Source organism: Rhodococcus sp. NPDC056516, assembly GCF_042794655.1.
In the GTDB taxonomy this organism is placed as follows: domain Bacteria; phylum Actinomycetota; class Actinomycetes; order Mycobacteriales; family Mycobacteriaceae; genus Rhodococcus_F.
The window spans coordinates 227538-283305 of record NZ_JBHTTG010000007.1 but is presented as its reverse complement, the minus strand read 5'-3'; the positions used below and the strand labels follow the sequence as shown (position 1 = coordinate 283305).

The window sequence follows — 55768 nt, the reverse complement described above, 5'->3', positions numbered from 1 at the left end:
CAACCCGGCGGTGACCCTCGGCCAATTCGTGATCGGGCGAATCTCAGCCGTCAATGCGGCGATTTACGTTGTCGCGCAAGTGATCGGCGGGTTGGTCGCCGGCGTCGTGATCTACACGGTGGCCAACAGTCTCCCGGCGTACAACCGTGCTGCTGACGGACTGGGCGCAAACGGTTGGGGTGCACACAGTCCGTCGGCCGAGAAGAGTCTTCTCGGCAACGTGGTCTCGGACGGTTACGGCATCGGTGCCGCCATGATCATCGAGATCCTGCTGACAGCGCTGCTGGTGTTCGTCGTTCTCGCGTCGACCGATCAGATCTCGGACGTACCGCTTGCCGGAGTGTCCATCGGCTTCACCCTGGCCGTCATTCACCTGATCTCGATCCCGATCGACAACACCTCCGTCAACCCCGCTCGAAGCCTCGCAGTCGCGCCCTTCCAGGACGGCGCACTAGGTCAAGTGTGGTTGTTCATCGTGTTCCCGCTGATCGGCGGTGCACTCGGTGCACTCATCTATCGAGCACTCTTCGGACGGTTCAACCGTATGGACAGCTGATCGATACTGCTTCTATCCCTTCGGGTCGGCTTCAGCTCCAGCTGAAGTCGGCCCGAAGTTTTGCCGCGACCGCGTCGAACTTCTTGTGATCCATGACAGCGCCCTCGCGCCGGATCCCGCTCTCGGGAACGTCGAGCACCCGGTCGAGCCGGACCCAGCTGGGCCTTCCCTCGCCGTCCCACGGGCCCGAACCGATTGCGAGCCAATCGCGCTCACCTTCGCGCTTGCTCTGCGAAGACAACATCAGGCCGAGCAGCGTGTCGCCGTCGCGGCCGACCACCAGCACCGGACGGTCTTTGCCCTGGGTCGGATCTTCCTCGTAGGCAACCCAGGTCCAGACGATCTCGCCTGGATCGGCTTTGCCGTCGAGGTCGGGGGAGTACTCCACCCTCCTGGCGCGATGTGCGGTCGGAGATGTCCGAGCGGCGATCGGTCGGCCGGACGGACCAGGCTTCGAGGTAGACGACTGAGACGTTGACGACTGCAACTGGCGCAGCAACGCAGGGCCCTTCTCCACCGCGAGGGCTCCGAGGGTTCTGCCGATCTGCTTCCACATGCTTGCCATAGCGTTCGAGCATAATCACCCGCCCGCGGGAACCCCTGGTACGGCGGCGCCGAGACTTGGATATCCTGAGGGTTGACAGTGGCCCGGATCCGGGCCGGTGCCGGTCCGACTAAGGGGTCTCCCATCAGCAGCTTCGCCGACAAGACGTTCACGGATCCTGCGCAGATCCGGAACTTCTGCATCATCGCGCACATCGATCACGGTAAGTCGACGCTGGCAGATCGCATGCTGCAGCTCACCGGTGTGGTCGAAGAGCGGGCGATGCGTGCGCAGTACCTGGACCGTATGGACATCGAGCGTGAACGCGGCATCACCATCAAGGCCCAGAACGTTCGTCTGCCCTGGACCGTCGACGGCGAAGAGTTTGTTCTCCACCTCATCGACACTCCCGGTCACGTCGACTTCACATATGAGGTCTCCCGTGCGCTCGAAGCGTGTGAGGGCGCAATTCTGCTGGTCGACGCAGCTCAGGGCATCGAAGCTCAGACGCTGGCCAACCTCTACCTGGCGATGGAGAAGGATCTCAAGATCATTCCCGTCCTCAACAAGATCGACCTCCCGGCCGCGGACCCCGACCGCTATGCGGAAGAGATCGCGCACATCACCGGCTGCGAGCCCGGCGATGTCCTGCGCGTGTCGGGCAAGACCGGCGTAGGCGTCAAGGAACTGCTCGACGAAGTAATCGTGCAGATCCCCGCACCCGTGGGTGATGCTGACGGTCCGGCTCGCGCGATGATCTTCGACTCCGTCTACGACGCCTACCGTGGCGTGGTCACCTACGTGCGTGTGGTCGACGGTCGGATCCGTCCCCGCGAGAAGATCACGATGATGTCGACGGGCACCACACACGAACTGCTCGAGGTCGGCATCATCTCGCCCGAGCCGAAGGCCAGTATCGGTCTGGGCGTCGGCGAGGTGGGCTACCTCATCACCGGTGTGAAGGACGTCCGCCAGTCGCGCGTCGGTGACACCGTCACCACAACCCGCAACGGCGCGACCGAACCGCTGGTCGGCTACCGCGATCCCAAGCCGATGGTCTATTCAGGTCTCTACCCGATGGACGGCTCGGACTACCCGGTGCTGCGCGACGCTCTCGACAAGCTCCGCCTCAACGACGCGGCATTGGCCTACGAGCCGGAGACGTCGGTTGCCCTCGGATTCGGCTTCCGCTGCGGCTTTCTCGGCCTGCTGCACATGGAGATCACCCGCGACCGCCTCGAGCGTGAGTTCGGCCTGGAACTGATTTCCACCGCGCCCAACGTCGTCTACCGCGTCGTGATGGAGGATGGGACCGAGGTCATCGTCACCAACCCGTCGTACTGGCCGGAAGGCAAGGTTCGCGAGGTCTACGAGCCGGTCGCCAAGTGCACCGTCATCGCCCCGAGCGAGTACGTCGGCGCCATCATGGAGCTGTGCCAGTCCCGTCGCGGTGAACTCGGCGGCATGGACTACCTCTCCGAGACTCGCGTCGAATTGCGTTACGAACTGCCCATGGGCGAGATCATGTTCGACTTCTTCGACGCCCTCAAGTCCCGCACCAAGGGTTATGCCAGCCTCGATTACGAGGAGGCCGGTGAGCAGCAGGCCGACCTGGTGAAGGTCGACATCCTTCTGCAGGGCGAGGCCGTCGACGCGTTCTCCTCGATCGTGCACCGTTCCAACGCCGGCGCTTACGGCGGACGCATGACGTCGAAGCTTCGTGAGCTGATCCCGCGCCAGCAGTTCGAGGTTCCGATCCAGGCTGCGATCGGCGCCAAGATCATCTCGCGCGAGAACATTCGCGCAATCCGCAAGGACGTCCTTGCCAAGTGCTACGGCGGCGACATCAGCCGTAAGCGCAAGCTGCTCGAGAAGCAGAAGGAAGGCAAGAAGCGCATGAAGACCATCGGTCGCGTCGAGGTGCCTCAGGAAGCATTCGTCGCGGCTCTGACGTCGGAATCGGTAGGCGAGAAGCCCAAGAAGTAGGAGCGCATGGTCACCACCTGGTTGTCCCGAGAGTTCGGAATCGAAATCCCCGTTCTCGGGGCGCCCATGGGTGGCCGCGCCGGCGGTGCGCTCGCCGGAGCCGTCTCGGCTGCCGGTGGTTTGGGTCTACTGGGCGCAGCCCGGTACAACACACCGGAGTGGATCGAGGCCGAAGCCGAGGTTGCCCGGTCGATCGGCGGAAAATTCGGCGTCGGCCTGATGACGTGGTCGCTGCCCGAGAACGAGCTGATGCTCGACGCCGCGATTGCCGTCGCACCGACCATGATCACCTTGTCGTTCGGGGATCCCGCAGCGTACGTCGGACGCATCCACGACGCCGGTATTCCTGTTGTGTCGCAGATCAATACGCTCGAAGACCTTCGCATTGTCGAGGCCGCAGGTGTCGACGGCGTGATCGCACAAGGCGGTGAGGCAGGCGGTCACACCGGCCGAATCGGAACTCTGCCGCTGCTGCAGGAGATCCTCGAAGCGACTACGCTTCCGGTGCTCGCAGCCGGCGGTATCGGGACCGGCCGCGGTTTGGCCGCAGTCCTGGCAGCCGGCGGCGAAGGCGTGATGATCGGCACGGCGCTGCTTGCCAGCCCGGAGACAGTCGGACCGGACTACGCCCGCGACCGCGTCGTCGAAGCCGGAAGCACCGACACGATCTACACCTCAGTTTTCGACCGTGCCCGAAGTCAGCCGTGGCCGCAGCGGTGGGGTGGCCGCGCGGTGGCCAACGAGTTCACCGCTGCCTGGCACGGAGTCGACGCCGACGAAGAAACATTGGCAAAGGCGTACGACCCGTCGGATCCGCACAGCGGTGTCGTCTACGCCGGAGAAGCGGTGGGACTCGTGCACGGAACCCATCCGGCCGTCGACGTGGTTCGACGCATCGGCGCCGAAGCGGAGCGTCTGCTCGCTCGTTTCGCCTGAAAGCAAGGTCGGACACAGACGCGTCCCATATGAGAAGGTAAGCCTCTACTAACTAGTGGAGGAGTATTTCGTGCGGGCGATGAAGTTCTCGGCGGTGGCTCTTTTGGGAGCACTGGTCGTCGGTATCAGTGGTTGTTCGTCTTCGGACGCCGACGAGATCGCGGACGGTCGGGTCACCACGGTCGACCACAAGTTCGGCGCCACCACGATCACCGGCACGCCGACGCGCATCGTCGCGGCCGACACCCAGTGGCTCGACGCCCTGCTCGAACTCGGAATCCAACCGGTGGGGTACCTGGCTGCCGGCCCGATGGGTGACGAGCGTGGCCTGTTCCCGTGGGAGAGCGGCGTCGACGCGTCGGCGAAGGAACTCGATCGCTCCGCGATCCAGCAGTTCGGTGTCCCGCTCAAAGTCGAAGAAATTGCAGCCTTGGATCCCGATCTGATTCTCGGTGGGTTCTCCGTCGCCGATCAGGACGATTTTGACCAGTTGAGCAAGATTGCACCGACCATTGCCGGTCTGTCCGAAGTCCAGGTCGATCCGTGGCAGGACCAAGTCGAGATTCTCGGTCGAGTCCTCGACAAGGAGTCTCGGGCCGACGAGATCGTCGAGTCCACGAACGGGCAGATCGATGCGCTTGCACAGCGACTGCCGGGGCTGAAGGGAAAGACGGCACTTCTGTCGCAGTACGTCTTCCCGACGTCTCAGTTGGTGATCGTCGCCGATCCCGAGGACGGTGCTTCGGGACTGTTCACGCGTCTGGGAATGTCGTTGCCGCCCAAGCTGGTCGAAGAGGCCGGTGTGACCGGTGGTCGGCTGATACTCAGCCCGGAACGGGTCGACGCTCTCAGTGCCGACGTCGTGGTGCTGCTGCCCAACGGCGGGTCGCTGGACGACATGATGAAGCTGCCGGGATTTGCCGACCTGCCTGCAGTGAAGGGTGGCGGATTGGCCATCGTCGACTATCCGACTGTTGCCGGCCTGAACACTCCGTCGTCGCTGTCGCTGAAGTACTCGCTCGAATCGATCACGCCGCAGCTAGAAGCGGTCGCCGGCTAGATCTGCTGTGCGCCTTTATTAACCGCGGGCGGTTAACAAAGGCGCACAGCAGGGGGTCTAGGTTGCGTTGTGCGCGGGCTGGAATGCTCCGGCTTCGGCAGCTTCCTCGGCTCGGATCACGTGGACCACGGCGTTGATCAGCGCCAGGTGCGTGAATGCCTGCGGGAAGTTACCCAGATGGCGACCGGTGTGCGCGTCGATCTCCTCCGCGTACAGCTTGAGCGGGCTCGCGAACCCGAGCAGGCGCTCGCAGAGATGCTTTGCGCGATCCAGTTCGCCGATCTCGACGAGGGCGGACACCAGCCAGAAGGAACAGATGGTGAACGTGCCTTCCTCGCCGCTCAATCCGTCGTCGGTGGTGTCGACGCGATAGCGCAGGACCAGACCTTCTTCGGTGAGCTCGTCGGCGATCGCCAGCACTGTCGCGCGGATACGCGGATCGTCGGCAGGCAGGAAGCGCAGCAGCGGAGCCAGCAGCAGAGACGCGTCGAGTGAATCGTGCCCGTAGCGCTGTGTCAGAACTCCACGCGAGTCGACACCGTGCGCGAGGATGTCGGCCTTGATGTCGTCGGCGATGGCCGTCCATTGCTGCGCAAAGCTCTTCTCGCCCTGCATCTCTGCAAGCTTGGCGCCGCGGTCGAGAGCGACCCAGCACATGATCTTCGACGACGTGAAGTGCTGCGGTTCACCGCGCACTTCCCAGATCCCGCGGTCGGGTTGGCGCCAATGCTTGATCGCTTCCTCGACCTGCTTCTTGAGCAGCGGCCACAACGCTTCGGGCACACGCTCGCGGGTACGGATGTGGAGGTACACCGAGTCGAGCATGGTGCCCCAGATGTCGTGCTGCTGTTGATCGAACGCGCCGTTGCCGATACGCACCGGACGGGCGCCATCGTATCCGGAGAGGTGGTTCAGTTCGGATTCCTCGAGCGTGCGCTCGCCGCCGATGCCGTACATCACCTGCAAGGGGTGCGGCTGACCGTTGTCCGAACTCGACACGTCGTAGATGAAGTTGAAGAAGTCGTTGGCTTCACGGTCCAACCCGAGCGTGTAGAGGCCCCACAATGCGAAGGTGGAATCGCGAACCCATGCGTAGCGGTAGTCCCAGTTACGTTCTCCGCCTGGTGTTTCCGGTAGCGACGTCGTGGAAGCCGCGAGAAGGGCTCCGGTCGGTGCGTAGGTGAGGCCTTTGAGTGTGAGCGCGCTGCGCTGCAGGTAACCGCGCCACGGGTGGTCGGGGAACTTGCCGATGGTCACCCACTCGCGCCACGACTTCGACGTCTGCCACATCTTGTCGGCTGCTTCGTCGAAAGTCTGCGGCGCGGGAAGATCCGACCACGAGAGCGCGACGTAGACGTTGTCGCCTTCGACCAGTCGCGTCCGGGCCCGGGCCTCGCGACCTTCCAGACCCAATCGGAGATCGGTGGTCAAGCGGAGAGTGGGGTGGTCTCCGGGCTTGGCGGAGCGACACGTTGCCGTCGCTTCCTCGTAGACCTTGCCGGTGTACTCCCAATTGGCGGTGCCGCGGTGATAATCGAACGCGGGCTCGCAGCTCATCTCGAGTTCGACGGTGCCGCTGACGCATTTAACCGTACGGAGAAGCGTGTGTTCGGCATCCCAGTCGGTCGGTGTGCGCTTGTGCGTGTTCGATCGTTTGTCGACGTTGTGCCACGGACCGAGAACCAGTGCGTCGCGAACGACGAGCCAGCCGGTCTCCGTCTGCCATGTTGTCTCGAGGATGAGTCCGCCCGGCAGATAGCGTCTGGCTGCGGGTACGTTCTGGCCGTAAGGGCCGATACGGAAATGGCCTGCGCTGCGGTCGAGGATGGCACCGAACACGCTGGGGGAGTCGGGGCGGGGAACGCACATCCACTCGACAGATCCGTTACGGGCAATCAGGCACGAGGTTTCGCAATCGGAAAGAAACGCGTAGTCGTCGATCGGGGGAAAGTTGCTTCGATGGTGACCCGTGGAGGCGGGAGGAATCGTCTGCACCACTTCGTCGTCAGCACTCATTCGGACATCATCCGGCCAGAATCGACACACGTCCAATCCACACGCTGTCGGGACCGTTTCGGTCGAAGGATAGGGTGTTGACGTGGATCGGATTGCGGATTGGTGGGACAGCTTCGAGCTGTGGATGGCGGGGCTCCCGTTCATCCCGCAGGTCGCGTTGGTCCTGATCGTCGTCGTTCCGCTGTGCCGCCTGGTGGCCGTCGGCCTGGATCGCGCTTTGGCTGCCGTACTCGCTCTGCCGCTCTTCGGCTGGTTGCGTAGGAATTCTCGAGAAGTAGAGGAAAGCTGATGCCCCGCTCACGGGTCACTCTCGCCCTGATAGCCCTGATTCTCCTCGTGATCGTCGCGTGGCTTCTCACCCGTTAGTTCTCCCGATTAGAGCGGGCGCCGGTGCTCTGCTAAAGTCCACCGCGTGTCCGAAGCAACAGCTCCCGTAATCCGCCACCAGTTGGCGTTGATTGCTGTCGGCATGCTCGACGTCGCTGACGTCGCCTGTTGTTGATTTTCTGAGTTCGACCTCTCCGGTGGTGCTGCGCACCCCGTTCGAACTTCACTGCGCGTCACTCGCGCCCCCCGATTCAGGGCTCTTGGCCCGTCGGCTCTCCATGTCTGAACGTCCCGATGGATTCAGCCCCAGAGGTCTCGGACTTTTGTGATTTAGTCAACCACTCTCTTGTCAGTCCTTTCAGGAAGGTATCTGCAATGAAACGCCGTTCCCGCACACTTCTCACCGCTATCGCGACCATGGGGGCCGTGGTACTCACAGCGTGCAGTGGTGGCTCGAGCGACACCGTGGGTGGTGACAGCGCTGCCAGCGACGGTAGCGCCGGCACGATCAACCTGTTCGCCTACGCCGTGCCGAAGCCCGGCTTCGACAAGCTCACCGCAGCCTTCCAGGCGACCGACGAGGGCAAGAACGTCAACTTCAATCCTTCGTACGGCGCCTCGGGCGACCAGTCGCGCAAGGTGAAGGACGGTGCCGAAGCCGACTTCGTCAACTTCTCCGTCGAGCCTGACATCACCCGCCTGGTCGATGCCGGTCTGGTCGATCAGAACTGGAACCAGGACGCCTACAACGGAATTCCGTTCGGATCGGTGGTCACCATCGTGACCCGTCCGGGCAATCCGAAAGGCATCAAGGACTGGGACGACCTGCTGCAGCCCGGCCTCGAGGTCGTCACGCCGAACCCGTTCAGTTCAGGCTCGGCCAAGTGGAACCTCTTGGCGCCCTACGCCGCAAAGAGCGACGGTGGCAAGAACCCGCAAGCGGGCCTCGACTACGTCACCGCCTTGGTCAATGATCACGTCAAGATCCAGCCCAAGTCGGGACGCGAGGCTTCGGAAGCCTTCCTTCAGGGCAGCGGCGACGTTCTGATCAGCTACGAGAACGAGGCGCTGTTCATCGAGGGCAACGGCGACCCGGTCGAGCACGTCACCCCGCCCACGACCTTCAAGATCGAGAACCCGGTTGCCGTGATCTCGAACAGCAAGGTCCTCGACAAGGCGACCGCGTTCAAGGACTACCTCTACACGACCGAGGGCCAGACGCTCTGGGCCGAAGCAGGATTCCGTCCCGTCGATCCCGCCGTCGCTGCCAAGTTCACCGACAAGTTCCCGGAGCCGACCAAGCTGTGGACCATTGCAGACCTCGGCGGCTGGAAGGCCGTGGACAGTGCACTGTTCACCAAGGACACCGGTTCGATCGCAGTGATCTACGACAACGCGACCAAGTAAGACTGACGTGACTGACACTATTGACCCCACCCCCGTGGCTCGTCGGCGAAAACTCGCGCGGGTCACGGGGAGTGTGGGGCCGCTCGGAATCGGAGTAGCCACTCTGTGGCTCTCCGTGATCGTTCTGCTTCCGCTCGCCGCGTTGACCGCCACCGCGTTCGACGAGGGGATCTCCGGATTCTGGGACGCTGTCACTGCACCAGTTGCCTTGGCGTCACTGCGCGTGACATTGCTCGTCTCGGTGATCGTGGCACTGATCAACGTCGTGATGGGCACGATCATCGCGTGGGTGCTGGTCCGCGACGACTTCCCGGGCAAGCGCATCGTCAACTCGATGATCGACCTGCCGTTCGCGTTGCCGACAATCGTGGCGTCGATCGTGCTGTTGTCCCTCTACGGCCCGCAGTCGCCGATCGACATCCACCTCAACGCAACTCAGCCTGGTCTGATCGTGGCGCTGGCTTTCGTGACCTTGCCGTTCGTCGTTCGCTCTGTGCAGCCGGTGCTGATGGAGGTCGACCGTGAGGTCGAGGAAGCCGCTGCATCGTTGGGCGCGTCCAATTGGACGATCTTTCGCTCCGTCGTTCTTCCGACGCTGGCGCCCGCCGTCATCTCGGGCGCGGGACTCGCGTTCGCCCGAGCGATCGGCGAGTACGGTTCGGTCGTCCTGATCGGCGGCAACATCCCACGAGTGACACAGATGACGTCGCAGTACATTCAGCAGCAGATCGAGATCGATCGTCCGACCAACGCCGCTGCCGTCTCGGTCGTGCTGCTGGTCATCGCATTCGTGACGCTGTTCGTCTTGCGAATCTTCGCTTCGCGCGGACAGCGACGTGAGGAGAGTTCCCGATGAACGTGTCCAGAGGATCGAAGATCGGTCTTCGGACCGTCGCGCTCGTCTACTTATTCGTGTTGTTGGTCGTGCCGATCGGCGTGATCCTGACACGAACGTTCGAGAACGGAATCGGTCCGTTCTTCGAATCGATCACGACGCCTGCAGCCGTCTCCGCGCTGAATTTGTCGCTGATCATCGTGGCGATCGTGGTCCCGATCAACGTTGTGTTCGGTATCGTCACCGCACTCGCCTTAGTCCGTGGTCGGTTCCCTGGCCGTGGAGTTCTGCAGTCGGTAGTCGACCTGCCGTTCGCGGTTTCGCCCGTCGTCGTCGGTGTGTCCTTGATCCTTCTCTGGGGCGCCAACGGCTGGTTCGGCGGGATCGAATCGTTGGGGTTCAAGGTCATCTTCGGCTTGCCCGGCATGGTGATCGCGACCATTTTCGTGACGCTTCCCTTTGTCGTCCGGGAGGTCGAACCCGTCCTGCACGAGATCGGCGACGAGCAGGAACAAGCTGCCGCGACGCTCGGTGCTTCGGGTTGGCAGACGTTCTGGCGGATCACACTGCCCGCGATCCGTTGGGGCCTGACGTACGGAATCGTGTTGACGGTGGCGCGTTCGCTCGGTGAATTCGGCGCAGTCATCATGGTCTCTTCCGGTTTCCCGGGGGTATCCCAGACGCTGACGTTGCTGGTGCATTCGCGATACATCGACGACCACAACACCTTTGGTGCATATTCGGCGGCAACGCTGCTGATGGGCATCGCCATCATTGTCCTGTTGCTGATGACGCTGCTGGACCGTAAGAGGAGCACCACATGATCACAGTGACCGGGGCCCGCAAGAACTACGGTGATTTCGCGGCACTCGACGACGTGACGGTCAACATTCCTTCGGGTTCGTTGACGGCATTGCTGGGGCCCAGTGGCTCGGGAAAGTCGACTTTGCTGCGTTCGATCGCCGGGCTCGAAGAACTCGATTCGGGAACCATCACCATCGCAGGCAAGGACGTCACCGGCATCTCACCGCAGAAGCGTGACATCGGCTTCGTATTCCAGCACTACGCCGCGTTCAAGCACATGACGGTGCGGGACAACGTGGCGTTCGGGCTCAAGATCCGCAAGCGCCCGAAGCCGGAGATCGAGAAGAAGGTCAACGAACTACTGGGGATCGTCGGCCTCGACGGCTTTCAACATCGGTACCCGGCGCAGCTGTCCGGTGGTCAGCGTCAGCGCATGGCGTTGGCGCGCGCTCTGGCTGTCGACCCGCAGGTTCTCCTGCTCGACGAGCCCTTCGGTGCGCTCGACGCGAAGGTCCGTGCCGACCTGCGCACGTGGTTGCGTCGCCTGCACGACGAAGTGCACGTCACCACCGTCCTGGTCACCCACGACCAGGAAGAGGCGCTCGACGTCGCCGACCGGATCGCAGTGCTGAACAAGGGGCGAATCGAGCAGATCGGTGAACCTGCCGACCTGTACGACCGCCCGTCCAACGACTTCGTGATGTCCTTCCTCGGGTCCGTCGCGAAGCTCAACGGGCAGCTGGTTCGTCCGCACGACATCCGCCTCGGCCGCGATCCGAGCATGGCTCTCGCTCAGGAGTCCGGAACGGCCGAGTCCCTCGGCGTCACACGCGCAACCGTCGAGCGCGTCGTGTACCTCGGCTTCGAGGTTCGGGTCGACCTGCGCAACGAGGCAACCGGTGAGCTGTTCTCGGCTCAGGTCACCCGCGGTGACAGTGCAGCGCTGCACCTCGAGGCAGGGGAGACGGTGTACGCCCGGGCAACTCGGGCTCCGGATCTGCCGGAGACCCCGGTGTCGACGCCGGTGCAGGAGCCGGTCACGGTGAGCGTCGTCGGCCAGGTTTGACCCGCTTGCCCTGTTTGACCTGTTGCACCCCCACTCCTGTTTGAGCGAACGGCACTTTCGGTCTACTGAAGGCCCCGAAGGTGCCGTTCGCTCAGAAAAAAATAGGGTGGGGCAACAGCGAGACAGGTTCAGCCCTCGCGGCAAACGAGGACCGGGCACTGGGCGTGGTGGATCAGGCTCTGACTGGTCGAACCGACTATCGACGCCATGAACGGACTGCGTCCGTGGCTACCGACGACTACAAGCTGCGCCTCCGCTGAATGCTCGAGCAGCGCCTTCATCGGTCCGCTTCGTTGGACGCTTCGGGTGACTTCGACGTCGGGGTACTTCTCGGTCCAACCGGCAAGGCACTCGGACAACAGTGCATGCTCATGCTGCTCGTACGGACCCCAGTCGACGAAGCGCCTGGCTTCGGAATAGCCGCCGAGCGAGGCGTGCTCGTTCCACGTGTGGACCGCCACCAAAGGTGCGCCGAGGAACGCGGCAAACTCGAAAGCATGCGCGACGGCGAGTTCGCTGAGCTTGCTCCCGTCGACGCCGACGACGATGGGCCTGGTGTCGGCCATCGCGTGATCACCCGTTCCTCGGAATACGGCCACGGGACAGTGCGCACGGTTGACCACCCGAATGGTGTCGGATCCGAGAAACACGGACTGCATTTCGCTGGTGCCGGCCTGACCCAGTGCAACGATGCGCGCCGACTTCGAGAGTTCGACGAGTGTGGTTGCGGGAGTACCAGTCACGAGGCCGCGTTCGATGGTGACGTCGGTGTGATCATCACGGATGGCGTCCTCGGCCTCGTCGAGTAATTTTGCACCCTCGACGCGAAGGTGGTGGTCGAACATCTCTTCGTCGGTGACGTTGGTACCTCCACCGGACTCGGGTTGTCCTGGCAGCACGTGGGTCAAGCGAAGTGGTTCGTCGAATCTCTTTGCAGCCGATGCTGCCCACCTCGCGGCGTTGACCGCGCTTGCCGAGCCGTCGATACCGGCCACGATTCCGTGTCGAACAGGTGCACTGGTCATGGAAGTCTCCTCGCGTCGCCTCCTTACCAGTGTGTCCCTGCTCACCCCCGGTTCGCTACAAACTGGTCAGCTCCCGTGGTGCGAGAACGTCGGTGGGCACTGCTGCGCGAGATCGGCGCGGGCGCAACGACAACAGAGCGGTGATGAATCCGTTACCGGGCAGTGTCAGTTCCACGTTCTTCAACACGGTTCGGCGCATCAATGCGAGCAGGGCTGCGACGCCGGTGACCGCCATCCACATGGGCAGCGGGTACAGCGTCAGGCGTTCACCCAGGCCGAAGGTGAGGGTTCGTCCGAGAAGCAGTACGGCGCCGACGATTCCGGTGGCCGCGCACAGTCCCGACCACACTGCGATCCACCTACGATGCTGCCAGAAAGATATGGCCATGAGTACGAGAACTGCGTGCCGGGCGACGAAGCCGGGGAGCACGGCAGTCCAGTGAACGAAAGTCCCGTCGTTGGCCGGGAACAGGCCGGTGGCCGCGGTGCTCAGTGCAACGACGACGGCAAGTCCGAGAATCCACTTCTTCGCACGACCGTCCGGAATGTACTTGTGCAGCAAGGCCGCACCGAGGATGGTGAGCGCACCGAGGATCATGAACGCAGCGTTCATGACATCGTGCATCGGCGAACACGAATCCACACTGCATGTCGTCACACCGAGCGAACTGATGGAGTCGCGCGCGAAGCTGTACGGCGTCTTCCAGGCGCCGGCCGTGAAGATTTCGACAAGCAGGTAGAGCACCGACAGGACCCATGCGATGCCAGCTGTGCCGAGGCGAAGATTGTGAGTGATGGTGTTCCCTCTCGCGGCGCTCTGAGGGGATTGCACCCAAAGATCTGTTTCGCAGGCGAAGGAGGAACCTTCGCGAGCTGGACAGATCCAACACTACGGTAACAATCTGATAACGGCCTGTGAAACCGGATCAGGCGGAGCGGACCAGACGGTCGGGTAGTGCATCAGCGACTTGTCGGTAACGGTCGATCATCGTTTCGATCAGTAGAGAATGCCCACCGATCGTGTCGGCGAAACGCGCGCGCGGACATGCCGTCGCGGCGGCAGCGCTCAGTCGATCGGTCAGTAGGCCGGGAGCCAAGAACCACGGTGCGATGACAACACGTTCGGCGCCGTCCTGCTCGAGTGCGGAGATCGCCTGGGCAACTGTCGGTTCCGCGGATGTCGCGAAACAGATTCGAACGCCCGACCAGTTGGTTCCGCCGAGGAGAGTGGACGCCAATTCTGCGGTCGCGGCATTGGCGCGCGCGTCGGACGAGCCGACTGCCGCAAGTGCGACACCGACCGACGGATCGTCCCGCCGGGCACCCGCTTCGAGAATTCGCTCGCGCACTGCTTCGATCAGCCGAGCATCACGACCCAGTACGTCTGCCTGGAACACGGTCAGCTGGGGGTGGCGTGTCGCGGCAGCGGCCAAGAGCCCGGGCAGATCTACCCGAGCATGGAAGGCCTTGCCCAGCAGCGTCGGAACAACAACGGCGTGAGTGTGGCCGTCGTGTGCAACTCCGTCCAGGACCTGATCGACGGACGGTGCATTGAGGTCGAGAAACGCCAGCCGGACATCGAGGTCTGGCCGGGCTTCACGAAGAGCTGCCACAGCAGCCGCGATCACCCGAGCAGAACGGGGATCACGGCTGCCGTGCGCAACAGCAATGAGCGGAACCATCGACTTAGACGCGCTCGCCCAATTCGACGGCGGAGATGACGTCGCCGACCAGGCCGGCTGCGAGAGTGTTTCCACCCGCGGGATCGATCAGCAGGAAGCTGCCCGTGTGGCGGTTGACGGCGTAGTCGTCAGCCACGATCGGCTCGGCAACCCGGATCGAGATCTTCCCGATCTCGTTGAGCTCGAGAGTCTCCGGGCCCTGATCCGTGGTCAGGTCCTGCTCGTTGAAGCGCTCCACCAAGCTGCCCACGATGGCCTGCGTCGTACGCGTGCCGTGCTTGAGCAGCAGACGTGCGCCGGGGCGCAGCGACTTCTCGGCCAGCCAGCAGACAGTGGCGTCGAATTCGCCGATCGGCTCGGGTGCATCCGACGGCGAGGCGATGGTGTCGCCGCGTGAGACGTCGACGTCGTCGGCCAAGATCAACGTGACGCTGCGTCCCGCGTGGGCGACGTCCAGTTCGCCGTCGGCCGTGTCGATACGAGTGACGGTGGTGCGCGTACCCGAGGGCAGGATCACCACTTCGTCGCCGGGCACGACGGAACCGGCGGCAACCTGACCGGCGTAGCCGCGGTAGTCGAGGAACTCGGCGGTGCGGGGACGGATCACGTACTGCACCGGGAAACGCAGGCCGACGCGATGCGGCTCGGCGTCGACCGGAATCGACTCGAGGTGCTCGATCAGCGTGGGACCGGTGTAGTACGGGGTCTTGTCCGAGCGGATCGCGACGTTGTCTCCGTGCAGCGCAGACACCGGGATCTCCACGACATCTTCGCTTGCCCAGCCCAGCGAGCTGGTGAGTTCGTTGAACTCGGCGGAGATCGAGGTGAAAACCTCTTCGGGGTTCTCGACGAGGTCGATCTTGTTCACGGCGAGAACCAGCTTCGGAACACCGAGGAGCGCGAGAACCGCTGCGTGCCTACGTGTCTGCGCGATGACACCCTTGCGGGCATCGACCAGCAAGATCACGAGTTGCGCCGTCGAGGCACCGGAGACGGTGTTGCGGGTGTACTGCACGTGGCCCGGTGTATCGGCCAACACGAACGTGCGCTTGGGGGTCGCGAAGTAGCGGTACGCCACGTCGATGGTGATGCCCTGCTCGCGCTCGGCGCGAAGACCGTCCACCAGCAGCGAGAGGTCGGGGGTGTCGAGACCGCGGTCCACCGACGCGCGGGTGACGGCGTCGATCTGGTCGGCGAGAACGGATTTGGTGTCGTACAACAGACGGCCCACGAGGGTGGACTTTCCGTCGTCGACGCTGCCGGCAGTTGCCAGTCTGAGCAGATCGCTCATCAGAAGTAGCCCTCTCGCTTGCGGTCTTCCATGGCCGCTTCGGAAACTCGGTCGTCGCCACGGGTCGCGCCGCGCTCGGTCAAACGTGATGCCGCAACCTCGGCCAGGATGGCCTCGTTGTCAGCCGCATCGGAGAGGACTGCGCCGGTGGTCGAACCGTCACCGACGGTGCGGTAACGCACCGAAAGGGTCTGCAGCTCTTCACCGTCAGCCGGTCCACCCCAGACGCCGGGCGTCATCCACATGCCGTCGCGCTGGTACACCGGACGCTGGTGGGCGTAGTAGATGCTGGCGAGTTCGACGTTGTCGCGGGCGATGTAACGCCAGATGTCCAGCTCGGTGAAGTTGCTGAGCGGGAAGACTCGCACCTGCTCGCCGGGGGAGTGGCGACCGTTGTACAGGTTCCACAGTTCCGGGCGCTGCTTCTTGGGGTCCCACTGACCGAAAGCGTTGCGCAGCGAGAAGATCCGCTCCTTGGCGCGGGCCCGCTCCTCGTCGCGGCGAGCGCCACCGAAGACGGCGTCGAAGCGGTTCTCGGAGATCGCGTCCAGCAACGGCACGGTCTGCAGCGGGTTGCGGATACCGTCGGGGCGCTCGGTGAGGCGACCGTCCGCGATGTACTCCTCGACGCTCGCCACGTGCAGGCGCAGGTTGTACTTGGCCACCACGTGGTCGCGGAAGTCGAGGACTTCCTGCAGGTTGTGGCCGGTGTCGACGTGCAGCAGGGTGAACGGCAACGGCGCAGGCCAGAAGGCCTTGATCGCCAGGTGCAGCAGCACCGTGGAGTCCTTACCGCCTGAGAAGAGGATGACCGGGCGTTCGAATTCGCCGGCCACCTCTCGGAAGATGTGGATCGCTTCGGACTCGAGGGCGTCGAGAGTATCGAACTGTGTGCCGTCGAGCTGAGGACGTGAAGGTGTCAAGTCAACTGTCATGATGCGTGCAACCCGCATTCTGTCTTGGAGGCACCGGCCCAACGACCGCTACGCGGATCGCTGCCGGGGGCTGGCTTGCTGGTGCAGGGTGCGCAGCCGATGGACGGATATCCCTCGTCGACAAGAGGATTGACGAGGATGGAATGGGTGTCGATGTAGTTCTGCATCTCCTCGTCCGACCACGGAGCGATCGGGTTGATCTTCACGAGGCCGAAGGCATCGTCGAAGGAGATCAGGGGAGCATTGGCGCGGGTGGGGGCCTCGACCCGGCGGATGCCGGTCACCCATGCGCTGTACCCGGACAATGTCTGCTTCAGCGGTGCGACCTTGCGCAAAGCGCAGCAGCGGTTGGGATCTCGGGCGAACAGATCCTTGCCCTCGGCGACATCCTGCTCGGCGACGCTTGCCAGCGCACGCGCATTGATGACGTTGACGCCGTACACCTGCTCGACCGCGTCACGCGTGCCGATGGTTTCGGGGAAGTGGTAGCCGGTGTCGAGGAAGAGAACGTCGACGCCTGGATGAACCTGCGCAGCAAGGTGAACCAACACACCATCCTGCATATTCGACGCAACAATGTACGAGTCGCCGAACGTGTCCTCGGTCCACTGCAACAGTTCCTGTGCGTTGGCCCCGTCGAGTTCTACGGCACCGCGCTCGGCGATGGACCGAAGCTCGTCGGCAGTTGCTCGCGAAATGTCCACTGTCATCGCAAATCTCCTTCGTCTGCGCGCACTGCCCATTCGGCGAACCGCTCACCTTCGTTGCGGTTCTTCACGAACTGACGTACGACGCGGTCGATGTAGTCACCCATCTCGACGCTGGTGACCTTGTGCTGGCGCAGCTTGCGTCCGAAGGCGCTGTCGAATCCGAGGCTGCCTCCCAGGTGAACCTGGAAACCCTCGACTTGATTCCCCTCACCGTCGTCGACGAGCTGGCCCTTGAAGCCGATGTCGGCGATCTGCGAGCGAGCGCAGGAGTTGGGGCAACCGTTGATGTTGATGGTGATCGGCACGTCGAGCTGGCTGTTGATGTCGGCGAGACGCTGTTCGAGTTCGGGCACGAGCACCTGCGAACGCTTGCGTGTCTCGGCGAACGAGAGCTTGCAGAACTCGATGCCGGAGCAGGCCATCAGGTTCTTGCGCCAGTGCGACGGACGGGCGGGAAGGCCCAGTGCGTCGAGATCGGCGATGAGCGGCTCGAGGGTCTCGTCGGCGACGTCGAGGATGATCAGCTTCTGGTACGGCGTGAAGCGGATCCGGTCGCTGCCGGCCTTCTCGGCAGCGTCGGCGACCTGAGCCAGGATGTCTCCCGAGACGCGGCCGGCGATCGGAGCGAAACCGACTGCGTTGTCGCCGTTGCGAGTCTTCTGGATGCCGACGTGATCGATCGGGCGCTTGGGCTTCTCCGGCGCCGGGCCGTCGATGAGCGGACGCTTCAGGTACTCGGTCTCGAGAACCTCGCGGAACTTTTCGATGCCCCAGTCCTTGACGAGGAACTTGAGCCTGGCCTTCGCGCGCAGACGGCGGTAGCCGTAGTCACGGAAGATCGAGACGACACCCTCCCAGACGTCGGGAACCTCGTCGAGCGGGATCCAGGCGCCGACGCGCTGCGCCAGCATCGGGTTGGTGGACAGGCCGCCGCCGACCCAGAGGTCGAGGCCGGGGCCGTGCTCGGGGTGGTTCACGCCGATGAAGGCGATGTCGTTGATCTCGTGAACAACATCCTGCTGACCGGAGATGGCGGTCTTGAACTTGCGCGGCAGGTTGGAGTACTTGGGATCACCGATGTAGCGGCGCACGATCTCGTCGATCGCCGGAGTGGGATCGAGGACCTCGTCGAGCGATTCGCCGGCCAGGGGAGAACCGAGGACGACGCGCGGGCAGTCACCACATGCCTCGGTGGTCTTGAGTCCGACGGCTTCGAGGCGCTTCCAGATCTCCGGGACGTTCTCGACTTCGATCCAGTGGAACTGGACGTTCTCACGGTCCGACAGGTCGGCGGTGTTCCGGCCGAATTCCTTCGAGATACCGGCGATGGTGCGCAGCTGCTCGACGTTCAGAGCGCCGGCGTCGCAACGCACGCGCATCATGAAGTACTTGGCCTCGAGCAGATCGATGTTCTCGTCGCCGGTGAAGGTGCCGTCGTAGCCTTCTTCGCGCTGGGTGTAGAGACCCCACCAGCGGAAGCGGCCGCGCAGATCACTCTTGTCGATGCTGTCGAAGCCCTGCTTGGAGTAGATGTTCTCGATGCGGGCCCGAACGTTGAGCGGGTTGTCGTCCTTCTTGGCCTGCTCGTTGGCGTTGAGCGGTTCGCGGTAGCCGAGGGCCCACTGACCTTCGGCGCGACGCTTGGCAGGACGTGCGGCGCGGGCGGGCCGAGCTTCGGCGGGTGCTGCCGAATCGGCGGGTGTGGCGGCGTCGGTGGTCGACGTCATCGATGAACTCCTGGATCTGGGCGGTTGATCGGCACGCGGCACGCACTAGCGATGAACTGTGGCGGTGTCTGATCGGGACGCACCGGTCCGTGTCGGAAATCGAGGGGGCTGTCCTCGGTCTCGGAAAGCTCGCGGCCGGCAGGTGTGCTCACGAAAACGAACAGCTGGAGGAGCCGTCTCTGGAAGAGCTGTTTCGGTGAAGCAGATGGAGATGAGCGGGAAAGGCTGGAAGATCAGTGAAGGATCAACAGCTACACAGGTGCAGACACGACGAGCTGCACACACGCTTGAAGTCGACATGGCGACGCGCCACAAGTCGCACTCCGAGTCCGGTCATGCGGACCATTGTGCCACGTCAACTCGATAATTCCGACTCGGGGACATATTTCCACGAAAAATGGGGGAAATATCGAGTTCAAGCCACGTGCCAACCTGCATCGCAGGCTGAATAGGTGTGCATTCCGGATGCTGGGACACTGGAGTCGTGAATGCCACCAGTACGACTCCCACTCGACAGAGCGAGGCGACACCCTTCGCCTTGCCCGCGCGATCGCTCGAGGGTGTCGGGAAACGGCCGTTCGGGATCTACATCCACGTCCCGTTCTGTGCCACCAGGTGTGGGTACTGCGATTTCAACACCTACACGGCCGGTGAACTCGGAACCTCGGCGTCGCCGCAGTCGTGGTTGGAAGGTCTGCGGCGCGAACTCGATCTCGCAGCCGAGATGACGGGCGCCCCGGCGGCGGACACGGTGTTCGTTGGTGGCGGAACGCCGTCGCTGCTCGGCGGCGACGGACTGTCCGACGTGCTGTCGGCGGTGCGCAGCAGTTTCGGCTTGGCATCGGGCGCGGAGGTGACCACGGAATCGAACCCCGAATCGACCTCGCCGGAATTCTTCGGTGCTCTCCGTAGTGCCGGATTTACTCGGATTTCCCTCGGCATGCAGTCCGCGGCTCAGCACGTTCTGAAGATCCTCGACCGCACGCACACTCCTGGCCGCGCCGTCGCTGCCGCGAAAGAGGCTCGTGCAGCTGGTTTTTCGCATGTGAACTTGGATTTGATCTACGGAACGCCGGGGGAGCGCGATCAAGATCTGGACGCCTCACTCGATGCGGTCCTCTCCGCCGATGTCGATCACGTCTCGGCCTACGCGTTGATCGTCGAGGACGGCACCGCCATGGCTCGCAAGGTCAGGCGCGGCGAGCTGCCCGCCCCGGACGACGACGTGCTGGCCTCACGATACGAACGAATCGATTCACGCCTGGCCGAAGCGGGTTTGCACTGGTACGAGGTCTCCAATTGGGCAAAAGCGGAAACCGCGGACTCCGGTGACACCCGTTGCCGACACAACCTCGGGTACTGGGACGGCGGTGACTGGTGGGGTGCCGGACCGGGCGCGCACAGTCACGTCGGTGGAGTGCGGTGGTGGAACGTCAAGCACCCGGCGCGCTATGCGGAACAGTTGGCGCTCGGTGAACTTCCTGTCGGCGGCAGTGAAGAACTGACGGCCGAGGACGAACACATGGAGCGCGTCATGTTGACCGCACGCTTGCGTACCGGGCTTCCGCTTTCGGAACTGTCTGCATCCGAACGGGTTTCGGCCGAACAGGTGGTCGTCGACGGGTTGGCTGTGATCGAGAAAGATCACGTGGTTCTGACCGACCGTGGTCGCCTGCTCGCCGATGCGGTGATTCGCACGATCCTGACCTGACGCGCCACCATCCTTCGCCGCGTAATGTGGCCGTGGTGGCCATCATTCATCGTGCGCAGTTGAATCCGTCCAAGAACGACTTGCTCCGAGCGTGGGTACCTACGCAGCCGTGGCTCGGCTCCGTCGACTGTTCGACGCTCGAACGCGTCGACGCCTATCGTTTCGACGACCCGGACGGTGAGGTCGGAATCGAGACGCACCTGCTCCGCTCGGCAGACGGTCGAATTCTTCAGGTCCCGCTCACCTACCGTGGTGCTCCGCTGGCCGGGGCGGACGCTGCACTGATCGCAACCATGGATCATTCGGTGCTGGGCGAGAGGTGGGTGTACGACGCGTGCTGTGATCCGGTTTACGTGACCGCGTTGGCGACCGCGATTCTCACCGGCGGTACCGGGGTCGAATTGGTCTTCGCGGATTCGGGCGATCACATTCCGGTGACCGCTCACGTCACGGGTAGCGGTAAGGCCGGGGCGTCGGTACCGGTCGTCGAATCGGTGACCTGCTCGACAGTCGGCACCGACACGATCATCAGCGCGGGAGGCCTGGAGCTGACCGTGGCGAGAGTGATCGGCGCAGATCGAGTCTCGGACTCGGAAACGCTCACTGGAACCTGGCCGGGGCAAACGACTCCTGCGCTGCTCGTGACCGTCGCCTGAGCGTCAGCGGACGCCCTCGATGACGCCGGGCATTGCGTCGAAGTCGAAGACACGCGCGTGCAGTACGACGCGGTTTCGAAGGGCGGAGCGAACCGCTCGGTGCAGGCCGTCCTCGAGGTAAAGGGTGCCGCGCCACTGCACTGCGTGAGGGAACAGATCGCCGTAGAAGGTCGAGTCCTCGGACAGCAGGCGATCGAGTTCGAGGACCTTCGTGGTGGTCACGATCTCGTCGAGTCGAACCTGACGTGGAGGGAACTTCGACCAGTCGCGTAGAGACAGTCCGTGATCGGGATACGGTTTGCCGTCCATCACGCCTTTGAAGATCATGTGCCGCCTTGTCCGTGGTTGTGCGATCGGCCGTTCACCGATCTCACTCCACAGTAAGGGCAACAGCCGTCTCTGGCGCTCGGGCGATTAGACTGCCAGTGGGAACCGATGTGTAAATGTCGGTGTTCGTTCTGTTCAGGAAACGGAGGTGGCAACGATGTCGAGTACCGACGACAGGCGTTTCGAGGTCTTACGTGCAATCGTGGCCGATTACGTCTCCACCCAGGACCCGGTGGGGTCCAAGGCACTGGTCGAGCGTCACAACCTCGGAGTGTCGAGCGCCACTGTGCGCAACGACATGGCATTCCTCGAGGCCGAGGGCTACATCGCCCAACCGCACACCAGTTCCGGGCGCGTCCCCACCGACAAGGGATACCGCGAGTTCGTCGATCGCATCGCCGACGTCAAGCCCATGTCCGGGCCGGAGCGTCGAGCGATCCTCGAGTTCTTGGAATCAGGCGTCGACCTCGACGACGTCCTGCGTCGAGGTGTGCGACTGCTCGCGCAACTGACCCGTCAGGTCGCGGTTGTCCAGTACCCGTCGCTGTCCGCTTCGTCGGTTCGCCACCTGGAGGTGGTAGCGCTGACGCCCGCGCGTCTGCTCCTCGTTCTCATCACCGATTCCGGCCGCGTCGATCAACGAATCGTCGAACTCGGGGACGTTCTCGAAGATGAGGATTTGTCCCGGTTGCGCACGCTTCTCGGCGGAGCACTGGAAGGCAAGCGCCTGGCCGCCGCGTCGATTGCCGTGGCGGAACTGGCCGACGAATCTCCGGCCGACCTGCGCGACGCCGTGATCCGGTCGGCAACCGTTCTGGTCGAGACCCTGGTCGAGCATCCGGAAGATCGCCTGGTCTTGGGCGGAACCTCCAACCTCACGCGCAACGCCGCCGATTTCTCCGGTCTGGCCGGCTTTCCGGGATCGCTGCGCGCAGTGCTCGAGGCACTGGAAGAGCAGGTAGTGGTCCTGAAACTGCTCGCTGCGACGCAGAATTCCGGCACGGTCACCGTTCAGATCGGTGAAGAGACGCAGGTCGAGCAGATGCGCGGAACCTCCGTGATTTCGACTGGCTACGGCGCGGCCGGTACCGTTTTCGGTGGTGTCGGTGTGCTCGGACCCACTCGGATGGACTATCCGGGAACAATTGCATCGGTTGCCGCCGTTGCCAGATACATCGGCGAAGTTCTCTCCGAGCGATGACGGGTGTCGACATTCGTCGACACACCTCCTCGCGAGGACTGAGGAAAACCTAGAAGTAAGAGAAGGACGAGAGACTCAACGTGGCACGGGATTACTACGGATTGCTCGGCGTCGACAAGAACGCGACAGACCAGGAGCTCAAGCGCGCTTACCGCAAGCTGGCACGCGAACTGCACCCGGACGTCAACCCTGACGAGGCAGCGCAGGCCAAGTTCAAGGAGATCTCGACGGCCTACGAGGTCCTGACCGACCCGGAGAAGCGTCGCATCGTCGATCTCGGCGGAGACCCCCTCGAGTCCGGTGGCGGCGGAGGTGGCGGTTTCGGCGGCGGATTCGGTGGCGGTGGCCTCGGCGACGTCTTCGAAGCATTCTTCGGCGGCGGTGGCGGCGCAGGACGTGGCCCGCGCGGTCGAGTTCAGCCCGGAGCCGACTCGTTGCTTCGCACCAAGCTCACCCTCGCAGAATGTGCGACGGGAGTCAGCAAGCACGTGACCGTCGAGACGGCGATCCTGTGCGACAGCTGCACCGGTGCCGGAACCAACGGCGACTCCAAGCCGGTGCGCTGCGAGACCTGCAACGGTGCCGGTGAAGTTCAGTCCATCCAGCGTTCGTTCCTCGGCCAGGTCATGACTTCGCGTCCCTGCCCGACGTGCCGCGGTGCCGGTGAGACCATCCCGGATCCCTGCCACAAGTGTGGTGGCGACGGCCGAGTTCGGGCCAAGCGTGACATCACCGTGAAGGTTCCCGCGGGCGTTGCCGGTGGCATGCGCATCCGTTTGACCGCGCAGGGTGAAGTGGGCCCAGGCGGCGGACACTCCGGCGACCTCTACGTCGAGATCGTCGAGCAGCAGCACGACGTCTTCGTTCGAGACGGTGAAGACCTGCACTGCACGATCCGCGTTCCGATGGTCGACGCAGCGCTCGGTACGACTGTCACCGTCGACACCATCATCGACGGCCCCAAGGAAATCACCATCGAGCCAGGCACCCAGCCCGGACACGTTGCTGTTCTTCGCGGTCATGGCATGCCGAAACTGCGGTCGGGAGTGCGCGGCGACGTCCACGCTCACCTCGAAGTGGTCATCCCGAGCCGTCTCGATCACAAGCAGTCCAAGCTGCTCAAGGAATTCAAGCTGCTCCGCGATCGTGACGAGGCCGAAGTTGTCTCGACCAACTCGCAGAACAGCGGTGGATTGTTCTCGCGTCTTCGCGAAGCATTCAGCGGCCGCTGACGGTGGCCGCAACGGTCTTCTTTCTCGACCCGGTTCCCGGTGTCGGTGAAATCGCGGTTCTGGACGGGCAGGAGGGTCGCCACGCGGCGACCGTCCGTCGGATCGGCGTCGGCGAGCGTTTGGTTCTGGCCGACGGTCGTGGCCGGGTAGCCGATGCCGAGGTGACGAGCGTCGGCAAGGATCGCCTGGAACTGTTGGTCGGTGACGTCCAGGTTCTGCAGCAGCCCAAGCCGCTGGTGACACTTGTTCAGGCACTTCCCAAGGCCGAGCGTTCCGAGTTGGCAGTCGAACTGGCGACCGAGGCGGGGATCGACGCGGTGATTCCGTGGCAGTCCCTGCGGTGTGTGGCCAAGTGGGAGGGACCGAAGCTCGCCAAGGGCGTCGCACGCTGGAGAAGTGCCGCCGTGTCTGCGGCGAAGCAATCTCGGCGCGCATTCGTCCCGGAGATTTCGGAGCTGCACAAGACGGCGGCGGTGATCACGTTGGTTCGCGACGCCGTTGCCCGCGGCGCTGTGGTTGCGGTGCTTCACGAATCGGCGACGACGCCGTTGGCCGGCTTGCCGCTGGCGAGCGCGGACGAGGTCTTTCTGGTTGTCGGTCCCGAGGGTGGACTGGACGATTCGGAGATCAGTGCGTTGTCGGAGGCCGGGGCCACTCCGGTGCTTCTCGGCCCGACGGTCCTGCGTACGTCGACAGCCGGAGCCGTTGCGCTGGGAGCAATCGGAGTGCTGACCGATCGCTGGGGACCGCGACCACTGCACTGATCTTGCTGTGATCCCGAGCTGAATCGGATCCGGCGGTTCAGCGAAGTGTCAGATTTGCGCACTATCGTAGGGACGTCGGGGGTCGCCTTCGGCGTGAGTTGGTTCGGGGATTTCAGGAGGCCAGATGTTGTCACGTGCGCATATGCGAATCGTTGGAGCGGTGTGTGCCGCGGCGGCGATGATGCTCGTCGCGGGGTGCACAGTCTCCACCGGAGACAACTCGGGTTCCTCCAGCAGTGCCGTCACCACCACACCGACCAGCGAGGCGCTCGTCACCGTCACACCGGCGGACGGCGGAACCCCGGTGAGTCCGCTCGATCCCATCGAAGTCCAGGTCGCGAAGGGAACGCTGACGACCGTCGCGCTGACCAACCCCGAAGGTAAGGAAGTCGCCGGCATCACGACGCCGGACAAGACGTCCTGGAAGCCGAGCGAACCGCTCGGGTACGGCAAGACCTACAAGTTGATCGTCGACGCCGTCGACGCGAATGGTGTTGCCACGACCAAGAACACGACGCTGACGACGGTCGCTCCGAGCAATCAGACTCGCGCGTACATCAACACCACCGGCGGCGCCTCGATCTCGGACGGCGGCACGTACGGCGTCGGCACGGTCGTCGCCGTCCATTTCGACGAGTTGATCGGTGACAAGGCCGCGGCCGAGAAGTCTCTGGTGGTCACCACCAATCCGCCGGTGCAGGGATCGTGGTACTGGGTCGACGGTCAGAACGTTCACTGGCGTCCGCAGAATTACTACGCACCAGGCACGACGGTGTCGGTGAACGCGAACATCTACGGCAAGCAGTTGGGCAACGGTCTGTACGGCCAGCAGGACGACACCGTGTCCTTCAAGATCGGTGACTCTCACGTCTCGGTCGCCGACGACAACACCAAGATGGTGACGGTCTACGAAAACGGTCAGGTGGTCAAGGAAATGCCGACCTCGATGGGAATGGGCGGCACCGAGACGATCGGCGGCACGACTCTCTCGTTCTGGACCCAGCCGGGCACGTACACGGTCATGGACAAGGCCAATCCCGTGATCATGGATTCGTCGACCTACGGCCTGCCGATCAACTCGCGCCTCGGGTACAAGGAATCCATCAACTGGGCCACCCGCATCAGCACCGACGGCATCTATCTTCACGAGTTGGAGAGCACCGTCTGGGCGCAGGGAAACACCGACACCTCGCACGGTTGCCTCAATCTCAGTGCGGCCAACGCCAAATGGTTCTTCGATTTCTCGCAGCCGGGAGACGTCGTCGAGATCAAGAACACCGGCGGCGCTCCGCTGGAGGTGTGGCAGAACGGCGACTGGACCCTTTCCTGGGCAGACTGGGCCGCAGGCAGCGCCCTCGCCTGAGAAAAGATTTCCTCCGGTGCCTCGATTCAAGATTCCGTACGGCCGACACGAGCAGCAGTTCGGGCATCTCTACGTTCCCGACGGAGTCGCTGACGGCCCGATCCCGGTCGTCATGCAGATCCACGGCGGCTTCTGGAGCGGGCAGTACGGATTGACTCTGGGCACCGCATTTGCCGTCGAACTCGCGCGGCACGGCGTCGCGGTGTGGAACATCGAATACCGCCGTCTCGGGGCGGGCGGTCGTTGGCCGGAGATGTCCGCCGACGTGAAAGCCGCGTACGACGAGATCCCCGGACTGGTTGCCGCGAAGTCTTCGGCCGAATTCGATCTGAAGCAGGTACGCCTGCTCGGGCATTCGGCCGGCGGACATCTCGCCGTATGGCTGGCGGGGGAGAAGGACACGTTCACCCGACCCGAACGGGTCATCGCCCAGGCGGCCGCACTCGATCTGGCGTCGGCAGGCGAGCGTGGACGACGGATCAGCTTCATCGAGGATCTGTTCGGCGTTCCGTTCGACGCGGACCCGGATCTGTATCGCAGTGCGTCGCCGCAGCATCGACTGCCGATCGGTGTTCCCGTTGTGTGCCTCACGGGTGCGCAGGATCTGCAGGTGCCGGCCAAGGTGAGCTCCCGGTATGCACAAGCTGCCGAAGCGGCTGGTGATCCCGTCGCGCTGCGTGTGATCGAGGGCGAAGGACACGATGCCTTTCTTTCACCCTCGACCGAGTCCTGGCGGGTCTCCCGCGAGTTGGTTCTCGCCGAAGACCCGCTGGCTCCGATCACGTCAGACTGACACAGGGCCTTCTTGCACGGGGACCTTCTTGCCCGGCAGGATGAACGCGACGACAACTGCGCCCACGAACAGGGCAAGCCCGCCCGCCCAACTGGCCGCCGAAATCGCGTCGGCATAGGCACTGCCGGCCGCCTCGAGCAACGGCTGTGCCTGAGCTGCAGCCAACGGGTTGCCTGCCATCTCTTCGGCGACCAACGAAGCGCCGCCGACGGATTCGCCCGACACCTCCATCGCGTACGCGGCTTGTTGCGCAAGTTCGCCTGTCAACTGCGGAACCTGCATGCCATTGATGAATCCGGCAATCGAATCCTTGTAGCTCGCAGCGAGGATCGAGCCGAGGATCGCGATTCCCAGCGAGCCGCCGAGTTCGATGGCGGTGTCGTTGAGGCCACCCGCAGCGCCGAGATCGTCCTCGGAGAAGTTGTCCATGATGGCGTCGGTGGCCGGCGGTTCGCTGAGGCCGATGCCCAGGCCGAGCAGGATCAGTGGGACTGCGAACATCCAGTAGCCCGAATCGCCGTCGACCTGCGTGAGAATCAGAACGCCGATCGCGGCGACGACCATGCCGCCGACGATGGACGCTCGGACGCCGATCAGTGGGGTGACTCGGCCACTGACCACTGCGCCGATCGAGACGGCAATTGCCAAGGGCAGCAGACGAACACCGGTTTCGAGTGCCCCGTATCCGAGGATGAACTGGAATTGCTGCGAGATGAAGTAGATGGCACCGAAGGCGGCCAGGAACAACAGAAGTACAGCGAGCGTCGCGCCGCCGACCATGCGCTGGCCGAGCTTACGGACGTCGAGCAGTGGCTGCGGGTGGCGCAGTTCCCAGACCACGAACGAGGCGAGGCCGATCGCGGCGAGTGCAGCGGCACCGATGGGTCCGCCGCTCCACCCGAAGTGGAATCCGTTGATGATCGAGTACACGAGCGAGCCGATGGTGACCACCGAGAGTGCGCCGCCGATCCAGTCGATGCGGCCCAGGTGCTCCGCCTTGCTCGGCGGCACCAGGAAGATCGCGGCGACGGCGGCGACCGCGGCGATCGGGACGTTGATCAGGAAAGTGATGCTCCAGGAATGGCTGTCGAGAATCCATCCGGCCAGCAGCGGGCCGAGCGCGATCGCGAGACCCGACGTCGCTGCCCACGCCGCGATGGCGCGTGAACGCTCCGCTTTGGGAAATGTTGCGACCAGAAGGGAGAGCGTCGCGGGCATGATGATCGCGGCGCCGACGCCCATGATCATTCGTGCAGCGATGACAGCGTTGGTGGTGTCAGCGATGCTGCCGAACACGGCGCCGCCGGCGAACACGGCGAGTCCGGCCAGAAGCGATCCACGGCGGCTGTACTTGTCACCGATCACGCCGAACAGCAGCATCAGCGCGGCGTAGGGGACCGTGTAACCGTCGATGACCCATTGAAGTTGCGTGCTGGTGAGGCCGAGGTCTCTGGTCATGTCCGGCGCAGCGACGATCAGCGCGGTATTCGCCATCACGACGATCAGCAGACTCAGGCACAACACCCCGAGCGCGGCCCACCGCCGTGAGTACGGCTGGTCCATTTCCGAGACAGGTTTGCTCATGAGTGTCGTCATGACGCGACTCCGTTCCTGATGATCGAAGACACTCCTCGATCTATTTGCACACTGATGTGTAAGTTAATAACTTGCACACCGATGTGCAACTATGATTGACCTAGATCACAGTTGGGCAGTCGAAAGAGGTGGAACGCGCGTTGACGCATTCGGGCACAGTCGTTTCGGGAACTACCGAATCGGGCGGACGGCAGCGTCGTAGTCAGGCCGCGGCCAATCGCAATCGCATCATCGAGGCGGCGATCACCGCATTCGCCGCCGATCCGGATGCGAGCATGGACGACGTCGCGAAGGCCGCCGGTGTGGTCAGGCGAACCGTCTACGCGCATTTCGACAGCCGTGAGGCCCTGATCAACGGCATCGTGGACGAGGCGTCGACCGATCTCGTTGCCGCGCTGAGCCAAGCCGGTGAGCCGCCCGAGCGACCGGATCTGGCGACTGCCGTACTGGCATTGCTGTCATGGCCGGTCGGCGATCGATTCCGGATGCTGCTCAGCTTTGCTCGCAAAGAGTTGGGGGAGCAGCGGATTCTCGATCTGATGGAGCCCGCGCGCGCAGTGAGTATCAGCGTCGTCGAGCGCGGTCAGCGTGACGGGACGTTCTCGACGTACCTGCCGGCCGAGACTTTGGTGGCGATGACCGAGGCGATCACGATCACTTTGTTCGATCAGGCCAACAGTGGGCTCATCACGGACTCCGGCGAATCCTTTGCCGCGGTGTGCCTGGTCATCGCTGGTATCAGTCCGGAGCGAAGTGCCGAGATTGTCGCCGAAGCGTCGGAATGGATCCGAGAATCGCTGCCGTCCGGTCGCCGCGAGGATTGAGCCGCGACGATTAACAAGTGGGCCGTGTCCGACTCTGGCGCTAGACTTCGAAGTATCGAGGCTCACGAGTCGAGTGGGCTGATCGGACCAGAAAGCAGGCCATATTCACCACGTGAGTGAACACAGTGAACTCGACGGGAACCGTGTAACCACCATCACCGAGCGCGCTCTGCCTGCAGAGCGCACCGTCCGTTCGAGTATGGATCTGGCGCCGGAGACCGTGCGTCAAATCCTGGGGGCGACGGACGAGAATCTCACCGCGATCGAACGTGAGCTTCGTGCCGATATTCACGTACGTGGCGGAACCATCAACTTGTCCGGAATGCCTGCCGATGTAGCGCTGGCAGAACGTGTGTTCAGTGAGTTGGCGTCGCTGGCCGGTCGGGGGCAGCCCATCGCACCGGATGCTGTCCGGCGAACCATCGGCATGCTCATTAACGAGGTCGGCGAGTCTCCGGCCGAGGTCCTCTCCCTCGACATTCTTTCGCGTCGGGGCAAGACGATTCGGCCGAAGACTCTGAACCAGAAACGCTACGTCGACGCCATCGACGAGAACACCATCGTGTTCGGAGTCGGCCCGGCCGGTACCGGCAAGACCTACCTCGCCATGGCCAAGGCCGTTCAGGCGTTGCAGGCCAAGCAGGTCTCTCGGATCATCTTGACCAGGCCGGCAGTCGAGGCCGGCGAGCGACTGGGCTTTCTGCCCGGCACGTTGCACGAGAAGATCGATCCGTACCTGCGCCCGCTGCACGACGCATTGCACGACATGATGGATCCCGAGGCGATTCCGAAGTTGATGCAGGCCGGGGTCATCGAGGTCGCTCCGCTTGCTTACATGCGTGGCCGCACGCTCAACGACGCCTTCATCATCTTGGACGAAGCGCAGAACACCACGGCCGAGCAGATGAAGATGTTCCTGACCCGTCTCGGGTTCGGTTCCAAGATCGTGGTCACCGGAGACGTGACCCAGGTCGATCTGCCGGGCGGAGCCCGCTCGGGTCTGCGTGCGGCATCCGAAATCCTCACCGGGATCGACGATATTCATTTCGCCACTCTCGACAGCAGCGACGTCGTACGTCATCGGCTGGTCTCCCACATCGTCGACGCTTACGAGCGTCACGAATCGGATCGGTCCGGCGAGTTGGCGGTCGGAAACCGTGCGCAGCGCCGCGCTGCACATGCTCATTCACCGCGACGGTAGGCTGAGCGACGCATCAACCCCTACTTTTCCCAGGAAAGAGCGTCGCACATGAGCATCGAGGTCTCGAACGAATCGGGCATGGACATCTCCGAACCGGAGTTGATCAGCGTTGCCCGTTTCGTGATCGCTCGGATGGATGTCCATCCGGCGGCCGAGCTGTCGATGGTTCTCGTCGACTCCGCGACGATGGCGGATCTGCACGTTCGCTGGATGGACCTGCCGGGTCCGACCGACGTCATGTCGTTCCCGATGGACGAACTCGAGCCCGGTGGCCGTCCCGATTCCCCCGAGCCGGGGCCGTCGATGCTCGGCGACATCGTGTTGTGTCCGTCTTTTGCTGCGGATCAGGCCGACAAGGCCGGGCATTCACTGGCTCACGAACTGGCACTCCTGACCGTTCACGGTGTGTTGCACCTCCTCGGCTACGACCACGCGGAGCCGGAAGAGGAGAAAGAGATGTTCGGCTTGCAGAACAGCCTCCTCGAAGAGTGGTACGAAGACCTTCGCCGTATCGACCGCGAAGCAGCACTGGCCGAACGTGATCAGAAGCTGCTCGGTAAGACGGGTTTCGTCGACGGAGTGGACCGATAACAGTTATCCGGGGGTTCTGTAGTGAGTAGCGCCATAGCGCTCTTTGTTCTGGCGATTGCTCTTGTCCCGGTCGGTGGTGTCTTCGCGGCCGTCGACTCGGCGCTCAACACCATTTCGTCGGCGCGCATCGACGAGATGGCGAAGGAAGAGCGAGCCGGTGCGGCGCGAGTGCAACGCATCCTGACCGATCGTCCGCGATACGTGAATCTGATGGTCCTGCTTCGCATTTTGTGCGAGATCACGGCCACCGTCGTACTCGTGGGCGGCCTGATCGACGTCCTCTCGTTGGGCTGGGCACTGACCGTCACCGCGGTGATCATGGTTCTCGTCTCGTACGTGGTCATCGGCGTCGGACCGAGAACGCTTGGGCGCCAACATGCGTACTCGATCGCGATGGCAGCGTCTCTGCCACTGCTCTGGATCGGTGTTCTGCTCGGGCCGATCAGTCGCGTCCTGATCCTCGTCGGTAACGCCTTGACCCCGGGTAAGGGCTTCCGCAACGGTCCGTTCGCTTCGGAAATCGAGTTGCGCGAACTCGTGGACATGGCGCAGGAACGCGGCGTCGTGGCCGACGAAGAACGCCGAATGATCCAGTCCGTCTTCGAGCTCGGAGACACGTCAGCGCGCGAGGTGATGGTGCCCCGCACGGACATGGTGTGGATCGAGAACGACAAGAATGCCGGGCAGGCAACGTCGTTGGCGGTCCGGAGTGGTCACTCGCGCTTGCCGGTCATCGGGGAGAACGTCGACGACGTGCTCGGAGTCGTCTATCTCAAGGATCTGGTCAAGCAGACCTACCACCTGCCTGACGGCGGACGAAACGTCAACGTCTGCGACGTCATGCGGCCCGCCGTGTTCGTTCCCGACTCGAAGCCGCTCGACAGCTTGCTGGCCGAGATGCAGCGCGACCGTAACCACATGGCGATCCTCGTCGACGAGTACGGCGGAATCGCCGGGCTGGTCACGATCGAGGACGTCATCGAGGAAATCGTCGGTGAGATCGCCGACGAATACGACGAGGACGAGACGCCGCCGATCGAGGATCTCGGCGACGGAATGTTCCGCGTATCCGCAAGGCTCCCGATCGAAGACCTCGGCGAATTGTTCGATCTCGAACTCGAACTCGACGAGGTCGAAACCGTCGGCGGGCTGATCGGATACGTACTCGGCCGTGTTCCACTTCCCGGTTCCGAAGTGGAGTACGACGGTTTGATCCTGCGCGGCGAGGGAACCAATACGGGCCGGGGACGGGTACGCATCAGCACGGTGTTCGTGCAGCGCATCCCGCGGTCCGAAGACGAAGAGACAGAAGACACCGATGACTGAGCGAGTGTTCAGCGAGGAGCAGTTATGAGCAACAACGAATTCCGGTCAGGCTTCGTGTGTTTCGTGGGTCGACCCAATACGGGTAAGTCCACGCTGACCAACGCGTTGGTCGGCAGCAAGATCGCGATCACGTCCTCGCGCCCGCAGACGACGCGCCATACGATTCGCGGCATCGTTCACCGCGAGCATGCGCAGCTGATCCTGGTGGACACCCCGGGACTGCACAAGCCCCGCACCTTGCTCGGGCAGCGTCTCAACGACCTGGTTCGTGACACCTACTCCGAGGTCGACGTCATCTGCCTGTGCATCCCGGCTGACGAGGCCATCGGGCCCGGCGACCGCTGGATCGTGCAGCAGGTCCGTCAGATGGCGCCCAAGACCAAGTTGGTCGGCATCGTGACCAAGATCGACAAGGTCAGCCGCGACGCCGTCGGCAAGCAGTTGCTCGCGCTGTCCACCCTGCTGGGCCCCGAATCCGAGGTTGTCCCGGTGTCCGCGCAGTCGGGCGAGCAGGTCGAGATCCTGGTCGACGTCCTTGCCGGTCTGATGGACGAGGGCCCGGCCTTCTACCCGGACGGGGAGTTGACGGACGAGCCCGAAGAGGTGCTCATGGCCGAACTCATCCGTGAGGCTGCGCTCGAGGGTCTCGGTGAAGAATTGCCGCACTCCTTGGCCGTAGTGATCGAGGAGGTCATCCCGCGTGAGGGTCGCACCGAGAAGCAGGGCGAGATGCTCGACGTCCATGCGCTGCTCTACGTCGAGCGGCCCAGCCAGAAGGGCATCGTCATCGGTAAGGGCGGCGCGCGGTTGCGGGAAGTCGGTACCAGTGCGCGCCTGCAGATCGAGAAGCTGCTCGGTGTGCGGATCTTCCTGGAGTTGCACGTCAAGGTCGCCAAGGACTGGCAGCGCGACCCGAAACAGCTCGGCCGGCTGGGCTTCTAGGGCCTCCGGCCCCGTGAGCGGTTAAGGAGTCCAGGGACTGCTTAACCGCTCACAGGGGCCGGAGGACCCTGAGGATCGCCGCACCGATGTCCTGATCGTCGACGCCTGTAGCCAGGCGTCGGAGTTGCAGGCCGGTGATGACGGCGACGAGAGTGGATGCAATCGACTCCGGATCCGGTATACCGAGTGCCGTCAAGATCGTGACGGTCAGATCGTCGTATGCGGCAAAGCATTCGACCGCCACCTGATGTAGCTCGTGGTCTCGGCCGGCGGCGATGTACATCTCGAACGGCGCGATCCGCTCGGCGGAGAACGACAGGTCTCGCGTCACCTTCTCGGCAATTGCCGCGGCGTCCTCGACGCTCAGACCTTTGTCGCGGTACTCCTCGGCCAAGGCTCGCAGGCGCGTCGTCTCGTCTGTCACGAAACGAGACAGCGCAGCCCGAAGCATGTCCGACTGGCTCGCGAAGTGATACGTGATCGATCCGAGTGAGACGCCCGCCTGCGCGGCGATGCGCCGGTTGCTCACGCCGGGGATGCCGTCGGTACCGACGACGTGCAGAACGGCATCGAGTATTCGCTCGCGAACGTCGCGGTTGCTCATCGATTCACCACCACGGCTCGGGGCGGACCTGATCCCAACGCAGGACCGATTCCAATTGTGAGGCAAGCGAGACCAACAGCGGTTCGGTGTTCTCGTTGCCCATCAACTGCGCACCGATGGGAAGGCCGGCCTTGCTGAATCCGGCCGGCACGTTGACCGAGGGCCAGCCGAGGACGTTCCACGGCCACGCGTACGGGCAGGCGCCGGTCATGACCTTGTCGGTGTCCCAACCACCGATGCCGTCGATGGCGGTCGCCATGATCGGTGGAGTTGCCGTCGTGGGTGCCAGGACGACGTCGTAGGTGTCGAAGATCGCTCCGATCCGCTTTCGCATCCGCGGCTCGGCTGCGCGGGCTGCGCGCAGAGGTGCGCCGCGAAGTAGCTTGCCGTTCTGGGCATTTCCGCGTGTTCGGGCATCGACCAGTGTCGGGTCGGGAACGCGTCCGAGCCAGTCGTGAACTCCGACGAGTGAGCGGGGCAGAAAGTTCAGACCGAAGATCAGGCCGTACGCGGGATCGTCGACGACGACGTGATGTCCGAGTTCCCGCAGAGTATCGGCGATCGAATGTACGGCCAGGCGCACCTCGGGGTCCAGCTTCACGGGAGTGGCAGTAAATGGATTGCGGAGGGAAAGAGCGATTTTCAGCTTGCCGGGGTCGCGTCCTACCGCGTCACTGACCGTCACCGGTGTCGGCTTGTGGAGATCGCCGTCGTGGTTGCCCGCAGCGACGTCGAGCAACAGTGCGGCGTCGGCGACGGTGCGGGCGAGCGGGCCGTTGACCGTGAGGCCGTAGAAAGCTTCGGCGTCGGGCCAGGTGGAGATGCGCCCGCGCTGCGGCTTGATTCCGACGAGGTTGGTCCAGGCCGCCGGAATCCGGATGGAACCGGCACCGTCGGAACCGATTCCGGCGCTGACCAATCCGGCCGCGACAGCCGCGGCGGTGCCGCCCGACGATCCTCCGGGGGTGTGGTGACGCGACCACGGATTGCGTGTGTAACCGAATGCGGAACCGCTGGTGAGCGGCCACTGGCCCAGTTCAGGGCTGTTGGTCTTGCCCACGATCACTGCGCCGGCGTCGCGGAGGCGTCGAATCATCTCCGAGTCCTCGGTCTTGGCCGGGAAATCACCAGGGCAACCGAATGCGGTGGGTTCGCCGGTGATGTCGACATCGTCCTTCACTGCGATCGGCACACCGAGTAGCGGGAGGCGCTCACCGAGCGCGAGACGTCTGTCGGCCTCGGCAGCTTCCTCGAGTGCCTTCTCTCGCCGCACGATCTTGAACGCATTGAGATGAGGCTGAGTTGCGTCGATCCGGGCCAGCGCTGCCTCGGTCGCCGCGACGGACGAGGTGACGCCCGAAGCCAGACTCGCAACCTGGTCGACGAGACCGGGGGCGAGATCGTGGTCGGTTCGAGAAGTCATCGGTTTCCCTTCGCAAAAAACTGTTCGTTCGAACGAACAGTAACTTGTTTCAGTATTAGGCACGTTCGGTTCCGCGTCAAGATCGCGTCAAGACGCCAGGTCGGTGCGTAAGTGGATCGTCAGAGACGCGGAATCCGTCCTAACCGAGGTCGAAGCTGAGAGAGCGCACCCGGTCGAGGCGACCGAGCGTCATGGCTGCGATGCACAGCAGCACGGCAAAAGATTTCGAAGAGGGAAGCTCATGGCCGATCTGGCCTACGTTGCTCTGATTCTCGGCGGTTTTCTCGTGTGCGCGCTCGTGCTGCGCGCCCTACAGGCGAGCGCTCCCAAATGACGGTTGCCGGCGTGGTCAGCGTGGTTCTGATCGCCGTCGCCGCGGCACTGGTCATCTATCTGCTTGTTGCACTCGTAGATCCTGAGAGGTTCTGATGTCGCCCGCTCTTGCAGCCGGCCTGCAGATCGCTTTTGTCCTCGTCGTTCTTGCCATCGCCTACGTTCCGGTGGGCGACTACATGGCGCGTGTCTACTCGTCGACGCGAGATCTGCGCGTCGAGAGTGTGATCTACCGCGTCGGCCGGATCGACTCTCGCGCCGAGCAGACGTGGTACGGCTACGCCGCAAGCGTTCTCGGATTCTCGCTGGCGAGCGCCTTGTTCTTGTACTTCCTCCAACGGATCCAGGGTGTACTGCCGCTGAACGACGGACTGTCAGGTGTCAGCCCCGCCGTTGCCTTCAACACCGCGATTTCCTTTGTGGCGAACACGAACTGGCAGTCGTACACGCCGGAAACCACGATGAGCAACTTCGTTCAGCCCGTCGGTCTGGCGGTGCAGAACTTCGTCTCGGCTGCAGTGGGCATGGCAGTGGCAATCGCGTTGGTGCGTGGCTTCATCCGTGTGGCCAGGGGCGGTGAGATCGGCAACTTCTGGGTCGATCTGACGCGTGGTTCTCTGCGCATCCTCCTGCCCTTCTCCTTCGTGATCGCCCTGATCCTGTTGAGCCAGGGAGTGATCCAGTCTTTCCACAGCGGTTTCGCCTCCACCGGCCTCGACGGCAATGCGGTGACCAATGCACTTGCTCCCGTCGCGTCCCAGGAAGCGATCAAGGAACTCGGCACCAACGGTGGCGGGATCTTGGCTGCCAACTCGGCGCACCCGTTCGAGAATCCCACCCCGGTGAGCAATATCGTCGAGATCCTGGCGATACTGCTGATCCCGGTTTGCCTCACCCGGACATTCGGAACCCTGGTCGGTGACCGTCGGCAAGGCCTCACCCTGCTGGCAGTGATGGGAATCCTGTGGAGCGGACTGCTCGCGGTGACGCTGGCGGCCGAATCCGGCGCCCGCGGTGTCGCTGCCACTGCGGCCGGTTCGATGATGGAAGGCAAGGAAGTTCGCTTCGGAATCCCCGGATCGGCATTGTTCGCGGTGGCCACGACGGGAACGTCGACGGGTGCGGTGAACTCGGCCCACGACAGCATGTCGCCCCTCGGCGGCGGAGCGGTCCTGCTCAACATGTTGCTCGGCGAAATCGCCCCGGGCGGAGTAGGAACCGGCCTCTACGGGATTCTTGTGCTGGCACTGATCGCAGTGTTCGTCGGCGGATTGTTGGTCGGTCGCACCCCCGAATACCTCGGCAAGAAGTTGGGTCGACGCGAGATCACCCTTGCGGCGCTGTCGATCCTGGTCATGCCCGCGCTGGTCTTGATCGGTACCGCCATCACCGTGATCCTCGGTTCGACCACCGGTTATCAAGGCAATGGGGGAGATCCGGGCACGCCGGGATCGATTCACGGGTTCAGCGAGGTGCTTTACGCCTTCGCTTCCGCCTCGAACAACAACGGCAGTGCGTTCGGCGGTCTGACGGTCACCAGCGACTGGTTCCAGTCGTCTCTCGGAATCTGCATGCTCCTGGGCCGGTTCCTGCCGATCATCTTCGTTCTCGCTTTGGCCGGTGCGCTGGCCTCGCAGAAGAAGGTGGCGCCGACGGCCGGCACCCTCCCGACGTCCGGACCGATGTTCACCGGTTTGTTGACCGGCACCGTCGTTCTTGTTGCTGCACTTACATTCTTCCCGGCCCTCGCGCTGGGCCCGCTAGCGGAGGCTCTTCAATGACCGTGCGTATCAGTGAGAAACCCGTGGTGGCGCAAGACGCTGCCGACACGGTTGATCCAGGGCAGTCCCGTCAAGTACACGCAGGCGTTTTCAACCCGCGGCAGATGATCACCGCGTTGCCGGGGGCCGTGCGCAAACTCGACCCACGCCACCTCGCCCGCAACCCGGTCATGTTCGTGGTGTTCGTCGGTTCCGTCATCACCACCGTCATGGCGATCGCCGATCCCTCGGTGTTCTCCTGGGTGATCACCCTGTGGCTCTGGTTCACGGTGATCTTCGCGAACCTCGCCGAATCCGTGGCCGAAGGGCGCGGCAAGGCGCAGGCGGCAAGCCTGCGAAGGGTAAAGCAGGACACCACAGCACATCGGATCACGATGAGCGGTGCGATCGAATCGGTGTCGGGCACCGAACTGGTGGTCGGCGATCGGGTAATAGTGGTTTCCGGTGAGGTCATCCCCGGCGACGGCGACGTGGTCGAAGGTATTGCGTCCGTGGACGAATCGGCGATCACCGGTGAATCCGCGCCGGTAGTCCGTGAATCCGGTGGCGACCGCTGCGCTGTCACCGGTGGTACGACGGTCCTCTCCGATCGCATCGTCGTGGAAATCACCGCAGCACCGGGTAGTTCGTTCGTGGACCGGATGATCGCGCTCGTCGAGGGTGCCTCGCGACAGAAGACACCCAACGAGATTGCGCTCAACATCCTGCTTGCGTCGTTGACCGTCATCTTCCTCCTCGCCGTCGTTGCCATCGGCCCCATGGGCTTGTACGCAGGGCACGAACAGGATCCGATCAAGCTGATCGCACTTCTCGTCTGCCTGATCCCGACGACCATCGGCGCGCTGCTCTCTGCGATCGGTATCGCAGGGATGGACCGCCTCGTCCAGCGCAACGTTCTCGCGATGTCGGGGCGCGCGGTGGAAGCTGCGGGCGACATCGACACCCTGCTGATGGACAAAACCGGAACCATCACCTTCGGTAACCGCCGGGCCACCGCGCTCCATCCGGCGCCAGGTGTATCCGCCGACGATCTGGCTGCGGCAGCGCGCTTGTCGAGCCTGGCCGACGGAACTCCCGAGGGACGGAGCATCGTCGAGTTGTGCGCAGCGGAGTTCGCTCTCGCTGCCGAGCCGACGCTGGACGAGGAACGCGCAGAGTTCGTTCCGTTCACGGCACAAACACGGATGAGCGGACTCGACCACTCCGGACGCCAAATCCGAAAGGGCGCAGCAGATGCGGTGATGAACTGGGTCGTCAGCGGAGGTGGACACGCAGAGACCGCGGTGACCGACACCGTGAACGACATCGCCCAAGCCGGCGGTACACCGCTGGTTGTAGCCGTCAAGCACAGCGAAAGCACCTCGATACTCGGCGTCATCGCATTGTCGGATGTCGTCAAGCCGGGAATGGCCGACAGGTTCGCCGAACTCCGGGCGATGGGTATTCGCACGATCATGATCACCGGCGACAATCCGTTGACCGCAAAGGCGATTGCCGACCAGGCCGGCGTCGACGACTTCATGGCGGAGGCCACGCCGGAGGACAAGCTGGCCCTGATTCGGAAGGAACAGGAAGGCGGGCGCCTCGTCGCGATGACCGGTGACGGGACCAATGACGCTCCCGCCCTTGCCCAGGCGGACGTCGGGGTCGCGATGAACACGGGAACCTCGGCAGCCAAAGAGGCCGGGAACATGGTCGATCTCGATTCCGATCCCACCAAGCTGATCGAGGTGGTGGAAATCGGCAAGCAATTGCTGATCACCCGCGGCGCGTTGACCACCTTCTCGTTGGCGAACGACCTGGCGAAGTATTTCGCAATCCTGCCGGCCTTGTTCAGCGGCATCTACCCGCAGCTGGACGCGTTGAACATCATGCGTCTCGCCACCCCCGAATCGGCGATCGTCTCGGCCGTGATCTTCAACGCCTTGGTGATCATCGGTTTGATTCCGTTGGCACTCAAGGGTGTTCGATACCGACCGTCGACGGCATCGCAGTTGCTCGGACGTAACCTGCTCGTCTACGGTCTCGGCGGTGTGATCACACCGTTCGTCGGTATCTGGTTGATCGATCTCGTCGTACGTTTGATTCCTGGAATTGGGTGACCTGACATGCGTTTCACTATCGGTTTTGCCAAACAGGTGTGGGCGGGTTTGCTCGTATTGCTCGCGCTCACCGTCGTTCTCGGTGTGGTCTATCCCGCCGCGGTGTGGGGTGTCAGCCGGATCAGCTCCGGATCTGCCGAAGGCTCACCGGTCACCGATGCCGCCGGTTGCGTGGTCGGCAGTGCCTGGGTGGGTGTCGATCCGCAGGTCGCCGAAGGGCAGCAGGACCCGTTCTTCCACAACCGTGTAGTCGGATCCGTTTCGGACGAGGATCCGTTTGCCACCGGTGATCCCGCTGCGGCACTGCCGTCCAACCAGGGGCCGAGCAGCGAAGTTCTGGCCGGATTCGTCATCGAACGTCGGGCCGCCATCGCGGCCCGTGAGGGCGTCGACCCGGCATCGGTGCCCGTCGACGCGGTCACCGGTTCGGGATCGGGTATCGATCCCCACATCAGTCCGGCGTACGCCGAATTACAGGTCGCGAGGGTGGCGGCGAACAACGGCATCTCGGAAGAGAAGGTGCGGGATCTGGTGGCCGAGCACACCGACGGCAGACAACTCGGATTTCTCGGGGTCGAGCGAGTCAACGTCCTCGAATTGAATCTGGCACTCGGATTGACGGCACCTACGTGTGCTACGCCGACGACTGGTGGATGATTGTCACGTGAGTTCTTCGGAGAAGGTCGGTCAATCTTTCGGTAGGGCACGCAAACGTGGTGAATTGCGTATCTACCTCGGTGCTGCCCCCGGCGTCGGAAAGACCTTCGCGATGCTCGGTGAGGCTCATCGGCGTCGAGATCGGGGCTGTGACGTGGTCGCGGCCGTCGTGGAGACACACGGCCGCGCCCGCACCGCGGCGCAGATCGGAGACCTCGAGATCGTGCCGCCCAAGCTGGTGGATTATCGCGGAACTCGGATGCCGGAACTGGACGTCGAGGCCGTGTTGGCTCGGCGTCCGGCCCTTGTCCTGGTAGACGAGTTGGCACATACCAACACGCCAGGGAGCAAGAATCACAAGCGCTGGCAGGACGTACAGGAACTGCTCGAAGCCGGGATCGACGTTCTGTCCACGGTCAACGTGCAACACCTCGAAAGCCTCAACGACGTTGTCGCGCACATCACCGGCGTTGTGCAGCAGGAGACGGTTCCGGATGCGATAGTACGGAGTGCGGCGCAGGTCGAGTTGGTGGACATCACCCCGGAAGCGCTGCGTCGCAGACTTTCTCACGGAAATGTGTATTCACCGGAACGTGTCGATGCGGCCTTGGGCAATTACTTCAGACGCGGAAACCTCACGGCGCTACGCGAACTGGCGCTGCTGTGGGTGGCCGATCAGGTGGACGCCGCACTGGCGAAATACCGGGCCGAGAACAAGATCACCGATACCTGGGAAGCGCGCGAGCGTGTCGTCGTTGCCGTGACCGGGGGACCGGAGTCGGAAACCCTGGTACGACGCGCATCTCGAATCGCGTCGAAGTCGAGCGCCGAGCTGATGGTGGTCCACGTCGTACGCGGTGACGGACTCACCGGAGTCTCGGCCCCCGAGATGGGCAAGGTGCGCGCGTTGGCTGTCGGAGTCGGCGCCACGCTTCACACCGTTGTCGGTGACGACGTACCGTCGACGCTCCTCGAGTTTGCCCGCGAGGAGAACGCCACCCAGTTGGTACTGGGAACGTCGCGGCGTTCCCGCCTGGCCCGCATCCTCGACGAGGGGATCGGCGCCGCGGTCGTTCAGCAGTCCGGCGGTATCGACGTCCACATGGTCACGCATGAGGAAGCGACGGCGCGACGACGCATTTCGGTGCTGGGGCGCTCGGAACGCCGGGTCCTGTCGTGGATTGCGGCGATCGTCGTGCCTTCGCTCGCGGCCGCGATCATGGGGCTCGTCGACCGAATCTCCGGGGTCAACGGCGAGAACGCATTGTTCTTCGTCGTAGTCGTGCTGGTTGCGCTCCTCGGCGGCGTCGGCCCGGCGATATTGTCGGCACTGATTTCGGGTCTGCTGCTCAATTACTTCTTCACCGATCCTCGGTACAGCTTCACTATTGCCGAGCCGGACAACTTCATCACCACCGTCGTGCTGCTGATTGTGGCTGTGGCAGTTGCCGTTCTGGTCGATGCAGCGGCAAAGCGCGCACGAGAGGCGAAGCGCGCCTCCGAGGAAGCCGAACTGCTCACACTGTTCGCGGGATCAGTTCTCCGCGGAGCCGACCTCTCGACACTTCTGGCGAAGGCACTCGAAATCTATCGCCAGCAAGGGGTTTCCGTCATTCATCACGACGACGGAGTCATCGCTGCCGTGGGTACGCAGCCGCCGACCACGGACGACGAAGCCGATACGGTCTGTGAGGTCAACGACGGGGAATATGCGCTGTTGCTGACTGGGCCCGACCTGAGTGCGCGTGATCGACGGGTGCTGACGGTGGTGGCTCACCAAGCAGTCGGGATGATCCGCCAAGAGAAACTGACAGTCGAGGCGAGCAAGGCTGCCGCGCTCACCGAGGCCGATCAACTGCGTCGAGCCCTGCTGTCAGCGGTAAGCCATGACCTGCGAACGCCTCTCGCCGGAGTGAAGGCGGCGGTGTCGAGTCTGCGCAGCGACGACATCGAGTTCTCGCCCGAGGACACCGCCGAACTACTCGCGACCATCGAGGAGTCGGCGGATCAGTTGACGGCACTGGTCGGGAACTTGCTCGACTCGTCCCGCCTTGCTGCCGGCGTGGTGAAACTCACGCTGAGGCCGGTGTATCTGGACGAGGTGGTTCACCGTGCATTGCTGGGTCTGGGCATCGGTGGACGCTCCGATTCGCGGGCTCGAAGCGTAGTCGTCGACGTGGGTACCGTTGCAGTGCAAGCAGATCAAGGTCTGCTCGAACGGGTGATTGCGAACATCGTCGATAACGCTCTGCGCTACGGGGGAGAAACCCCGGTGCGAGTCGGGGCGGCGCAACTCGGTGATCGTGTGGTGATCAGTGTTGCCGATACGGGCCCGGGTGTTCCGCGAGGTGAGGCCGAAACGATGTTCCAGCCGTTCCAACGGATGGGAGATCGCGACAACACCGGCGGAGTGGGCCTCGGGCTTTCCGTGGTGCGCGGATTCGTCGACGCAATGGGCGGAACGGTCAGCGCCACAGACACACCCGGTGGGGGATTGACGATGATCGTGGAGTTGGCTGCGGCCGGTACGAATGGGAATGGATCATGAGTCGAATCCTGGTAGTGGACGACGAACCGCAGATTCTGCGAGCTCTGCGTATCAATCTTTCGGTGCGCGGGTATGAGGTGGTGACCGCGTCGACCGGCGCCGGCGCACTGCGGGCTGCTGCCGAGCGTCCACCGGACGTCGTGGTACTCGATCTCGGACTGCCGGACATGGACGGCACCGAAGTGCTTGCCGGCCTGCGTGGCTGGTGCACGGCGCCGGTCATCGTGCTCTCGGCGCGCACCGACTCCGCGGACAAGGTGGAGGCGCTCGACGCCGGTGCTGACGACTACGTCACCAAGCCCTTCGGGATGGACGAGTTTCTGGCCCGCGTGCGCGCTGCGGCGAGGCGGGGAACCTCCGCGGCGGACACTTCGGAACCGTCGGTCGAGACTGCGTCCTTCACTGTGGACTTGGCTGCCAAAACAGTGAGTCGGCGCGGTGAACAGGTGCACCTGACGCCGACCGAGTGGGGCATGCTCGAGATGCTTGTGCGCAACCGCGGAAAGCTGGTCGGGCAGAAGGAATTGCTTCGGGAGGTGTGGGGACCGGCGTATGACACCGAAACCCACTATCTGCGTGTCTACCTTGCTCAGCTTCGTCGCAAACTCGAAGACGACCCGGCCAACCCCAAACATCTGATCACCGAGGCGGGGATGGGTTATCGATTCGTGGTGTGAGAAGCCAGGTCAGAGCACAACTACTAATTTGCCACGTGCCGTACCGGCTTCCATCTTGGCATGTGCTCGCGCGATGTCCTCGAACGCGAACACCTCGTCGATCGGTACCACCGCCTCGCCTGACGCCACAGCGGAGAGGAAGTCTTGCAGTACGTCTGCAGTCAGGTCGGACGCGTCCCCACCGTACGAGGTCAATCGCACTCCGCGTGGAATGTAGTCGATCGGATAAAAGTCTTTGACTGTCCACTCGTTGGACAGCATGCCCGTGAAACACACGGTGCCGTGAACGCGGGTCGCGCGCAACGTGTCGGGAAGTGTTGGTGTTCCGACCAATTCGAGGGCCAGATCAACACCGCCCGGAAGGATGTCTCGAACCTGGCCGGCTACAGCACCGTGGTCGACGATAAGGTGGTCAACCCCGATCGCGGTCAACGACGATGCTTTGCTCGCATCTCGGGTCGTCGCAAGGACAGTGAGTCCCCACTGCTTCGCCAGGACCGCGGTTGCCATGCCGACCGAGGAGGTTCCGCCTCGGATCAGTAGGGTGTGACCGGATTTCGCGTCCAGTCCTACAGTTAGCGAGCCGTAGGACGTCTGCAGCATCTCGGGGACTGCTCCCACTGTCGACCAGTCCAGTTCGCTCGAGAAGGGAACGACCTGACTGACGGGAACGCACGTGTACTCGGCGTATCCGCCGTCGAACGTCCTCCCCATCCCGCCCATCATGGCGGCGACCTGCTGTCCTTCGGCCAACTCCCCGCCGGGGCAGTTCACCACTTCACCGACGGCCTCGATGCCAGGCACCCGCGGGAAGGTCACGCCGTCGGCGAGGCCGAGTCGGGTGTGAAGTTCCGATCGATTGAGACCGAAGGCCTTCACCCGGATCAGCACCCACCCGGTGACCGGCACCGGTATCGGAATCTCCTTGATCGTCAATGCTTCTGGCGGACCGGGGGCGTCGAGCACGATTGCCCGCATTGTGACAGTCATGATTTCTCCTTCGTGGCGGGTGTCAGTCGACGGTTGGCCTCGCGGAGCGTGGCCAGTGTGGCGCCGAACCGATCGAGAGCCTCGGGTGTCAGGGCGGAACCGAGACGGCGTTTCAGTTCGTCGTCGAACGTGGCCTTCGCCCGCCCCAACAGTGCATTGCCCTCGGGGGTCAACTCGATGAGTGAGGATCGTTTGTCGGCGGGATTGGATTGTCGACGGCAGTGGCCCGAGGACTCGATCCGATCCACCAACTTGCTGGTGCCGCCGACGGTGATCGCGAGTGCTTCGGCGATGTCGAAGACCCGGCAGGAACCGAGTCTGCCGATGATCTGCATCGGCTCGAATCGGCTCAGCGGCAGGTCGTGCTCGGTTCGGAGTTTCTGGTCGATGGCCGTCCACAATTCGGTTTCGAAGCGGACGAGGTTGTCGAAGTGGCTGCTCAGGTCCGACCTCGTCATAGCCAGACCCCGAATCGGTATGCATTCCGTGGAATCATTTTTTCACCGTACGCCTGATTCACTATAAATTCCATGGAATCTATTTGCGGGCTTCCGCTTTGTCGGCAGGGCATGGGAACATATGTTCGTGTCGCACGAACCGTTCGAGCAAGAAACGCCAGGTGATCACCCTGGCGCTACTCGTTCTGGCGCTACTCGTTCTGACGGCAGTCGGCCTCCGGGTGACGCAACGATCCTGCACGCGGACCTCGATTCGTTCTACGCATCAGTCGAGCAACGCGACGACCCGACTCTGGCAGGTAGGCCTGTCATCGTCGGCGGTGGCGTGGTCCTGGCGGCAAGCTACGAGGCCAAGGCCTTCGGGGTTCGAACTGCGATGAGCGGTGGTCAGGCCCGTTCCCTGTGTCCCCAGGCGATAGTCGTTCCTCCGCGAATGTCCGCATACTCGCAAGCGAGCAAAGACGTGTTCGACGTCTTTCATGACACGTCGCCGCTGGTCGAGGGAATTTCGATCGACGAAGCGTTCCTCGAGGTCGGGGGATTGGCCCGGATCGTCGGCACGCCATTGCAGATCGGTGCGAACCTCAGGCGTGACGTCGCCGAGCAGGTCGGACTACCGATCACGGTCGGCATCGCGCGCACCAAGTTCCTGGCCAAGGTCGCGAGCGCGTTCGCGAAACCCGACGGATTGCTGCGGGTGCCACCAGAGGGCGAAACCGAATTCCTGCATCCGTTGCCTGTCGAGAAGCTGTGGGGCGTCGGCAAGATCACCGCCCAGAAGTTGCGAAACTTCGACATCGTGACGGTGGGCGACATTGCTCGGCACGACGAATCCTCGATCGTGTCGATTCTCGGCGGCGGCGCCGGCCGGCATCTCTATGCGCTCTCGCACAACCGAGATCCGCGCCCGGTCCGGGCCTATCGCGGCCGCAGTTCGATGGGCGCGCAGCATGCGTTGGGTCGCGGATCCCATCCCCGCACAGAACTCGATGCGTCGTTGATGTCCCTGGTCGACCGTGTCAGTCGACGCATGCGCTCGGCGCAGCGGACGGGGCGTACGGTCACGCTCCGCCTCCGCTTCGCAGATTTCACGCGGGCTACTCGATCTCACACGCTGCGCCGGTCCACGGCCGACACAGCGGAACTGCTGAACGCCTCGATGGTGCTGCTGGACGAAGCGATACCGCTGATCGCGGACAAGGGCATCACGTTGATCGGTGTGGCAGTCTCCAACCTGGATCGGGACGGCGCCGAACAACTCGAATTGCCCTTCGACGGTCCAGGATTCGCGGGTCCGGACACTGCCGCCCTCGACTCGGCGATGGACAGCGTCCGGAAGAAGTTCGGCTCCGCAGCCCTCACGAGGGGAGTCCTTCTGGGGCGCGACCCGGATCTGTCGGTGCCGTTGCTTCCGGACTAGGTGAGATTTTCTCGCAGAGTTGCTCCGTCGTACTCGCGACGGAACAACCCACGAGCCTGCAATGCCGGAATCACGTGATCGACAAAATCTTCCAGACCGTGGGGATAGGTCGGTGGCATCAGATTGAAGCCGTCGGCGCCGCGGCCGTGCAACCAGGCTTCCATTTCGTCGGCGATGGATTCGGGTGTTCCGATCATTGTTGCGTGTCCGCCACCGGCAGCCAATGTTCCGAGGAACTCACGCACTGTCGGTGAATCCTTCTCGACGATCCGCAGAATCGTTGCGTAGCGTCCCTGCGGCCCGGTGAATGCCTCGAGCGGCGGTAGTGGGGGGACAGGACCGTCGAGATCCCAGTCTTCGCAGTTCTGTCCGGTGAACAATGACAGTTGGCGTATCGACTGTTCAGTGGGCAGAAGGCGGTCCAATTCGGCCTTCTTCGCCCTGGCTTCGGCGACCGTGCTGCCGACGTAGGTGACCAAGCCCGGCATGACCGCGACGGCGGCGGAATCCCTGCCGGCGCGTTCGATTCTCGATTTCACGTCCGCGTAGTACTTCTGCGCGCTGGGGAGGTCGTAGGCAACCGAATAGATTGCTTCGGCGCGCCGCGCCGCCAGATCGCGACCCTGCTCGGACGCCCCGGCCTGGAACAACACCGGCCTACCCTGCGGGGATCGCGGAACCGTCAACGGGCCGTCCACCCGAAAATGCTTGCCGTCGTGATTGATTCGAGAAATCTTGCCGGCGTCGGCGAAACGCCCGCCGCGGTCGAGGATCAGGGAGTCTTCCGACCATGAATCCCACAGTGCGAGGGCTACTTCGACAAATTCGTCGGCTCGTTCATATCTGGACGCGTGGTCCGGCATCGCCTCCAGTCCGTGGTTGCGCGCTTCCTGGTCGAACATCGAGGTCACGACGTTCCAGCCGGCCCGGCCGCCGCTGATGTGGTCGAGTGATGCCAACAGCCGCGCCGCGTGAAACGGCGTGTAGAAAGTCGTGGAAATGGTGGTGACCAGACCGATGTTCGTTGTCGCTCGCGCCATGGCAGTCAATGCGGTGATCGGCTCGAGAAACCACGACGCACCCGACTCGGGTTCGCGAACACTGTGACCGTCAGCGAAGAAGACGGCGTCCAGCTTGCCGCGTTCGGCGATCTGGGCGAGCGACTCGTAATACGTGATGTCGCCGAGCCTTTCGACCGGTGAGTCGCGGTGACGCCACGCTGCACTGTGATGTCCGCACTCGAGAAGAAACGCACCTATCCGTAGCTGTGTTCCCATCAGTTCTTGACGAGTCCGCCGTCGACAACCAGGTTCTGGCCGGTCACGGCCCGCGACCAGGGCGAGGCGAAGAACAGTGCGGCGTCGGCGAATTCGTCCGGTGTCGTGACCCGGCGCAGGGGAGTACTTGCCGCGATCATGTCGAATACTGCTTCCGGCGTCGCGGCACTCGCGTCCGTGGTGCGGAGCAAGCCGCCGGAGACCATGTTGACGGTGATCCCGTCCGGACCGAGGTCCGCGGACAATGTCCTCGTCAGTGCCAACAGTGCGGCTTTGGCGGCGGTGTAGTCGTGGTACGGAACTACCGGATTCTGGACCAGATTGGTTCCGACAGTGATGATTCGGCCGAACCCGAGTTCTCGCATGCCGGGGAGTGCTGCCTGGGTGGTGTTGAGTGTCCCGGCGACAGCTCCGCGTAGTTGGGAGTCGAAGTCGGCCCAGGTGATCGTGTCCGCGTTCGGCCGGGCGTCACCGTTGAACGAGAAGTCGACGAGTGCATTGTCGACCACGGTCGAGATCGGTGCGTCGAATCGCTCGAGTGCAGCGGCGAACAACTGATCGACGGAGCTGCGGTCCGTCACGTCCGCCTGGACTGCGAAGGTGCGATCCTCGCCCAGTTCGGCGACCAGGGCCTCGGCGGCATCACGGCTCTTGTTGTAGTTCACGATCACCCGGGCGCCTGAGCGGGAGAATGCTCGGCTCAGTGCGGCTCCGAGCCCGCGGGCGCCACCGGTGATCAGGACGATCTGCTCGCTGAGTTCGAGAGCGCGCTGAAATTGCTGTTCGGTCATGTCGACATCCCTCCGCCAGTGCTAACTGGTCAGGTTCATCGGGTCTGATCTCAGCCGACTTTTTCGGCACCCCGTGTCGCCGTCCATCAGACCACGAGAGGTGAACCCACCTGAACGCCGGGTGCGTGGTAATTGCCGGCGCGATGAGTTTTCGATCGCTGGGGAGTCGTTATTGGCAAGCGAAGTGGCAACCGGCCGCTCGCCTTCGCCCCGGGAGATTCCGATGACTACCCAGCCTGCCCACCACGACACCCTTTCCGGTGATGCAACACGAACGGCACCTTCGGGGACCGCGCGCAAGGTCGGATACGTCCTGAGTGGTCTGTTCGTACTTTTCATGCTGTTCGACGGCATCATCCACATCCTCAATCTGCAGACGGTCAAGGACGCCTCGGCCGAGCTGGGGTTGCCCGACTCTCTTGCCCTGACAGCCGGGGTGGTGCAGTTGATCTGCCTTGCGCTGTACGTGATTCCGCGAACGTCCGTGCTCGGCGCGATTCTGCTCACCGGTTACCTGGGTGGCGCTGTGTTGACCAACCTTCGAGCTGAACAGCCTCTGGTGAGCACCACATTGTTTGCCGTCTACGCCGGAATCGTGATGTGGGCTGGACTGTATCTCCGAGATGAGAAGGTTCGCGAGATCATTCCGCTCCGTCGGGCCTGAAATCAGGCCACCGAAGGGGTTGCGTGGGACGCGGTGTCCCATTATGTTTGACCTCATTCAAGTCCGTCGACTGCAATCGGCGGACTGGCCGTGAGGAGACACCGATGGCTCGGTCAGCGTCGATCGAAGTGGAAATGCCGTACCACGAGGTACTGCAGACTTTGTCCGAGGGCTCCGTGGCCCGCAGTTTTGATCCCTACCTCGACATCGACTGGGATTCACCAGAGTTCGCGATCGATCCACATGATCCGAGATGGGTGCTCTCGTCCGTCTCGGACCCCCTCGGCGCGACGCAGTGGTACCAGGAGCAGTCCCTGGAACGTCGAATCGCGATGGGAATGTGGCGTCAGGCCAACGTGACCAAGGTGGGTTCGGCGTTCGAGAGCATCTTGATCCGGGGAATGCTGCAGTACATCATGGCGCTTCCCAATCAGTCACCCGAGTTCCGGTACTGCCTGCACGAGATGACCGAAGAGTGCAATCACATCCAGATGTTCCAGGAACTCGTCAATCGTATGGACATCGACGTGCCGGGTATGCGTCCGATGTTCCGGCGACTCTCGCCCATCATCGGAGTGCTGGGTGCCAAGTTCCCGGTCATCTTCTTCATCGGCATTCTTGCCGGAGAAGAGCCGATCGACCACTTCCAGAAGGACTTGATCCGCGAAGGTAAGGACACCCCGCCGGCGATGCTCCGCACCATGGAGATTCACATCGCCGAAGAAGCGAGACATATTTCGTTTGCGCACGAGTTCCTGCGCAATCACGTTCCCAGGCTCAGTCGTACCAGTCGGGCAATGACGTCGGTAGCCTTCCCCGGCGCGATGCGTTGGCTCGCAGGCGAAATCATGTCACCGCCCAAGGAATTCGCCGAAGAATTCGGCATTCCCGAAGACGTGATGGCGAGTGCTTTCTGGGGCAGCCCGCATTCCCGCCGAATTCTGGGGAACTACTTCGGTGAAATGCGGGCCCTGGCAGACGAACTCGGTCTGATGAACCCGGTGTCGAAGCGGGCGTGGCGAAGGCTGGGCATCGACGGTGACTACGCACGCTATCGCGGCGAGCCGAAGCGCTCCGACAAAACACGGATCTAGTCAGGTGGCCCGGATCTAGTCAGGCAGCGAGGACTGGCCGTCGGAGGACACCAGTTCAGCGATGAGCGTGGACAATTCGACGTGGGGATCGATCGTGAGGCCGCTCGAGCGGGCAACGCCGTCGAACATGTACCAGGTGTACTTCGCGAGGTCGGCGACGATCTCTGCGCGGCTCGGTTTCGGATCATTGCTTCGAACCCAGTGTGTGAGCGTGCCCTCGACCATCGTCACCACTGCGAACGGCAGTGAATCGAAGGGCGACGAATCGATCCCCACGCTTCGGCCGACTTCGGTGATGGTGGCCAGGGCCGAGTCGGCGATTGTCGCCTTCAAGCTGCTGATCGCGTCGATGCTCTCGTCGTCGTAGTCGGTGGGGCCGGTACCCATGAACTCGTGAATACGAGGATGCTCGGTGATCCACTCGGCGACGGCGCTGATGGTGCGGGTCAGGATCTCGTCGAGTGTGCCCACCGAAATGCTCATCGACGCATCCAGGGCCGCGGCAAATTGGCCGAGCACAAACGCTCGGACTCGTCGATCGAGGTCGTCTCGGCCGCTGAATTGGCGGTACACCACCGACTTGGCGAGGCCGGCACGATCGGCGATCTGCTGGACGGACACCTCGGCACCTGCCGCACGCTCTTCGATCAGTTCGACCGCCGAGGTGAGTATCCGTTTCTGACGCTCGGAGTTGTGTCGCTCCCACCGCGCTTCGCGACCGGTCAACTCTGCAGTGACAGGTTGCGCAATTGCGTCGCTCGGCATCGCGCCAGTCTATCCGGACGGACCTGCCGTGTTTCCGACTTGTCATCGGGCGCGGCATCGGGATCGGTCGTCGGTACGACGTGGGACACTGGTCGAGTGAGGTTGTATCGAGACACGGCGGTGGTGCTGCGCCTGCACAAACTGGGCGAAGCCGACCACATCGTCACGTTGCTCACCCGTCAGTTCGGGTTGGTGCGTGCCGTGGCCAAAGGTGTCCGCCGAACAACCTCCAAATTCGGGGCAAGACTCGAACCGTTTGCTCACATCGACGTGCAGCTTCTCCCCGGCAAGAATCTCGACATCATCACCCAGGTGCAGACAGTGGATGCGTTCGCCATCGACATCGTCGACGACTACAGCCGGTACACCACGGCCTGCGCCGTACTCGAAACTGCCGAGCGGTTGGCCGGTGAGGAACGTGCGCCGGCCCCGCAGCTTCAGCGATTGACGGTGGGTGCACTGCGCGCGATCGCCGAGCAGGCACGACCGGTCGAGTTCGTGCTCGACGCGTTCTTGTTGCGAGCCATGGGCTATGCGGGTTGGGCACCTGCCCTCGAAGAGTGTGCGCGCTGCAGCGCTCCTGGACCGCACCGGGCATTTCACGTCGCCGCAGGTGGAGCCGTGTGTACCTATTGCCGCCCGGCGGGTGCTGCGACGCCGTCACCCGGAGTGCTCGACTTGATGGAAGCCCTGCTCCGAGGAGAGTGGGAGGGTACCGATTCGGCGCCCGCGACTCTGCGGACGCAAGCCAGCGGACTGGTCGCGGCACACCTGCAGTGGCATCTCGAGCGCCAATTGCGGACGTTGCCGCTGATCGAGCGTTCAAGGCCGCATGCAGCCGTCGAGGTCGACTTGCCCGTGAGGCAGGATGGAACCCGTGATTCGACGACGCGAACCGCGAACTCCGCTTGATTCTGCTGCTGAACGGGTGATCCGGCCACCGGACCCACATCCGTCCGGGGCGACCCCGCCCATCCTGCAAACCGAACTCATCCCGCGCCACGTCGCGTTGGTGATGGACGGCAACGGTCGGTGGGCTCAAGAGCGCGGTTTGCCGCGAACCGCCGGGCACGAACGCGGCGAAGCTGTCCTGATGGACACGGTGTGCGGTTGCATCGAGATGGGCGTCGAGTGGCTCTCCGCGTACGCCTTCTCCACCGAGAACTGGAAGCGCAGTCCCGACGAAGTTCGATTCCTCATGGGCTTCAACCGTGACGTCATCCGTCGCCGACGCGACGAGATGAACGAAATGGGTGTGCGTGTTCGGTGGGCCGGTCGTAAACCGCGCCTGTGGGCAAGTGTGATCAAGGAACTCGAGATCGCCGAAGAACTGACCAAGAACAACACCGTCATGAACTTGACCATGTGCGTGAATTACGGCGGCCGGGCCGAAATTGCCGATGCGGTAAAGGAAATCGCGAAGCGCGTCGCCGCCGGCGAGATCAATCCGGACAAGATCACCGAGGCGACGGTGGCCAAGTACCTCGACGAACCCGACATGCCCGACGTCGATCTGTTCCTGCGTCCGTCGGGAGAACAGCGGACGTCCAATTTCTTGATCTGGCAATCCGCCTACGCCGAAATGGTGTACCAGGAGAAGCTGTTTCCCGATTTCGATCGCCGCGACCTTTGGGCCGCGTGCGTCGAATACGCCTCACGCGACCGTAGATTCGGTGGCGTCAAATGACAGGGGAGAACATGACCGACACCACCGACGAAGCAGCCCGCCTACAAGAACGTGCGGCCGCCTCGCTGGCGCATTTCGTGACGGTCGATGTGGCTGCCGACGGATCACTGGGTTTTCAGTACTCCGGCGCGCTGTGTTCGATCCAGGCGATGAATCTGTCCGAGGGTCTGGACGTGCTGTCCATGACGTGCGTTCTCGCGTGGGACCGACCGGTCAGCGCGGCACTGCATCGCAAGGTGGCCGAGCGAAATCGCACCATCCAATTCGGCTCGATCGCGGTGTTCGGCCACGGCAGTCTGGCGGACGTCATCCTGCGTTACACGTTCCCTGCCGCCGGACTGGACGACGAAGCACTGACCACGATGTTGCTACTGGCGCTCACCGGTGCCGATACCGCCCGGCAGGGTTTGATTCCCTGACGCTCTCAGGCGGCGGCGCAGTCGCGGCAGGTGCCGAAGATCTCGACGGTGTGACTCACTTCGGTGAAACCGTTGTCCTCGGCGATGGTCTGTGACCACTGCTCGACCGTCGGGCCCTCGACCTCGACGGTGAATCCGCAGTTGCGGCACACCAGGTGATGGTGGTGCCCGGAGGAGCAGCGTCGGTAGACGGACTCACCTGTGTCGGTGCGTAGGACGTCGATGGTTCCGGCGTCGGAGAGTGCCTGCAGCGTGCGGTAGACGGTGGTCAGGCCGATGCCTTCACCTCGCTTGCGCAGTTCGTCGTGCAATTCCTGTGCCGACTTGAATTCGTCGATGTCGTCGAGCAGGGCGGAGATGGCGCTGCGCTGTTTCGTGGAACGAACGCCGACTGTGGCCGGTCCACGTTTCGAGGTCGTACTGCCCGGGGTGTTCATGCGGTGGAATCTCATCCTTCTTCGGCGTGGGCGACAGCGTCGACGACGATGTGTGCAAGGTGATCGTCGACGAGTCGATAGAGAACTTCTCGTCCGTTGCGCTCGCCGCGGACGACGCCCGCTGCTTTGAGTACGCGCAGATGCTGGCTGATGAGTGGCTGAGTGACACCGAGAGCTCCGACGAGTTCGTGAACGCAACGCTCCGACTCGTGCAACTGAAGCACGATCGCGATCCGAACGGGTGCAGCGAGCGCCCGCAGAATTTCGCCGGCTGCCGCCAGGGTTTCCTTGGGCGGCACGGGCGCGGGCGGTGCGGCTTCGAACGGGTCGTGCGTGTGTCCGAGGTCGGAATGATCATGGCTTTTGTGGAGATCGCCGGTATCCGCAATGCTCACAGCGAGGCTCCTTCGAGGGGTAGGTCATGATGTCCGGGCATAGCCATCTCACCACATTATTGCAAATCACTTTCATTTTGATATGCACAAGTATGCATGTCAACCTTGGACGGAAGTGCGTGGCAGCCGCCAGATAGGCTGATGGTGCGAAAAGCGCACGAAAATCATGCATCTATTACCCAGATGGAGAGCAATCGAGTGGCACCCAAGTCCAAGATCGAAGCCGTTGTCAATCTCGCCAAGCGGCGAGGCCTGGTCTACCCGTGCGGTGAGATCTACGGCGGTACCAAGTCCGCATGGGACTACGGCCCATTGGGTGTCGAGCTCAAGGAGAACATCAAGCGCCAGTGGTGGCGCAACATGGTCACCAGCCGCGAGGACGTTGTCGGCCTCGACTCGTCGGTGATTCTGCCCCGCGAGGTGTGGGTCGCGTCCGGTCACGTCGGTGTCTTCAACGACCCGCTCGTCGAGTGCCTCAACTGTCACAAGCGTCACCGTCAGGATCACCTGCAGGAGGCGTACGCGGAGAAGAAGAAGCTCGACAACCCGGACGACGTCTCGATGGATGTCATCGGTTGCCCCGATTGCGGCACCGTCGGCCAGTGGACCGAGCCGCGCGACTTCAACATGATGCTCAAGACGTACCTCGGCCCTGTCGAGAGCGAAGAGGGCATGCACTACCTTCGCCCCGAGACCGCACAGGGCATCTTCATCAACTTCGCCAACGTGCTGACCACCTCGCGTAAGAAGCCGCCGTTCGGCATCGGTCAGATCGGCAAGAGCTTCCGTAACGAGATCACCCCGGGCAACTTCATCTTCCGCACCCGCGAGTTCGAGCAGATGGAGATGGAATTCTTCGTCAAGCCGGGCGAGGACGAGCAGTGGCATCAGTACTGGATCGACTACCGCCTGGACTGGTACACCGGCCTCGGTATCAACAAGGACAACCTGCGTCTGTACGAGCATGCGCCGGAAAAGCTTTCGCACTACTCGAAGGGTACGACCGACATCGAGTACCGCTTCCACTTCCAGGGCAGCGAATGGGGCGAGCTCGAGGGCATCGCGAACCGTACCGACTTCGATCTCTCGACGCACTCCAAGCACTCGGGCACCGAGCTGAACTACTACGACCAGACGACGGGCGAGCGCTACACGCCGTACGTCATCGAGCCGGCGGCCGGTCTCACGCGTTCGCTGATGGCCTTCCTGGTCGACGCCTACACCGAGGACGAGGCGCCCAACTCCAAGGGCGGCGTCGACAAGCGCACGGTGCTCCGCCTGGATCGTCGACTCGCTCCGGTGAAGGCTGCCGTTCTGCCGCTCTCGCGTAACGCGGACCTGACGCCCAAGGCAAAAGACCTTGCAGCGCAGCTGCGTCAGAACTGGAACGTCGAGTTCGACGACGCCGGCGCCATCGGTCGTCGTTACCGTCGCCAGGACGAGATCGGCACACCGTTCTGCATCACGGTCGACTTCGACACCCTCGAAGATCAGGCCGTCACGGTTCGTGAGCGTGACTCCATGGCGCAGGAACGCGTCGCCCTCGATCAGGTGGAAAGCTACCTGGCCGCACGGCTGATCGGTTCCTGAAACTCGTTCGAAGCTGACGGGCGGTTCTTCTCAATCGAGAAGGACCGCCCGTTTTCTCTTTCCCCGATGGTCCTTCAGGCGCAGGATCGAAGTTATGAGAAAACTCAGCGTGACCAACAGCGTGACTCTCGACGGTGTCATGCAGGCACCTGGTGGGCCGGACGAAGACCGTCGTGGCGGATTCGAGCACGGAGGGTGGGCGGCACCTTTCAACGATTCCGT

Annotated in this window: 56 protein-coding genes and 1 riboswitch (2 of these 57 only partly in view); of the genes, 36 read left to right on the top strand and 20 right to left on the bottom strand. The window is 63.2% G+C overall.

Annotated features, from left to right (window positions below):
* On the top strand, positions 1-556 hold the 3' portion of the coding sequence (locus ACFQ6Y_RS22550; protein ID WP_378637345.1) for an aquaporin. Its footprint begins 218 nt before the window's first position; 556 of the gene's 774 nt are visible here — the last part of the coding sequence; the start codon falls outside the window, past its left edge; the stop codon is at positions 554-556.
* Between the two features lie 31 nt (positions 557-587).
* Here the strand turns inward: ACFQ6Y_RS22550 and ACFQ6Y_RS22545 are convergent, their stop codons facing one another.
* Positions 588-1121, bottom strand: a complete 534-nt coding sequence (locus ACFQ6Y_RS22545) for a type II toxin-antitoxin system PemK/MazF family toxin (protein ID WP_378546773.1) — start codon at positions 1119-1121, stop codon at positions 588-590.
* A 72-nt stretch (positions 1122-1193) separates the two neighbouring features.
* Between ACFQ6Y_RS22545 and lepA the strand changes: the two genes are divergently transcribed.
* From lepA to ACFQ6Y_RS22530, 3 genes are all read left to right on the top strand, one after another.
* Positions 1194-3086, top strand: coding sequence for a translation elongation factor 4 (gene lepA, locus ACFQ6Y_RS22540; protein ID WP_378637340.1), 1893 nt, complete (start codon positions 1194-1196; stop codon positions 3084-3086).
* Positions 3087-3092: 6 nt separating this feature from the next.
* Positions 3093-4022 carry an NAD(P)H-dependent flavin oxidoreductase gene (locus ACFQ6Y_RS22535; RefSeq protein ID WP_378637336.1) on the top strand — a complete coding sequence of 310 codons (930 nt, stop codon included), beginning with the start codon at positions 3093-3095 and terminating at the stop codon, positions 4020-4022.
* 79 nt (positions 4023-4101) lie between these two features.
* A complete protein-coding gene (locus ACFQ6Y_RS22530; protein ID WP_378637676.1) occupies positions 4102-5082 on the top strand; it encodes an ABC transporter substrate-binding protein in 981 nt (326 codons plus the stop codon).
* Between the two features lie 57 nt (positions 5083-5139).
* Here the strand turns inward: ACFQ6Y_RS22530 and ACFQ6Y_RS22525 are convergent, their stop codons facing one another.
* Positions 5140-7098 carry a glycoside hydrolase family 15 protein gene (locus ACFQ6Y_RS22525; RefSeq protein WP_063316226.1) on the bottom strand — a complete coding sequence of 653 codons (1959 nt, stop codon included), beginning with the start codon at positions 7096-7098 and terminating at the stop codon, positions 5140-5142.
* 82 nt (positions 7099-7180) lie between these two features.
* Between ACFQ6Y_RS22525 and ACFQ6Y_RS22520 the strand changes: the two genes are divergently transcribed.
* From ACFQ6Y_RS22520 to ACFQ6Y_RS22495, 6 genes are all read left to right on the top strand, one after another.
* Positions 7181-7387 (top strand): hypothetical protein, encoded by a 207-nt coding sequence (locus tag ACFQ6Y_RS22520; protein ID WP_019749040.1) that lies wholly within the window; start codon positions 7181-7183, stop codon positions 7385-7387.
* Positions 7388-7510: 123 nt separating this feature from the next.
* Positions 7511-7600: an Ms4533A family Cys-rich leader peptide gene (locus tag ACFQ6Y_RS22515; RefSeq protein ID WP_309599318.1), complete on the top strand. Its 90-nt coding sequence runs from the start codon at positions 7511-7513 to the stop codon at positions 7598-7600.
* Positions 7601-7800: 200 nt separating this feature from the next.
* Positions 7801-8832 (top strand): sulfate ABC transporter substrate-binding protein, encoded by a 1032-nt coding sequence (locus ACFQ6Y_RS22510; protein ID WP_003944569.1) that lies wholly within the window; start codon positions 7801-7803, stop codon positions 8830-8832.
* Between the two features lie 7 nt (positions 8833-8839).
* A complete protein-coding gene (cysT, locus tag ACFQ6Y_RS22505) occupies positions 8840-9688 on the top strand; it encodes a sulfate ABC transporter permease subunit CysT (protein ID WP_378546783.1) in 849 nt (282 codons plus the stop codon).
* The gene (cysW, locus tag ACFQ6Y_RS22500) at positions 9685-10491 is read left to right on the top strand and encodes a sulfate ABC transporter permease subunit CysW (RefSeq protein ID WP_378637332.1); all 807 of its coding nucleotides are present in this window, start codon (positions 9685-9687) and stop codon (positions 10489-10491) included. Before cysT ends, cysW begins: the two co-directional genes overlap by 4 nt.
* Positions 10488-11537, top strand: coding sequence for a sulfate/molybdate ABC transporter ATP-binding protein (locus ACFQ6Y_RS22495; RefSeq protein WP_378637327.1), 1050 nt, complete (start codon positions 10488-10490; stop codon positions 11535-11537). The genes cysW and ACFQ6Y_RS22495 overlap by 4 nt, the downstream gene beginning before the upstream one ends.
* Positions 11538-11665: 128 nt before the next feature.
* On the opposite strand, the gene ACFQ6Y_RS22490 is transcribed toward ACFQ6Y_RS22495, so the two are convergent.
* The 7 genes from ACFQ6Y_RS22490 to ACFQ6Y_RS22460 form a co-directional block, all read right to left on the bottom strand.
* Positions 11666-12562, bottom strand: a complete 897-nt coding sequence (locus tag ACFQ6Y_RS22490) for a universal stress protein (protein WP_378538139.1) — start codon at positions 12560-12562, stop codon at positions 11666-11668.
* Positions 12563-12617: 55 nt separating this feature from the next.
* A complete protein-coding gene (locus ACFQ6Y_RS22485; RefSeq protein WP_378538141.1) occupies positions 12618-13394 on the bottom strand; it encodes a DUF998 domain-containing protein in 777 nt (258 codons plus the stop codon).
* Between the two features lie 94 nt (positions 13395-13488).
* On the bottom strand, positions 13489-14244 hold the full coding sequence (locus tag ACFQ6Y_RS22480) for a sirohydrochlorin chelatase (protein WP_378637322.1): 756 nt from the start codon (positions 14242-14244) through the stop codon (positions 13489-13491).
* A 4-nt stretch (positions 14245-14248) separates the two neighbouring features.
* Complete coding sequence (locus tag ACFQ6Y_RS22475; protein ID WP_058039406.1) at positions 14249-15535, bottom strand: sulfate adenylyltransferase subunit 1; 1287 nt, start codon at positions 15533-15535, stop codon at positions 14249-14251.
* The gene (gene cysD / locus ACFQ6Y_RS22470) at positions 15535-16470 is read right to left on the bottom strand and encodes a sulfate adenylyltransferase subunit CysD (RefSeq protein WP_007731054.1); all 936 of its coding nucleotides are present in this window, start codon (positions 16468-16470) and stop codon (positions 15535-15537) included. Before cysD ends, ACFQ6Y_RS22475 begins: the two co-directional genes overlap by 1 nt.
* Positions 16467-17180 carry a phosphoadenylyl-sulfate reductase gene (locus ACFQ6Y_RS22465; protein ID WP_378447884.1) on the bottom strand — a complete coding sequence of 238 codons (714 nt, stop codon included), beginning with the start codon at positions 17178-17180 and terminating at the stop codon, positions 16467-16469. The genes cysD and ACFQ6Y_RS22465 overlap by 4 nt, the downstream gene beginning before the upstream one ends.
* Positions 17177-18907 carry a nitrite/sulfite reductase gene (locus tag ACFQ6Y_RS22460; protein ID WP_378637316.1) on the bottom strand — a complete coding sequence of 577 codons (1731 nt, stop codon included), beginning with the start codon at positions 18905-18907 and terminating at the stop codon, positions 17177-17179. Before ACFQ6Y_RS22460 ends, ACFQ6Y_RS22465 begins: the two co-directional genes overlap by 4 nt.
* A 484-nt stretch (positions 18908-19391) precedes the next feature.
* Between ACFQ6Y_RS22460 and hemW the strand changes: the two genes are divergently transcribed.
* Positions 19392-20618, top strand: coding sequence for a radical SAM family heme chaperone HemW (gene hemW / locus ACFQ6Y_RS22455; protein WP_378637312.1), 1227 nt, complete (start codon positions 19392-19394; stop codon positions 20616-20618).
* Positions 20619-20653: 35 nt separating this feature from the next.
* Positions 20654-21274, top strand: coding sequence for a hypothetical protein (locus ACFQ6Y_RS22450; RefSeq protein ID WP_378637308.1), 621 nt, complete (start codon positions 20654-20656; stop codon positions 21272-21274).
* A 3-nt stretch (positions 21275-21277) separates the two neighbouring features.
* Here the strand turns inward: ACFQ6Y_RS22450 and ACFQ6Y_RS22445 are convergent, their stop codons facing one another.
* A complete protein-coding gene (locus ACFQ6Y_RS22445; RefSeq protein ID WP_003944521.1) occupies positions 21278-21601 on the bottom strand; it encodes a type II toxin-antitoxin system VapB family antitoxin in 324 nt (107 codons plus the stop codon).
* A 157-nt stretch (positions 21602-21758) separates the two neighbouring features.
* On the opposite strand from ACFQ6Y_RS22445, the gene hrcA reads away from it, so the two are divergent.
* The 5 genes from hrcA to ACFQ6Y_RS22420 all read left to right on the top strand — a co-directional run bounded on the left by hrcA (position 21759) and on the right by ACFQ6Y_RS22420 (position 26954).
* A complete protein-coding gene (gene hrcA, locus ACFQ6Y_RS22440; protein ID WP_003944583.1) occupies positions 21759-22802 on the top strand; it encodes a heat-inducible transcriptional repressor HrcA in 1044 nt (347 codons plus the stop codon).
* 80 nt (positions 22803-22882) lie between these two features.
* A complete protein-coding gene (gene dnaJ / locus ACFQ6Y_RS22435) occupies positions 22883-24034 on the top strand; it encodes a molecular chaperone DnaJ (RefSeq protein ID WP_378637304.1) in 1152 nt (383 codons plus the stop codon).
* 2 nt (positions 24035-24036) lie between these two features.
* Entirely contained in the window at positions 24037-24798 is a 762-nt protein-coding gene (locus ACFQ6Y_RS22430) for a 16S rRNA (uracil(1498)-N(3))-methyltransferase (RefSeq protein WP_378637299.1), read from the top strand.
* Between the two features lie 124 nt (positions 24799-24922).
* On the top strand, positions 24923-26161 hold the full coding sequence (locus ACFQ6Y_RS22425; protein ID WP_378637294.1) for an Ig-like domain-containing protein: 1239 nt from the start codon (positions 24923-24925) through the stop codon (positions 26159-26161).
* Positions 26162-26177: 16 nt separating this feature from the next.
* Positions 26178-26954 (top strand): alpha/beta hydrolase family protein, encoded by a 777-nt coding sequence (locus ACFQ6Y_RS22420; RefSeq protein WP_378637290.1) that lies wholly within the window; start codon positions 26178-26180, stop codon positions 26952-26954.
* On the opposite strand, the gene ACFQ6Y_RS22415 is transcribed toward ACFQ6Y_RS22420, so the two are convergent.
* Positions 26946-28550, bottom strand: a complete 1605-nt coding sequence (locus ACFQ6Y_RS22415; RefSeq protein ID WP_378637285.1) for an MFS transporter — start codon at positions 28548-28550, stop codon at positions 26946-26948. The two genes, ACFQ6Y_RS22420 and ACFQ6Y_RS22415, sit on opposite strands and share 9 nt — an antisense overlap.
* Positions 28551-28678: 128 nt before the next feature.
* On the opposite strand from ACFQ6Y_RS22415, the gene ACFQ6Y_RS22410 reads away from it, so the two are divergent.
* The 5 genes from ACFQ6Y_RS22410 to era all read left to right on the top strand — a co-directional run bounded on the left by ACFQ6Y_RS22410 (position 28679) and on the right by era (position 33434).
* Positions 28679-29374: a TetR/AcrR family transcriptional regulator gene (locus ACFQ6Y_RS22410; RefSeq protein WP_378637281.1), complete on the top strand. Its 696-nt coding sequence runs from the start codon at positions 28679-28681 to the stop codon at positions 29372-29374.
* Positions 29375-29486: 112 nt separating this feature from the next.
* A complete protein-coding gene (locus tag ACFQ6Y_RS22405) occupies positions 29487-30575 on the top strand; it encodes a PhoH family protein (RefSeq protein ID WP_378637277.1) in 1089 nt (362 codons plus the stop codon).
* A 48-nt stretch (positions 30576-30623) separates the two neighbouring features.
* Positions 30624-31166 carry an rRNA maturation RNase YbeY gene (gene ybeY, locus ACFQ6Y_RS22400; protein ID WP_003944525.1) on the top strand — a complete coding sequence of 181 codons (543 nt, stop codon included), beginning with the start codon at positions 30624-30626 and terminating at the stop codon, positions 31164-31166.
* Positions 31167-31187: 21 nt separating this feature from the next.
* Complete coding sequence (locus ACFQ6Y_RS22395; RefSeq protein WP_378447894.1) at positions 31188-32492, top strand: hemolysin family protein; 1305 nt, start codon at positions 31188-31190, stop codon at positions 32490-32492.
* Between the two features lie 24 nt (positions 32493-32516).
* Complete coding sequence (gene era, locus ACFQ6Y_RS22390) at positions 32517-33434, top strand: GTPase Era (RefSeq protein ID WP_230813895.1); 918 nt, start codon at positions 32517-32519, stop codon at positions 33432-33434.
* Positions 33435-33483: 49 nt separating this feature from the next.
* Here the strand turns inward: era and ACFQ6Y_RS22385 are convergent, their stop codons facing one another.
* Both ACFQ6Y_RS22385 and ACFQ6Y_RS22380 read right to left on the bottom strand, forming a co-directional pair.
* A complete protein-coding gene (locus tag ACFQ6Y_RS22385; RefSeq protein WP_230813893.1) occupies positions 33484-34038 on the bottom strand; it encodes a TetR/AcrR family transcriptional regulator in 555 nt (184 codons plus the stop codon).
* Between the two features lie 4 nt (positions 34039-34042).
* Positions 34043-35461: an amidase gene (locus tag ACFQ6Y_RS22380; protein ID WP_378538181.1), complete on the bottom strand. Its 1419-nt coding sequence runs from the start codon at positions 35459-35461 to the stop codon at positions 34043-34045.
* 330 nt (positions 35462-35791) lie between these two features.
* Here ACFQ6Y_RS22380 and kdpF point away from each other — a divergent pair, with 330 nt between their 5' ends.
* From kdpF to ACFQ6Y_RS22350, 6 genes are read left to right on the top strand one after another with little or no spacing between them, the layout of a single operon-like run.
* The gene (gene kdpF, locus ACFQ6Y_RS22375; RefSeq protein ID WP_007731078.1) at positions 35792-35890 is read left to right on the top strand and encodes a K(+)-transporting ATPase subunit F; all 99 of its coding nucleotides are present in this window, start codon (positions 35792-35794) and stop codon (positions 35888-35890) included.
* Complete coding sequence (gene kdpA / locus ACFQ6Y_RS22370) at positions 35890-37575, top strand: potassium-transporting ATPase subunit KdpA (RefSeq protein ID WP_283304186.1); 1686 nt, start codon at positions 35890-35892, stop codon at positions 37573-37575. The genes kdpF and kdpA overlap by 1 nt, the downstream gene beginning before the upstream one ends.
* Positions 37572-39677, top strand: coding sequence for a potassium-transporting ATPase subunit KdpB (kdpB, locus tag ACFQ6Y_RS22365; protein ID WP_378637273.1), 2106 nt, complete (start codon positions 37572-37574; stop codon positions 39675-39677). The genes kdpA and kdpB overlap by 4 nt, the downstream gene beginning before the upstream one ends.
* A gap of 6 nt (positions 39678-39683) precedes the next feature.
* Positions 39684-40334, top strand: coding sequence for a potassium-transporting ATPase subunit C (locus ACFQ6Y_RS22360; protein WP_378637270.1), 651 nt, complete (start codon positions 39684-39686; stop codon positions 40332-40334).
* 7 nt (positions 40335-40341) lie between these two features.
* The gene (locus ACFQ6Y_RS22355) at positions 40342-42882 is read left to right on the top strand and encodes a DUF4118 domain-containing protein (RefSeq protein WP_378637267.1); all 2541 of its coding nucleotides are present in this window, start codon (positions 40342-40344) and stop codon (positions 42880-42882) included.
* Complete coding sequence (locus ACFQ6Y_RS22350) at positions 42879-43559, top strand: response regulator (RefSeq protein WP_003944545.1); 681 nt, start codon at positions 42879-42881, stop codon at positions 43557-43559. The genes ACFQ6Y_RS22355 and ACFQ6Y_RS22350 overlap by 4 nt, the downstream gene beginning before the upstream one ends.
* A 9-nt stretch (positions 43560-43568) precedes the next feature.
* On the opposite strand, the gene ACFQ6Y_RS22345 is transcribed toward ACFQ6Y_RS22350, so the two are convergent.
* Both ACFQ6Y_RS22345 and ACFQ6Y_RS22340 read right to left on the bottom strand, forming a co-directional pair.
* Positions 43569-44549, bottom strand: coding sequence for a zinc-binding alcohol dehydrogenase family protein (locus tag ACFQ6Y_RS22345; protein WP_378637263.1), 981 nt, complete (start codon positions 44547-44549; stop codon positions 43569-43571).
* Positions 44546-45007, bottom strand: coding sequence for a MarR family winged helix-turn-helix transcriptional regulator (locus ACFQ6Y_RS22340; RefSeq protein ID WP_378637259.1), 462 nt, complete (start codon positions 45005-45007; stop codon positions 44546-44548). Before ACFQ6Y_RS22340 ends, ACFQ6Y_RS22345 begins: the two co-directional genes overlap by 4 nt.
* A gap of 121 nt (positions 45008-45128) precedes the next feature.
* Here ACFQ6Y_RS22340 and dinB point away from each other — a divergent pair, with 121 nt between their 5' ends.
* Positions 45129-46427, top strand: coding sequence for a DNA polymerase IV (dinB, locus tag ACFQ6Y_RS22335; protein ID WP_378538221.1), 1299 nt, complete (start codon positions 45129-45131; stop codon positions 46425-46427).
* Here the strand turns inward: dinB and ACFQ6Y_RS22330 are convergent.
* Entirely contained in the window at positions 46424-47704 is a 1281-nt protein-coding gene (locus tag ACFQ6Y_RS22330; RefSeq protein ID WP_378637256.1) for an LLM class flavin-dependent oxidoreductase, read from the bottom strand. The two genes, dinB and ACFQ6Y_RS22330, sit on opposite strands and share 4 nt — an antisense overlap.
* Complete coding sequence (locus tag ACFQ6Y_RS22325; protein WP_378447905.1) at positions 47704-48495, bottom strand: 3-oxoacyl-ACP reductase; 792 nt, start codon at positions 48493-48495, stop codon at positions 47704-47706. Before ACFQ6Y_RS22325 ends, ACFQ6Y_RS22330 begins: the two co-directional genes overlap by 1 nt.
* Positions 48486-48579, bottom strand: a riboswitch (TPP riboswitch). It overlaps the preceding gene by 10 nt.
* Positions 48580-48718: 139 nt before the next feature.
* Here ACFQ6Y_RS22325 and ACFQ6Y_RS22320 point away from each other — a divergent pair.
* On the top strand, positions 48719-49159 hold the full coding sequence (locus ACFQ6Y_RS22320; protein ID WP_378447906.1) for a DoxX family protein: 441 nt from the start codon (positions 48719-48721) through the stop codon (positions 49157-49159).
* A 104-nt stretch (positions 49160-49263) separates the two neighbouring features.
* Entirely contained in the window at positions 49264-50253 is a 990-nt protein-coding gene (locus tag ACFQ6Y_RS22315; protein WP_378637253.1) for a diiron oxygenase, read from the top strand.
* 15 nt (positions 50254-50268) lie between these two features.
* Here ACFQ6Y_RS22315 and ACFQ6Y_RS22310 read toward each other — a convergent pair whose 3' ends face one another.
* Positions 50269-51018: a TetR/AcrR family transcriptional regulator gene (locus ACFQ6Y_RS22310; RefSeq protein WP_378637250.1), complete on the bottom strand. Its 750-nt coding sequence runs from the start codon at positions 51016-51018 to the stop codon at positions 50269-50271.
* Positions 51019-51114: 96 nt separating this feature from the next.
* On the opposite strand from ACFQ6Y_RS22310, the gene recO reads away from it, so the two are divergent.
* From recO to ACFQ6Y_RS22295, 3 genes are read left to right on the top strand one after another with little or no spacing between them, the layout of a single operon-like run.
* Complete coding sequence (recO, locus tag ACFQ6Y_RS22305) at positions 51115-51930, top strand: DNA repair protein RecO (protein ID WP_378637248.1); 816 nt, start codon at positions 51115-51117, stop codon at positions 51928-51930.
* Positions 51887-52705, top strand: coding sequence for an isoprenyl transferase (locus ACFQ6Y_RS22300; RefSeq protein ID WP_378447908.1), 819 nt, complete (start codon positions 51887-51889; stop codon positions 52703-52705). The genes recO and ACFQ6Y_RS22300 overlap by 44 nt, the downstream gene beginning before the upstream one ends.
* Positions 52702-53124, top strand: coding sequence for a YbjN domain-containing protein (locus ACFQ6Y_RS22295; protein WP_019749000.1), 423 nt, complete (start codon positions 52702-52704; stop codon positions 53122-53124). The genes ACFQ6Y_RS22300 and ACFQ6Y_RS22295 overlap by 4 nt, the downstream gene beginning before the upstream one ends.
* A 5-nt stretch (positions 53125-53129) precedes the next feature.
* Here the strand turns inward: ACFQ6Y_RS22295 and ACFQ6Y_RS22290 are convergent, their stop codons facing one another.
* Together ACFQ6Y_RS22290 and ACFQ6Y_RS22285 are read right to left on the bottom strand one after the other, a co-directional pair.
* Positions 53130-53561 (bottom strand): Fur family transcriptional regulator, encoded by a 432-nt coding sequence (locus ACFQ6Y_RS22290; protein ID WP_003944514.1) that lies wholly within the window; start codon positions 53559-53561, stop codon positions 53130-53132.
* 11 nt (positions 53562-53572) lie between these two features.
* Positions 53573-53956 (bottom strand): metalloregulator ArsR/SmtB family transcription factor, encoded by a 384-nt coding sequence (locus ACFQ6Y_RS22285; protein ID WP_003944457.1) that lies wholly within the window; start codon positions 53954-53956, stop codon positions 53573-53575.
* 198 nt (positions 53957-54154) lie between these two features.
* On the opposite strand from ACFQ6Y_RS22285, the gene ACFQ6Y_RS22280 reads away from it, so the two are divergent.
* Together ACFQ6Y_RS22280 and ACFQ6Y_RS22275 are read left to right on the top strand one after the other, a co-directional pair.
* On the top strand, positions 54155-55546 hold the full coding sequence (locus ACFQ6Y_RS22280) for a glycine--tRNA ligase (RefSeq protein WP_378637245.1): 1392 nt from the start codon (positions 54155-54157) through the stop codon (positions 55544-55546).
* Between the two features lie 94 nt (positions 55547-55640).
* Positions 55641-55768 carry the beginning of a dihydrofolate reductase family protein gene (locus ACFQ6Y_RS22275; RefSeq protein ID WP_378637242.1) on the top strand. 454 nt of this gene lie beyond the right edge of the window, so 128 of the gene's 582 nt are visible here — the first part of the coding sequence; it begins with the start codon at positions 55641-55643; the stop codon falls past the right edge of the window.

What these genes read in the sequence shown, in the direction of transcription:
- ACFQ6Y_RS22345 (WP_378637263.1), bottom strand. Translation starts at nt 44,549, where the DNA reads ATGACTGTCACAATGCGGGCAATCGTGCTCGACGCCCCCGGTCCGCCA.
- ACFQ6Y_RS22290 (WP_003944514.1), bottom strand. Translation starts at nt 53,561, where the DNA reads ATGAACACCCCGGGCAGTACGACCTCGAAACGTGGACCGGCCACAGTC.
- ybeY (WP_003944525.1), top strand. Translation starts at nt 30,624, where the DNA reads ATGAGCATCGAGGTCTCGAACGAATCGGGCATGGACATCTCCGAACCG.
- dinB (WP_378538221.1), top strand. Translation starts at nt 45,129, where the DNA reads ATGTTCGTGTCGCACGAACCGTTCGAGCAAGAAACGCCAGGTGATCAC.
- cysW (WP_378637332.1), top strand. Translation starts at nt 9,685, where the DNA reads ATGAACGTGTCCAGAGGATCGAAGATCGGTCTTCGGACCGTCGCGCTC.
- ACFQ6Y_RS22525 (WP_063316226.1), bottom strand. Translation starts at nt 7,098, where the DNA reads ATGAGTGCTGACGACGAAGTGGTGCAGACGATTCCTCCCGCCTCCACG.
- hrcA (WP_003944583.1), top strand. Translation starts at nt 21,759, where the DNA reads ATGTCGAGTACCGACGACAGGCGTTTCGAGGTCTTACGTGCAATCGTG.
- ACFQ6Y_RS22330 (WP_378637256.1), bottom strand. Translation starts at nt 47,704, where the DNA reads ATGGGAACACAGCTACGGATAGGTGCGTTTCTTCTCGAGTGCGGACAT.
- ACFQ6Y_RS22530 (WP_378637676.1), top strand. Translation starts at nt 4,102, where the DNA reads ATGAAGTTCTCGGCGGTGGCTCTTTTGGGAGCACTGGTCGTCGGTATC.
- ACFQ6Y_RS22535 (WP_378637336.1), top strand. Translation starts at nt 3,093, where the DNA reads ATGGTCACCACCTGGTTGTCCCGAGAGTTCGGAATCGAAATCCCCGTT.
- ACFQ6Y_RS22310 (WP_378637250.1), bottom strand. Translation starts at nt 51,018, where the DNA reads ATGCCGAGCGACGCAATTGCGCAACCTGTCACTGCAGAGTTGACCGGT.
- ACFQ6Y_RS22325 (WP_378447905.1), bottom strand. Translation starts at nt 48,495, where the DNA reads ATGACCGAACAGCAATTTCAGCGCGCTCTCGAACTCAGCGAGCAGATC.
- era (WP_230813895.1), top strand. Translation starts at nt 32,517, where the DNA reads ATGAGCAACAACGAATTCCGGTCAGGCTTCGTGTGTTTCGTGGGTCGA.
- ACFQ6Y_RS22425 (WP_378637294.1), top strand. Translation starts at nt 24,923, where the DNA reads ATGTTGTCACGTGCGCATATGCGAATCGTTGGAGCGGTGTGTGCCGCG.
- ACFQ6Y_RS22465 (WP_378447884.1), bottom strand. Translation starts at nt 17,180, where the DNA reads ATGACAGTGGACATTTCGCGAGCAACTGCCGACGAGCTTCGGTCCATC.
- ACFQ6Y_RS22295 (WP_019749000.1), top strand. Translation starts at nt 52,702, where the DNA reads ATGACAGGGGAGAACATGACCGACACCACCGACGAAGCAGCCCGCCTA.
- ACFQ6Y_RS22490 (WP_378538139.1), bottom strand. Translation starts at nt 12,562, where the DNA reads ATGACCAGTGCACCTGTTCGACACGGAATCGTGGCCGGTATCGACGGC.
- kdpB (WP_378637273.1), top strand. Translation starts at nt 37,572, where the DNA reads ATGACCGTGCGTATCAGTGAGAAACCCGTGGTGGCGCAAGACGCTGCC.
- ACFQ6Y_RS22320 (WP_378447906.1), top strand. Translation starts at nt 48,719, where the DNA reads ATGACTACCCAGCCTGCCCACCACGACACCCTTTCCGGTGATGCAACA.
- ACFQ6Y_RS22545 (WP_378546773.1), bottom strand. Translation starts at nt 1,121, where the DNA reads ATGGCAAGCATGTGGAAGCAGATCGGCAGAACCCTCGGAGCCCTCGCG.
- ACFQ6Y_RS22315 (WP_378637253.1), top strand. Translation starts at nt 49,264, where the DNA reads ATGGCTCGGTCAGCGTCGATCGAAGTGGAAATGCCGTACCACGAGGTA.
- ACFQ6Y_RS22495 (WP_378637327.1), top strand. Translation starts at nt 10,488, where the DNA reads ATGATCACAGTGACCGGGGCCCGCAAGAACTACGGTGATTTCGCGGCA.
- ACFQ6Y_RS22475 (WP_058039406.1), bottom strand. Translation starts at nt 15,535, where the DNA reads ATGAGCGATCTGCTCAGACTGGCAACTGCCGGCAGCGTCGACGACGGA.
- ACFQ6Y_RS22380 (WP_378538181.1), bottom strand. Translation starts at nt 35,461, where the DNA reads ATGACTTCTCGAACCGACCACGATCTCGCCCCCGGTCTCGTCGACCAG.
- kdpA (WP_283304186.1), top strand. Translation starts at nt 35,890, where the DNA reads ATGTCGCCCGCTCTTGCAGCCGGCCTGCAGATCGCTTTTGTCCTCGTC.
- ACFQ6Y_RS22360 (WP_378637270.1), top strand. Translation starts at nt 39,684, where the DNA reads ATGCGTTTCACTATCGGTTTTGCCAAACAGGTGTGGGCGGGTTTGCTC.
- ACFQ6Y_RS22480 (WP_378637322.1), bottom strand. Translation starts at nt 14,244, where the DNA reads ATGGTTCCGCTCATTGCTGTTGCGCACGGCAGCCGTGATCCCCGTTCT.
- ACFQ6Y_RS22300 (WP_378447908.1), top strand. Translation starts at nt 51,887, where the DNA reads ATGGAACCCGTGATTCGACGACGCGAACCGCGAACTCCGCTTGATTCT.
- kdpF (WP_007731078.1), top strand. Translation starts at nt 35,792, where the DNA reads ATGACGGTTGCCGGCGTGGTCAGCGTGGTTCTGATCGCCGTCGCCGCG.
- ACFQ6Y_RS22340 (WP_378637259.1), bottom strand. Translation starts at nt 45,007, where the DNA reads ATGACGAGGTCGGACCTGAGCAGCCACTTCGACAACCTCGTCCGCTTC.
- ACFQ6Y_RS22510 (WP_003944569.1), top strand. Translation starts at nt 7,801, where the DNA reads ATGAAACGCCGTTCCCGCACACTTCTCACCGCTATCGCGACCATGGGG.
- ACFQ6Y_RS22415 (WP_378637285.1), bottom strand. Translation starts at nt 28,550, where the DNA reads ATGACGACACTCATGAGCAAACCTGTCTCGGAAATGGACCAGCCGTAC.
- ACFQ6Y_RS22350 (WP_003944545.1), top strand. Translation starts at nt 42,879, where the DNA reads ATGAGTCGAATCCTGGTAGTGGACGACGAACCGCAGATTCTGCGAGCT.
- cysD (WP_007731054.1), bottom strand. Translation starts at nt 16,470, where the DNA reads ATGACAGTTGACTTGACACCTTCACGTCCTCAGCTCGACGGCACACAG.
- ACFQ6Y_RS22385 (WP_230813893.1), bottom strand. Translation starts at nt 34,038, where the DNA reads ATGAGCAACCGCGACGTTCGCGAGCGAATACTCGATGCCGTTCTGCAC.
- ACFQ6Y_RS22460 (WP_378637316.1), bottom strand. Translation starts at nt 18,907, where the DNA reads ATGACGTCGACCACCGACGCCGCCACACCCGCCGATTCGGCAGCACCC.
- ACFQ6Y_RS22445 (WP_003944521.1), bottom strand. Translation starts at nt 21,601, where the DNA reads ATGATCTTCAAAGGCGTGATGGACGGCAAACCGTATCCCGATCACGGA.